The sequence below is a fragment of the Mesorhizobium sp. M1329 genome, from assembly GCF_040318035.1.
Lineage (GTDB): Bacteria > Pseudomonadota > Alphaproteobacteria > Rhizobiales > Rhizobiaceae > Mesorhizobium.
In genome coordinates this window covers 1-55,466 of record NZ_JAMYLN010000015.1, presented here as the reverse complement: position 1 = coordinate 55,466, position 55,466 = coordinate 1, and the positions used below count along the sequence as shown (strand labels likewise).

General features: G+C 62.7%; 55 protein-coding genes and 1 tRNA gene (1 of these 56 running past the window's edge). 26 read left to right on the top strand and 30 right to left on the bottom strand.

The annotated features are described in order from the left end of the window. A protein-coding gene (locus NKH21_RS17120; protein WP_352457555.1) for a tyrosine-type recombinase/integrase crosses the window boundary here: on the top strand, nt 1–913 show its 3' portion. The gene continues 305 nt to the left of window position 1, outside the view; 913 of the gene's 1,218 nt are visible here — the last part of the coding sequence; its start codon lies beyond the left edge, outside the window; its stop codon occupies nt 911–913. A gap of 21 nt (nt 914–934) precedes the next feature. On the opposite strand, the gene NKH21_RS17115 is transcribed toward NKH21_RS17120, so the two are convergent. After that, nucleotides 935–1,010, bottom strand: a tRNA-Ile gene (locus NKH21_RS17115). A gap of 178 nt (nt 1,011–1,188) precedes the next feature. On the opposite strand from NKH21_RS17115, the gene NKH21_RS17110 reads away from it, so the two are divergent. Further along, a complete protein-coding gene (locus NKH21_RS17110) occupies nt 1,189–1,899 on the top strand; it encodes an SIMPL domain-containing protein (RefSeq protein ID WP_352671264.1) in 711 nt (236 codons plus the stop codon). A 131-nt stretch (nt 1,900–2,030) separates the two neighbouring features. On the opposite strand, the gene NKH21_RS17105 is transcribed toward NKH21_RS17110, so the two are convergent. Both NKH21_RS17105 and NKH21_RS17100 read right to left on the bottom strand, forming a co-directional pair. Then, nucleotides 2,031–2,390, bottom strand: coding sequence for a hypothetical protein (locus tag NKH21_RS17105; RefSeq protein ID WP_023678277.1), 360 nt, complete (start codon nt 2,388–2,390; stop codon nt 2,031–2,033). Nucleotides 2,391–2,614: 224 nt separating this feature from the next. Beyond that, nucleotides 2,615–3,061, bottom strand: coding sequence for a YcgN family cysteine cluster protein (locus NKH21_RS17100; protein ID WP_023678278.1), 447 nt, complete (start codon nt 3,059–3,061; stop codon nt 2,615–2,617). Between the two features lie 235 nt (nt 3,062–3,296). Here NKH21_RS17100 and NKH21_RS17095 point away from each other — a divergent pair, with 235 nt between their 5' ends. Both NKH21_RS17095 and NKH21_RS17090 read left to right on the top strand, forming a co-directional pair. Then, on the top strand, nt 3,297–5,453 hold the full coding sequence (locus NKH21_RS17095) for an OmpA family protein (protein WP_352866313.1): 2,157 nt from the start codon (nt 3,297–3,299) through the stop codon (nt 5,451–5,453). 239 nt (nt 5,454–5,692) lie between these two features. Then, on the top strand, nt 5,693–6,208 hold the full coding sequence (locus NKH21_RS17090; RefSeq protein ID WP_352866311.1) for a TIGR00645 family protein: 516 nt from the start codon (nt 5,693–5,695) through the stop codon (nt 6,206–6,208). A gap of 55 nt (nt 6,209–6,263) precedes the next feature. Here NKH21_RS17090 and NKH21_RS17085 read toward each other — a convergent pair whose 3' ends face one another. The 3 genes from NKH21_RS17085 to NKH21_RS17075 all read right to left on the bottom strand — a co-directional run bounded on the left by NKH21_RS17085 (nt 6,264) and on the right by NKH21_RS17075 (nt 8,759). Continuing rightward, nucleotides 6,264–7,130 carry an SDR family oxidoreductase gene (locus tag NKH21_RS17085; protein WP_352669678.1) on the bottom strand — a complete coding sequence of 289 codons (867 nt, stop codon included), beginning with the start codon at nt 7,128–7,130 and terminating at the stop codon, nt 6,264–6,266. Between the two features lie 116 nt (nt 7,131–7,246). Continuing rightward, nucleotides 7,247–7,882: a helix-turn-helix transcriptional regulator gene (locus tag NKH21_RS17080; RefSeq protein WP_352669677.1), complete on the bottom strand. Its 636-nt coding sequence runs from the start codon at nt 7,880–7,882 to the stop codon at nt 7,247–7,249. A gap of 7 nt (nt 7,883–7,889) precedes the next feature. Continuing rightward, a complete protein-coding gene (locus tag NKH21_RS17075; RefSeq protein WP_292658775.1) occupies nt 7,890–8,759 on the bottom strand; it encodes a S1C family serine protease in 870 nt (289 codons plus the stop codon). Nucleotides 8,760–8,928: 169 nt separating this feature from the next. Here NKH21_RS17075 and NKH21_RS17070 point away from each other — a divergent pair, with 169 nt between their 5' ends. Continuing rightward, on the top strand, nt 8,929–9,879 hold the full coding sequence (locus tag NKH21_RS17070; RefSeq protein ID WP_352669676.1) for a S1C family serine protease: 951 nt from the start codon (nt 8,929–8,931) through the stop codon (nt 9,877–9,879). Here NKH21_RS17070 and NKH21_RS17065 read toward each other — a convergent pair. Next, complete coding sequence (locus NKH21_RS17065; RefSeq protein ID WP_352669675.1) at nt 9,876–10,301, bottom strand: VOC family protein; 426 nt, start codon at nt 10,299–10,301, stop codon at nt 9,876–9,878. The two genes, NKH21_RS17070 and NKH21_RS17065, sit on opposite strands and share 4 nt — an antisense overlap. 66 nt (nt 10,302–10,367) lie before the next feature. On the opposite strand from NKH21_RS17065, the gene NKH21_RS17060 reads away from it, so the two are divergent. After that, nucleotides 10,368–10,994 (top strand): TetR/AcrR family transcriptional regulator, encoded by a 627-nt coding sequence (locus NKH21_RS17060; protein WP_352669674.1) that lies wholly within the window; start codon nt 10,368–10,370, stop codon nt 10,992–10,994. Here the strand turns inward: NKH21_RS17060 and NKH21_RS17055 are convergent. Continuing rightward, complete coding sequence (locus NKH21_RS17055; RefSeq protein WP_352866305.1) at nt 10,927–11,883, bottom strand: LysR family transcriptional regulator; 957 nt, start codon at nt 11,881–11,883, stop codon at nt 10,927–10,929. The genes NKH21_RS17060 and NKH21_RS17055 overlap by 68 nt on opposite strands. A gap of 110 nt (nt 11,884–11,993) precedes the next feature. Here NKH21_RS17055 and NKH21_RS17050 point away from each other — a divergent pair, with 110 nt between their 5' ends. The 3 genes from NKH21_RS17050 (at nt 11,994) to NKH21_RS17040 (ending at nt 16,724) form a co-directional block, all read left to right on the top strand. Beyond that, nucleotides 11,994–12,638: an FMN-dependent NADH-azoreductase gene (locus NKH21_RS17050; RefSeq protein ID WP_352669673.1), complete on the top strand. Its 645-nt coding sequence runs from the start codon at nt 11,994–11,996 to the stop codon at nt 12,636–12,638. A 130-nt stretch (nt 12,639–12,768) separates the two neighbouring features. Beyond that, a complete protein-coding gene (locus NKH21_RS17045) occupies nt 12,769–14,151 on the top strand; it encodes a 3' terminal RNA ribose 2'-O-methyltransferase Hen1 (protein ID WP_352669689.1) in 1,383 nt (460 codons plus the stop codon). Then, on the top strand, nt 14,148–16,724 hold the full coding sequence (locus NKH21_RS17040; RefSeq protein ID WP_352669672.1) for a polynucleotide kinase-phosphatase: 2,577 nt from the start codon (nt 14,148–14,150) through the stop codon (nt 16,722–16,724). The genes NKH21_RS17045 and NKH21_RS17040 overlap by 4 nt, the downstream gene beginning before the upstream one ends. Nucleotides 16,725–16,732: 8 nt before the next feature. Here NKH21_RS17040 and NKH21_RS17035 read toward each other — a convergent pair whose 3' ends face one another. Next, nucleotides 16,733–17,023, bottom strand: coding sequence for an HlyU family transcriptional regulator (locus NKH21_RS17035; RefSeq protein WP_023678291.1), 291 nt, complete (start codon nt 17,021–17,023; stop codon nt 16,733–16,735). A 113-nt stretch (nt 17,024–17,136) separates the two neighbouring features. Then, nucleotides 17,137–17,817 carry a PadR family transcriptional regulator gene (locus tag NKH21_RS17030; protein ID WP_352669669.1) on the bottom strand — a complete coding sequence of 227 codons (681 nt, stop codon included), beginning with the start codon at nt 17,815–17,817 and terminating at the stop codon, nt 17,137–17,139. Nucleotides 17,818–18,118: 301 nt separating this feature from the next. On the opposite strand from NKH21_RS17030, the gene NKH21_RS17025 reads away from it, so the two are divergent. Next, nucleotides 18,119–18,349, top strand: coding sequence for a DUF2798 domain-containing protein (locus NKH21_RS17025; RefSeq protein ID WP_352669686.1), 231 nt, complete (start codon nt 18,119–18,121; stop codon nt 18,347–18,349). Between the two features lie 58 nt (nt 18,350–18,407). Here the strand turns inward: NKH21_RS17025 and NKH21_RS17020 are convergent, their stop codons facing one another. From NKH21_RS17020 to NKH21_RS17000, 5 genes are all read right to left on the bottom strand, one after another. Next, complete coding sequence (locus NKH21_RS17020) at nt 18,408–18,788, bottom strand: thiol-disulfide oxidoreductase DCC family protein (RefSeq protein WP_352669666.1); 381 nt, start codon at nt 18,786–18,788, stop codon at nt 18,408–18,410. Nucleotides 18,789–18,889: 101 nt separating this feature from the next. Further along, nucleotides 18,890–19,183, bottom strand: coding sequence for a GYD domain-containing protein (locus tag NKH21_RS17015; protein WP_352669663.1), 294 nt, complete (start codon nt 19,181–19,183; stop codon nt 18,890–18,892). A 206-nt stretch (nt 19,184–19,389) separates the two neighbouring features. Next, nucleotides 19,390–21,411: an RNA polymerase sigma factor RpoD gene (rpoD, locus tag NKH21_RS17010; RefSeq protein WP_352466688.1), complete on the bottom strand. Its 2,022-nt coding sequence runs from the start codon at nt 21,409–21,411 to the stop codon at nt 19,390–19,392. A 374-nt stretch (nt 21,412–21,785) separates the two neighbouring features. Then, nucleotides 21,786–23,732 carry a DNA primase gene (gene dnaG / locus NKH21_RS17005; protein WP_352669661.1) on the bottom strand — a complete coding sequence of 649 codons (1,947 nt, stop codon included), beginning with the start codon at nt 23,730–23,732 and terminating at the stop codon, nt 21,786–21,788. A 158-nt stretch (nt 23,733–23,890) separates the two neighbouring features. Beyond that, entirely contained in the window at nt 23,891–24,280 is a 390-nt protein-coding gene (locus NKH21_RS17000) for an RcnB family protein (RefSeq protein ID WP_352669659.1), read from the bottom strand. Nucleotides 24,281–24,658: 378 nt separating this feature from the next. Here NKH21_RS17000 and NKH21_RS16995 point away from each other — a divergent pair, with 378 nt between their 5' ends. The 3 genes from NKH21_RS16995 to NKH21_RS16985 all read left to right on the top strand — a co-directional run bounded on the left by NKH21_RS16995 (nt 24,659) and on the right by NKH21_RS16985 (nt 27,979). After that, on the top strand, nt 24,659–26,323 hold the full coding sequence (locus NKH21_RS16995) for a Na/Pi cotransporter family protein (protein ID WP_352669657.1): 1,665 nt from the start codon (nt 24,659–24,661) through the stop codon (nt 26,321–26,323). Between the two features lie 135 nt (nt 26,324–26,458). After that, a complete protein-coding gene (locus NKH21_RS16990) occupies nt 26,459–26,668 on the top strand; it encodes a DUF2061 domain-containing protein (RefSeq protein WP_292658743.1) in 210 nt (69 codons plus the stop codon). Between the two features lie 129 nt (nt 26,669–26,797). Then, nucleotides 26,798–27,979, top strand: a complete 1,182-nt coding sequence (locus NKH21_RS16985; protein ID WP_352866296.1) for an MFS transporter — start codon at nt 26,798–26,800, stop codon at nt 27,977–27,979. Nucleotides 27,980–27,981: 2 nt separating this feature from the next. Here NKH21_RS16985 and NKH21_RS16980 read toward each other — a convergent pair whose 3' ends face one another. Together NKH21_RS16980 and NKH21_RS16975 are read right to left on the bottom strand one after the other, a co-directional pair. Continuing rightward, the gene (locus NKH21_RS16980; RefSeq protein ID WP_352866293.1) at nt 27,982–28,539 is read right to left on the bottom strand and encodes a GNAT family N-acetyltransferase; all 558 of its coding nucleotides are present in this window, start codon (nt 28,537–28,539) and stop codon (nt 27,982–27,984) included. 52 nt (nt 28,540–28,591) lie between these two features. After that, nucleotides 28,592–29,041: a GatB/YqeY domain-containing protein gene (locus NKH21_RS16975; RefSeq protein ID WP_023678304.1), complete on the bottom strand. Its 450-nt coding sequence runs from the start codon at nt 29,039–29,041 to the stop codon at nt 28,592–28,594. 320 nt (nt 29,042–29,361) lie between these two features. Here NKH21_RS16975 and carA point away from each other — a divergent pair, with 320 nt between their 5' ends. Continuing rightward, nucleotides 29,362–30,579, top strand: a complete 1,218-nt coding sequence (carA, locus tag NKH21_RS16970) for a glutamine-hydrolyzing carbamoyl-phosphate synthase small subunit (RefSeq protein ID WP_352669649.1) — start codon at nt 29,362–29,364, stop codon at nt 30,577–30,579. Nucleotides 30,580–30,634: 55 nt separating this feature from the next. On the opposite strand, the gene NKH21_RS16965 is transcribed toward carA, so the two are convergent. The 3 genes from NKH21_RS16965 to mntR all read right to left on the bottom strand — a co-directional run bounded on the left by NKH21_RS16965 (nt 30,635) and on the right by mntR (nt 33,649). Next, nucleotides 30,635–31,903, bottom strand: a complete 1,269-nt coding sequence (locus NKH21_RS16965) for a TCR/Tet family MFS transporter (protein ID WP_352669646.1) — start codon at nt 31,901–31,903, stop codon at nt 30,635–30,637. Between the two features lie 149 nt (nt 31,904–32,052). Beyond that, entirely contained in the window at nt 32,053–32,970 is a 918-nt protein-coding gene (gene ypfJ, locus NKH21_RS16960) for a KPN_02809 family neutral zinc metallopeptidase (protein ID WP_352669643.1), read from the bottom strand. A 223-nt stretch (nt 32,971–33,193) separates the two neighbouring features. Then, nucleotides 33,194–33,649, bottom strand: a complete 456-nt coding sequence (mntR, locus tag NKH21_RS16955; RefSeq protein WP_023678308.1) for a manganese-binding transcriptional regulator MntR — start codon at nt 33,647–33,649, stop codon at nt 33,194–33,196. Between the two features lie 236 nt (nt 33,650–33,885). Between mntR and NKH21_RS16950 the strand changes: the two genes are divergently transcribed. Both NKH21_RS16950 and NKH21_RS16945 read left to right on the top strand, forming a co-directional pair. After that, nucleotides 33,886–35,253, top strand: a complete 1,368-nt coding sequence (locus tag NKH21_RS16950; protein ID WP_352866445.1) for an Nramp family divalent metal transporter — start codon at nt 33,886–33,888, stop codon at nt 35,251–35,253. Between the two features lie 153 nt (nt 35,254–35,406). Next, nucleotides 35,407–36,060 (top strand): dihydrofolate reductase family protein, encoded by a 654-nt coding sequence (locus NKH21_RS16945; protein ID WP_352866289.1) that lies wholly within the window; start codon nt 35,407–35,409, stop codon nt 36,058–36,060. 53 nt (nt 36,061–36,113) lie between these two features. Here the strand turns inward: NKH21_RS16945 and NKH21_RS16940 are convergent, their stop codons facing one another. Beyond that, nucleotides 36,114–36,983, bottom strand: a complete 870-nt coding sequence (locus NKH21_RS16940) for a LysR substrate-binding domain-containing protein (RefSeq protein ID WP_352866287.1) — start codon at nt 36,981–36,983, stop codon at nt 36,114–36,116. A 92-nt stretch (nt 36,984–37,075) separates the two neighbouring features. On the opposite strand from NKH21_RS16940, the gene NKH21_RS16935 reads away from it, so the two are divergent. Beyond that, complete coding sequence (locus NKH21_RS16935) at nt 37,076–37,675, top strand: LysE family translocator (RefSeq protein WP_352669634.1); 600 nt, start codon at nt 37,076–37,078, stop codon at nt 37,673–37,675. Nucleotides 37,676–37,686: 11 nt separating this feature from the next. Here NKH21_RS16935 and NKH21_RS16930 read toward each other — a convergent pair whose 3' ends face one another. Next, nucleotides 37,687–38,478 carry an SDR family NAD(P)-dependent oxidoreductase gene (locus NKH21_RS16930; protein ID WP_352669631.1) on the bottom strand — a complete coding sequence of 264 codons (792 nt, stop codon included), beginning with the start codon at nt 38,476–38,478 and terminating at the stop codon, nt 37,687–37,689. A 196-nt stretch (nt 38,479–38,674) separates the two neighbouring features. Here NKH21_RS16930 and NKH21_RS16925 point away from each other — a divergent pair, with 196 nt between their 5' ends. Beyond that, nucleotides 38,675–39,133 (top strand): MarR family winged helix-turn-helix transcriptional regulator, encoded by a 459-nt coding sequence (locus tag NKH21_RS16925; protein ID WP_352669629.1) that lies wholly within the window; start codon nt 38,675–38,677, stop codon nt 39,131–39,133. 37 nt (nt 39,134–39,170) lie between these two features. Here NKH21_RS16925 and NKH21_RS16920 read toward each other — a convergent pair whose 3' ends face one another. Continuing rightward, nucleotides 39,171–40,349 carry an MFS transporter gene (locus tag NKH21_RS16920; protein ID WP_254820339.1) on the bottom strand — a complete coding sequence of 393 codons (1,179 nt, stop codon included), beginning with the start codon at nt 40,347–40,349 and terminating at the stop codon, nt 39,171–39,173. A 193-nt stretch (nt 40,350–40,542) separates the two neighbouring features. Between NKH21_RS16920 and NKH21_RS16915 the strand changes: the two genes are divergently transcribed. Continuing rightward, entirely contained in the window at nt 40,543–40,899 is a 357-nt protein-coding gene (locus NKH21_RS16915) for an ArsR/SmtB family transcription factor (protein WP_352669625.1), read from the top strand. A gap of 251 nt (nt 40,900–41,150) precedes the next feature. Further along, nucleotides 41,151–41,897, top strand: a complete 747-nt coding sequence (locus NKH21_RS16910) for a metallophosphoesterase family protein (protein ID WP_352669623.1) — start codon at nt 41,151–41,153, stop codon at nt 41,895–41,897. A 62-nt stretch (nt 41,898–41,959) separates the two neighbouring features. Here NKH21_RS16910 and NKH21_RS16905 read toward each other — a convergent pair whose 3' ends face one another. Then, nucleotides 41,960–43,729, bottom strand: a complete 1,770-nt coding sequence (locus NKH21_RS16905; protein WP_352866282.1) for a DNA/RNA non-specific endonuclease — start codon at nt 43,727–43,729, stop codon at nt 41,960–41,962. Then, nucleotides 43,665–44,387, bottom strand: coding sequence for a trypsin-like serine peptidase (locus NKH21_RS16900; protein WP_352866279.1), 723 nt, complete (start codon nt 44,385–44,387; stop codon nt 43,665–43,667). Before NKH21_RS16900 ends, NKH21_RS16905 begins: the two co-directional genes overlap by 65 nt. 263 nt (nt 44,388–44,650) lie before the next feature. Here NKH21_RS16900 and NKH21_RS16895 point away from each other — a divergent pair, with 263 nt between their 5' ends. The 3 genes from NKH21_RS16895 to NKH21_RS16885 all read left to right on the top strand — a co-directional run bounded on the left by NKH21_RS16895 (nt 44,651) and on the right by NKH21_RS16885 (nt 50,815). Beyond that, on the top strand, nt 44,651–45,532 hold the full coding sequence (locus NKH21_RS16895; protein ID WP_352669620.1) for an SH3 domain-containing protein: 882 nt from the start codon (nt 44,651–44,653) through the stop codon (nt 45,530–45,532). Between the two features lie 234 nt (nt 45,533–45,766). Further along, nucleotides 45,767–49,270, top strand: a complete 3,504-nt coding sequence (carB, locus tag NKH21_RS16890) for a carbamoyl-phosphate synthase large subunit (protein WP_352866277.1) — start codon at nt 45,767–45,769, stop codon at nt 49,268–49,270. 129 nt (nt 49,271–49,399) lie between these two features. After that, nucleotides 49,400–50,815 carry an AAA family ATPase gene (locus NKH21_RS16885; protein ID WP_352669681.1) on the top strand — a complete coding sequence of 472 codons (1,416 nt, stop codon included), beginning with the start codon at nt 49,400–49,402 and terminating at the stop codon, nt 50,813–50,815. Between the two features lie 189 nt (nt 50,816–51,004). Here NKH21_RS16885 and NKH21_RS16875 read toward each other — a convergent pair whose 3' ends face one another. The 4 genes from NKH21_RS16875 to NKH21_RS16860 form a co-directional block, all read right to left on the bottom strand. Then, entirely contained in the window at nt 51,005–51,469 is a 465-nt protein-coding gene (locus NKH21_RS16875; RefSeq protein ID WP_352669615.1) for a DUF6644 family protein, read from the bottom strand. Further along, the gene (locus tag NKH21_RS16870) at nt 51,470–51,853 is read right to left on the bottom strand and encodes a DUF6152 family protein (RefSeq protein WP_352669612.1); all 384 of its coding nucleotides are present in this window, start codon (nt 51,851–51,853) and stop codon (nt 51,470–51,472) included. Between the two features lie 343 nt (nt 51,854–52,196). Continuing rightward, nucleotides 52,197–52,685, bottom strand: coding sequence for a GNAT family N-acetyltransferase (locus tag NKH21_RS16865; RefSeq protein WP_352669610.1), 489 nt, complete (start codon nt 52,683–52,685; stop codon nt 52,197–52,199). Then, nucleotides 52,678–53,454: a transglycosylase SLT domain-containing protein gene (locus NKH21_RS16860; RefSeq protein ID WP_352669607.1), complete on the bottom strand. Its 777-nt coding sequence runs from the start codon at nt 53,452–53,454 to the stop codon at nt 52,678–52,680. Before NKH21_RS16860 ends, NKH21_RS16865 begins: the two co-directional genes overlap by 8 nt. A gap of 207 nt (nt 53,455–53,661) precedes the next feature. Here NKH21_RS16860 and NKH21_RS16855 point away from each other — a divergent pair, with 207 nt between their 5' ends. Further along, on the top strand, nt 53,662–54,231 hold the full coding sequence (locus tag NKH21_RS16855) for a methylated-DNA--[protein]-cysteine S-methyltransferase (RefSeq protein ID WP_352669605.1): 570 nt from the start codon (nt 53,662–53,664) through the stop codon (nt 54,229–54,231). A 51-nt stretch (nt 54,232–54,282) separates the two neighbouring features. On the opposite strand, the gene NKH21_RS16850 is transcribed toward NKH21_RS16855, so the two are convergent. Further along, nucleotides 54,283–54,609, bottom strand: a complete 327-nt coding sequence (locus NKH21_RS16850; protein ID WP_352669603.1) for a hypothetical protein — start codon at nt 54,607–54,609, stop codon at nt 54,283–54,285. 300 nt (nt 54,610–54,909) lie between these two features. Between NKH21_RS16850 and NKH21_RS16845 the strand changes: the two genes are divergently transcribed. Beyond that, a complete protein-coding gene (locus NKH21_RS16845; protein WP_023678332.1) occupies nt 54,910–55,122 on the top strand; it encodes a cold-shock protein in 213 nt (70 codons plus the stop codon). Between the two features lie 161 nt (nt 55,123–55,283). Then, nucleotides 55,284–55,466, top strand: a 183-nt coding sequence (locus NKH21_RS16840; protein WP_352866274.1) for a hypothetical protein, incomplete at its 3' end; no start/stop codon positions are given.

Sequence of the window (55,466 nt, the reverse complement as noted above, 5' to 3'; positions counted from 1 at the left end):
ACGAGCAATTCTGGAGCGCGTATGCGAATTACCTCATCCCCTCGAAGGTGACCCGGATCCTCAGTATCCCACCAAGGGATCTCTGCCATTCGCCGGTATGAAACGGTCTCATGTTAAGGAGATCAGGGACACCAGGCTCGACGCCCTTGGCGCGGCAAACAATATCGTAAAAGCCATCAGCGCGATGTTTGAGTGGGCAAAGGACACAGAGATTCCGGGCGTCGACTCCAATCCCGCCCGCGGCATCAGACGGCTAAAGAGCGGCGACGGCTGGCACCCATGGGACGTGTCGGAGATCGTTCAATATGAGAAGCGGCATCCGCTGGGTACCGCAGCCAGACGTGCGCTCTCGATCTTCATGTTTACTGGCCTGCGGTTGTCCGACGTCGCGATCTTCGGTCGACAGCACATCACGCTCGTCTACAACGAGGAGACCGAGCAGTGGGAGAAGTGGATCAGAATTAAGCCTGGGAAGACCAGTCGTAACAAGGATGCGGTGTTGGTGGAGCTCCCGCTTCTGCCCGAACTAGAGGCGGAACTTGAGCACACGCCCTCCGACCAGATGACCTTCCTGGTCAATGAGTATGGTCGCCCGTTCTCGGAGAACGGTCTGGGCAACAAGATGCGCCAGTGGTGTGATCAAGCTGAGCTGCCGCACTGCAGTGCTCATGGAATTCGCAAGGCCGGCGCGACGATCGCCGCTGAGAACGGCGCGACGCACGAGCAGCTGAAGGCGATATATGGGTGGACTACGTACCAGCAGCCCGACCACTACATCAAGAAAGCGCGTCGCCGGAAGGTAGCGAGAGCGGCGAAATACCTGCTGGTTATCGATCGAAAAGAGAACAAAATTGTCCCACTTTCTGAGGGGGTTGAAAGAGGTGGGACAAAAATGGCCAAAAAATCCAATTAAATCAACGGCCACAAAAGCCAATGGTGGGCCCGGAGGGACTCGAACCCCCAACCAAGCGGTTATGAGCCGCCGGCTCTAACCATTGAGCTACAGGCCCCACGGCGCTGGATTAGTGTTTTTCCCTGAACCGCACAAGGCTTTCCCTGGGGCTTTCCGAGCAGACGTTCCAGGGGCTGGCAGAGATCGCCCAAATCAGCCCAAATTGATAACCTATTGCACGTCGCCCACCGGACGCCCCACTCGGCTGTCTTGGGATCGCAGATCGAGGAGATTTCATGACCAGACGTATTTTGCCCCTGGCGATTGCCGCCGCAATCGCATTTCCAGCGATCGCGGCCGGCGCCGATTCGCCACCGCCACCGCGTATCGTCGTCACCGGTGAAGGCGAGGCGGCGATAGCACCCGATCTGGCTCTGCTGACGCTCAGCGTCATGCGCGAAGCCAAAACGGCACGTGCGGCGCTCGATGCCAATAACGACGCCATGGCCGCGGTGATCGCTGCGATGAAATCGTCCGGCATCAAGGAGCGCGACCTGCAGACCGCGGGCCTCCAGATCAACCCGCGGTATAACTACACCAACAAGCCCGACGGCAGCCAGGAGGCCGAGCTTGTCGCCTATCAGGTGACCAACACGCTGTCGGTGCGCATCCGCGACATCGACAAGACCGGCGACATTCTCGACAAGGCGGTGTCGCTCGGCGTCAACCAGGGCGGCGGCATTTCCTTCTCCAACGACGATCCGGTGGCAGCCGTCACCGAGGCCCGCAAGAAGGCCGTCGCCAATGCGATGGCCAAGGCCAAGACGCTGGCCGAAGCGGCGGGCGTCGGCATCGGCCGGGTCCTGGAAATCACCGACCAGAATTTCGCACCGCCACCGATGCCGATCAACGCCAAGGCATTCGATGCCGCTGGCGCGTCGGTCCCGGTGCAAGCCGGCGAAAATTCCTACACCGCGCAGGTGACGGTGACTTTCGAACTGAAGTAGTCGTCGATCGCATGAAAAACCCCGGAGGATCGATCCTCCGGGGTTTTCGAGCCGCGCCCTTCCGTTCTGGCGGAAAGGGACTCCGCTACTCTACCGGCTGAAAGATCGCCGGCCGCAAAGCTCCGACGGGCTTAGCGATAGATGATCGGACAGCCGCGCTCGTTGGCGAATACGATCACGACGCGATCGCCATACTGGCGGCCGGCAACCTTGACCGTGCGGCGGTTGATGTCGATGATGCGGGCGCGGTGCAGGCCCATGCGTTCGGCCTTGTCGATGGCACGCTCCGGCGAACAGGACCGGCGCCAGCCGCCATGACGGCGGTGTTCGCGATAGTAACCATCATCCTCGTCGCCGGTATAGACGCCGACGCGCGGATCCTGGTTGTTGCCGAAGCCGAGATAGATGCTGTCAGCATGAGCGGGGATGGCAGCAAGCGTGCCAAGGCCGACAAGAGCCGAAAGAGCCGCAGTCTTGATGGTGTTGAACATTGTCTTCTCTCCTTGTTGAGGGTTTCCACCCGTTTTCGTCGAACCGATGGGAGGAGAATGCACCTGCCTGTCTGAATTTTTTGCGAACCGGCTATTCATCCCCCGTTCATGCGGCAAGAATTGGCCAGCCGTTTAGTCTCTGCGTTTCTGGAACCGTTCTATGCAGGGCAAATGGGGAACGTACCGTTTGCCATGGTCCCCGGTCTTCGTTACCGGAGGAAATCCTAAGGCTCGTCCGCGAGCATATGGTCGAAATAGTCGTCCGGCTCGGCAAGGTCGGTCTCGCTGGCGCTGACCCGGCCGCGCATCGAGATGCCGGCCTCGTGCACGGTCTCGTCGCTTCCCGACACCAGCCTGTGCCACCAATAGAGATCGCGACCCTCGGCAACCAGCCGGTAAGCGCAGGTCTTGGGCAGCCAGCTGATGGTGCGCACATTCTGCGGCGTCAGCCCGACGCAATCCGGAACACGCGCCAGCCGGTTGGCATAGTCGGAGCAGCGGCAGCTTCCAGCGTCGAACAGCCGGCAGCCGACGCTGGTCCAATATATCTCTCCGGTGTCCTCGTCTTCGAGTTTGGACAGGCAGCATTTGCCGCAGCCGTCGCAGAGTGATTCCCACTCGGCCGGGGTCATCGCCTCGAGCGTCTTGGTTTTCCAGAACGGCTTTTCCATCGTCGGCATGTGGCCCTCGGACGCTTCAAGGTCAAGCACTGTAACCGTGCACCCTGGTCCGAACGATACGCCGGGACCATACGCCGGAACATACGCCAGGACCATACGAATGACATGAAGTCGCCTTCAAAACGCCGGTCAATCGCCCTGTGCCACAGCTAGAACCTACAAACAGGAACCAAACATGGTTGCTGAAAGTTTGGGCAGGGATGGGACGCCACAAGGAGTGTTTATGATGAAACCACGGATTCTGGCAGGCACGGCGCTTGGCCTGTTGATGGCGTCCGCGCCGTTAGGCGCGTTCCCGCTGCAAGGCACTGCCGCATTCAGCCCCGTGCAACGCACCGCAGCGCCGCTCATCCCAGTGCAATCGAATTGCGCCGAGGGCGAGTCGGCGGAGGCCTGCGCGCAAAGCCAGCAGGCAGAGCAGCCCAAAAAGAAGAAGCGCGACCAGCAGCAGCAAACGGAATCCGCTCCCACCGAGCAGATCGCTCCGGCCGAGACCGAGCAACCCCGCAAGAAGCGGCGCAATCAGCAGCAGCAAACAGAATCCGCTCCGGCCGAGCAGATCGCTCCGGCCGAGACCGAGCAGCCCCGCAAGAAGCGGCGCAACCAACAGCAGCAAACGGAATCTGCTCCCACCGAGCAGATCGCTCCGGCCGAGACCGAGCAACCCCGCAAGAAGCGGCGCAATCAGCAGCAGCAAACGGAATCTCCCACCGAGCAGATCGCTCCGGCCGAGACCGAACAGCCCCGCAAGAAGCGGCGCAATCAGCAGCAGATCGAAGCAGCCCCATCGGAACAACCGGCCGAGCAGGCAGCGCCGGCAAACGACAACCAGCCCAACGTCAATCCGCGCAAGAAGAAGCAAAGACAGAACCAGCAGATCGAGGCCGCCCCGGCAGAACAGGCTCCGACTGTCGAGCCGGGACAAAAGCCGGGCAAGCGCAAGAAGCCTGCTGAATTGACCGGACCCGCCACGGAGCCGGAAGGCCAGCCGGCGCCGACCAATAAGGAAGCGACCCCACAGGCCCAACCGGCTCCGACCGAGCAGCAGGCCGCTCCCGTCCAGGGCGAACAGCCCCAGGACAAGATCAAGAAACGTGGCAAGAGGCCTGTCGGCGAACAGCCGGTGACAGGAGAGCAACAGCCCTCAACCGGCGAACAGCCTTCGACTGGCCAGGCCGCGCCGGTCCAGGGTGAAAATCCGGTCCAGGGTGAAGCCCAGGCCAATCCGAACGAGGCACCTGTTCTGGACAGCCAGAAGGATGTCTTGCGCAAGCGCAAGGGTGGCAAAGAGCGCGGCCAAAATGCCGGTAAGCAGCAGGGCAACCAGCCCGCCCAGCAGGGCGAGAACCAGGTGGAAGCCCCGAAGCCGGCTCCGGTCGAGGAGGGACCGCCACCTACCGACGACAAGGCGGCCCAGCAGGCGATCAAGCCTGAAAAGATCGTTCCGGTGACGGAGGAAAAGGGCAAGCGTGTCGAGCGTGCGCCCGACATCGAGGATGTTCGCCGCCGTCCGCGTCCCCAGGGTGCCAACGTCGTCAGGGAATTCGGCGACCGCGTCATCCTCCAGTTCAACAACCAGACGTTCGTCGAAAGCAGCGATGCCCCGCGCATGCATCGTGGCGCCAGGAATGTCTATTATGAGGACCTGTCGGGCGATCGCACCCGGGAAATCGTCGAGCGTGACAATGGTGTCCGGATCGTCACTATCCGCAACCGCTACGGCGACGTCATCCAGCGTTCACGCATCGCGCCCGACGGCCGCGAATATGTGCTGAGCTATGTTGACGAGCGGAACTATGACTATGATGCAGACTGGCGCGACCCGGGCGACGACCTGCCGCCGATGCGCCTTACCATCCCGCAGGAGGAATACATTCTGGATTCCGAGGAGGTCGAGGATCCGGACGACTACTACACCTTCCTCGAACGTCCGCCGGTCGAGAGGGTCCAGCGCCTCTATTCGATCGACGAGGTCAAACGCTCGGCCCGCGTGCGCGACATCGCCCGCCGCATCGACCTCGACACGCTCAACTTCGAATTCGGTTCGGCCTCGATTTCCGACACCGAAGTCCAGAAGCTGGAGGGTGTTGCCAACGCCATGGACAAGCTGCTGAAGAAAAACCCGGCCGAGAGCTTCCTGATCGAGGGCCATACCGACGCTGTCGGCACACTGGAAGCGAACCTTGCTCTGTCCGACCGCCGCGCCGAGGCGGTCGCCGAAGCCTTGACCAACGCGTTTGGCATCCCGCCGGAGAACCTGACGACGCAGGGCTATGGCGAGGAGTATCTCAAGGTCAACACGTCGGGACCCAACCGCGAGAACCGCCGCGTCGCCATCCGCCGGATTACCCCGCTGGTGGCGCCGGTGGCCAGCGCCCAATAAACCGGAATGTGAACCGCGCGATTTGATCAACTATTGAATCGCGCGGTCATCAATCTTGAAACGCGCGGTTACCCATCCCAGATTCTGGCAAGGGCGTTCCCTGCCCTGTCCCGACTCCAGCGGGACACACGAGCCCCGCCGGTTCCCCTCCCCGGCGGGGTTTCGTTTTTTTGCAACCTTGCAAACCGCCGCAGCCTGCCCGAAATACGGCACTCCGACAACGGAGCCCGAACCGCCGCATGAAGCGCCTCGAACTCGCCATCGAATCGATCATTCTCGCCTCGCGCTGGCTGCTGGTCGCCTTCTATCTCGGACTGGGCGCGGCGCTTGCCATCTATGCCGTGTCCTTCGGCAAGAAGCTGTTCGAGTTCGTTCCCGTGGCCTTCACGCTCGATGACACCGACACCATCCTGAAAATGCTCGGCCTCATCGATGCCGCGCTGGTCGCCTCACTGGTGGTGATGGTGATCATCTCGGGTTACGAAAACTTCGTCAGCCGCTTCGATGAAAATGACGGCAAGGTGCATTGGCTGGGCACGATCGATGTCGGCTCGCTGAAGGTCAAGGTCGCCTCGACAATCGTAGCGATCTCCTCGATCCACCTCTTGCAGGTGTTCCTGAACTCGGTCTCCTACACGACCGACCAGCTGATGTGGCTGACCGTCATTCATCTGGCCTTCGTTCTCTCGGCACTGATGCTTGCCTATATCGACCGGCTGATGGGTCTTGGCAAAGCCAAGAAAGCCGAGGAATAAGCACGCGTCTGTGCCGGTCTTTTTGAGAGATACTTCTGTAGCTAGATACTTTCGGTCAGTAGATACCTTTGATTTTGGTATCTGTCCGGCCGAACACCTCGTCCGGCACAAAAAAGTCGCCGGCGAGCGGGCCAGTCGCGCCCGGCGCATAGGCCGAGAAATCGCTGACGCCCTCCGCACGCAGCACTTCTTCGTCGATGTAGAAATTGCCGGTTGCCTCGCGCGAGGGCCTGACCAGGATAGCGTGTGCGGCATCGGCCATGATGTCGGGCGAACGGCTCATCGCCGCCACCGTCGCTCCGCCCAGGAGGTTGCGCACCGCCGCCGTGTCGATGGTTGAGATCGGCCATAGCGAATTGACCGCGATGCCTTCCCTGGCGAACTCGGCGCTCATGCCCAGCGTGCACATCGACATGCCGAACTTCGCCATCGTGTAGGCGACATGGTTCTTGAACCACTTGGCCTTCATGTCGAGCGGCGGCGCCAGATTCAGGATGTGAGGATTTTCCGCCAACCTCAAGTGCGGAATGCACATTTTGGAGACGAGAAAAGTGCCGCGCGTATTGATCTGGTGCATCAGATCGTAGCGCTTCATATCAGTCTCCAGCGTGCCGGCGAGTTGGATGGCACTGGCGTTGTTGATGCAGATGTCGATGCCGCCGAACCTCTCCACGGTCTTGGCGACGGCTTCGGCGACCTGTGCTTCATCCCGAATGTCGCACAGCACCGGCAGCGCCTTGCCGCCGGCCTGCTCGATCTCCTGCGCCGCCGTGTAGATCGTCCCGGGCAGCTTCGGATGTGGCTCGGCGGTCTTGGCCGCGATCGTCACATTGGCGCCGTCGCGCGCGGCGCGCAACGCAATCGCCAGGCCGATGCCGCGCGACCCGCCGGAGATGAAAAGCGTCTTTCCCTTGAGCGACATCCTTGCGCCTCCCTGCAACATCAAAAAGAGACGATCCTTGCGCGGCCGAGAAGCGCCGCGCAAGGCCAAACCCACCGGATGCGGGTTACGCTGCGTCGGCCTTGAGGCAATCAGAGCTAGACCAGCACCAGACCCTGCCGCATGGCGATGGCAATCGCATCGGTGCGGTTGGCGGCACCGAGCTTCGTCAGGATCGCCGCGACGTGGAACTTCGCCGTGTGCACGGAGATGTTCAGCCGCCGCGCGATGACCTTGTTGGGCGCGCCTTCGGCCAGCAGCGCCAGCACCTCGCCTTCGCGCGGCGAAAGCATCGGCCGGACGATCTGCTCGTCGGCCGGTTCCTCCTCGAACCGGCCGCTGTCGTGGAAGGTCAAATCGTGATGCCGATCGGATAGAGCATGGCTGTCACGCGAAATCCGGTAGCCCGCAGCCGCCAGCCGCGCGGCGGCGGCGATCAGCAATTCGTCCGCTTGCACGGGCAGCACGGCAAACACTGTATCGGCCGGCCGTTCGCGGGCCGCTCGCGACGATAGCAACACGCGAGGCATCGCCGCGTCGACGAGCCCGCCTTGCGCCCCATGATCATCGACGATGGCGACATCCGCCGCGTCACGCCCGTCGGCTTCGCCCGCCAGAACCGGCCGCAGATCATCGGTCGCGGCGAGAACGGCGGACAGACTTCGCGCGCGCTCGGCGTCACCGAGCGCGATCAGCACCGTCAGCCGTCTGCCAGCGACCTCACCGCTTACCATCTATCCCTCAGCTCAGTGGCTTTTCACCGATGGTCAGGGAAACCTCACGGTTCTCGCCGCCGCGCACCACGCCGAGTGTCACCAAGGCACCGGCGCTGTCCGGCCCGAGCTTGCGGATCAGCTCGCGCGGGCCATGCACCGTCTCTGCGTTCCACGATACGATGATGTCGCCGAGGCTGAGACCGGCTGCTTTCGCCGGCCCGTTATCGTCCAGGCTCATCACCATGGCGCCCTGTGTATCACCATTGCGGACCGGATGCAGGCCGGCGCCAAGATAGCCGCGCGCCACATGACCCTTCTCGCGCAGCGTCGTGACTGCCCGTTCGATCGTTTCGTAAGGCATGACCAGCGCCCGCCGGCGCGGCCCGAACAGCAGCATGCCGATCAGTCCGCCCTTGGCGTCGAGCACAGGGCCGCCCTCGAAACGGCCGCCGGCATTGACGGCAAGGTTGATGCGCCGGTCGATCGTGCCGCCGCGCATTGAACGCCAGGCCGGGCCGACCTCGCCGACCGTGCCGAAGGTAGCGAGCGAGGTGCCGTCGCTATTGCCCGCCACGACCGCCAGGTTGCCCGGCCGCACCGCATCCGCCTTTACCAGCGACGGCACGCTCGGCGCGCCGGCCGGCTTCAAAACGGCCGTTCCGGTGGACGGGTCGCGGCCGACCAGTTCGGACTTGACGGCTTCGCCCGAAGAAAACGTCAGCTCGATCTCCTCGCCGGCCTCGACCGCCTCCTCGGCAGTGACGAAATAGCCGTCCCGCCAGTGGAAAGCAGTTGACGTCCGGTGATGCGTCGCGAAGCTGGCCGTCGCTGGGGCCGCGGCTGCCGCGATGTCGGCAATGGCGTCGGAAAACGTGCTCAGATTGAAATCGCTCATGATTTATCTCCTGGGTTCTTCGTGACCCAGATATCGCCCGGCAGGGCGTTGGCGGATACTCGCCTGACGGCTAGTTGGGCGTTTGACTGGCCATCTGGTCAGGTCGCGGCCGGTCTGGCCGCTCCGCACATATAGGCATTGTTCATCTTGTTCAAAACGGAGCCCTCAGATGGCCCTGCCCGCCCAGCAATTGCAATATGACGATGGCCTTCTCGACGCCTATTCGGCGACGGTCGCCGACGCCGTCGACCGTATCGGGCCCGCCGTCTGCCGCATCGAGCGCGTCGGTGGCCCGGGCGGCCATGGCTCAGGCTTCGTCATCGCGCCGGACGGGCTGGTCGTCACCAACTTCCACGTCGTCGGCGATGCGCGCAGCGTGCGCGTATCAATGCCGGACGGCGCCTCCAGGGAAGGCCGCGTGCTCGGCCGCGATCCCGACACCGACATTGCGCTGGTGCGCGCCGACGGCAACTTTGCCGACGTTGCGCCGCTTGGCGATTCCAAGCGGTTGAGGCGCGGCCAGATTGCAATTGCCATCGGCAACCCGCTCGGCTTCGAATGGACCGTCACCACCGGCGTTGTCTCAGCGCTCGGCCGCTCGATGCGTGCCGCCACCGGCCGGCTGATCGACGACGTCATTCAGACCGACGCCGCGCTCAACCCCGGCAATTCCGGCGGACCGCTGGTGTCTTCGGCCGGCGAGGTGATCGGCGTTAACACCGCGATGATCCACGGTGCGCAAGGCATCGCCTTCGCGGTTGCCTCCAACACGGCCAATTTCGTCATCTCGGAAATCATCCGCTTCGGCCGCGTGCGCCGTGCCTTCATCGGCGTTTCCGCCGATACCACCAACCTGCCGCGCCGCGCAGCCCTTTTGTCGCAAGTATCGAGCAGCACGGCGGTGCGCCTGCGCAGTGTCGAGAAGAACAGCCCGGCGGACAAAGCCGGCCTCAGGGAAGGCGATATTATTGCCGCCATCGACGGCCGCCCGGTCACCGGCGTCGACGATCTGGTGCGCATGCTCGACGCCGAGCGCATCGGCCGCGAGACACTATGCACGGTGGTGCGCCGCTCCGGCATTACTCAGGTCACGGTAATGCCGTTGGCGCGGGCAAGTTAGCCCGCCGCAGCACCCTGCGCATATTGCGCCAGGAATTCTGGGCTAGGCGGGATCGGCCTGATCACGTCGATCAGCACGCCGTTGGGATCCCTGGTGATGAAATGACGCTGGCCGAAGGGTTCGTCGCGCAGCGTTCGCAGGATCGGCAGGCCGGCGGCGATGATCCGCTCATAGACGGCATCCGGATCCCTGACCTCGAAGTTGATCAGCAGGCCAGATGTGCGGCCCCGCCCTTCCTCCGGGATCGTCTCATGATCGCCCCGGACGATGCCGAGGTTGACGCGGCGGTCTTCGGCTGAGCGCAGATGTACGTACCAGTCGGCCTCAAACAGCGGCTTGAAGCCGAAATGCGCAACATAAAAGGCTGCCGTGCCGGCAACGTCGCTCGTCATCAGCACCGGATAATAGCTCGTCGTCCTCATCTTTCCTTCTCCCGGCGAATAACATACAGTCTGCATGTAAATGGCATTAACATACAGGCTGAATGTATGCAACAGGGATCTGCTCGTCGCTCCAACCGTGATCGCACCGCGGCGACGCGCGCCGAGCTCATCGCCGCGGCTCGCAAACTGTTCACCGACAAATCCTATGCCGAGACCGGCACACCAGAGATCGTCGCCGCTGCCGGCGTCACGCGCGGCGCGCTCTATCATCACTTTGCCGACAAGCAGGCATTGTTTGCCGCTGTGGTCGAACAGGAGGCGCAAGCCGTCTCGGAAGAGATCGAACGCGCGTCGCCGCCTTCGCTATTTGCCCGCGATGCGCTGATTGCCGGCTCGGATGCCTATCTTGCCGCCATGCGTGCCCCTGGCCGCACGCGGCTCTTGCTGCTTGATGGCCCGGCCGTGCTCGGCCGCGCCGCCATGGATGCGATTGACAACCGCCATGGCAATCGTTCGCTGCGCGAGGGCCTTGTTGCCGCGATGCGCTCGCATTCCATGACGAGACTGCCTGTAGAAGCACTGACCGCTTTGCTCGCCGCCGCCTTCGACCGCGCAGCACTCGCCATTGAAGCTGGAGCATCGATCGAGGACTATCGCGCCGTTCTCATGGCGCTGATCGACGGCCTGTCTCCGGCTCCTCCGCAGGCATCTCACCCGGCTCGAACTCGTTGAAGCAGCCGAGCTGGCGCTTGAACTGGTCGATCAGCCAGGCGGCCGCCGGTTTCGGGCTACGATCGGCGCGGTGCATGGCATAGAGCGGCGAGCGGACTTCGCTGTAAGGCTCGAGATCGAGTTCGACAAGCCGGCCGTTCGCCAGATCATCGGCAATCAGCCATCGCGGCAGCCCGCCCCAGCCCAGCCCCTCGCGCATCAGCACGTGCTTGGTGCGCACATCCGTCAGCCGCCAGGTGCGGTAGGCGAAGACGCCATAGTCACGCCCGCGCGTACGCTCGGACTGATCCGAGACGACCAGTTGGATATGTTCGCGGACATCCTCTAGTGCCACTGGTCCCGGCAGCAGCGCGAGCGGGTGATCAGGCGCTGCGGCTGGCACCAGGGAGATGAAGCCGATGCGAAGCAGATTCACGTCCGTCTCACCCAGAAGCCCCCCGATGCCGAGATCGGCCTGTCCGCCGACAACATGATCGAGGATCAGGCCAAGCGAGCCGATATGCAGACGCAGCGCCACTGCCGGGAACTGCGCCTCGAATGCCTTTAGCACCCGAACCAGCACCGGCGACGGTAGCGTCACATCGACCGACAGCGTAACTTCCGCCTCCAATCCCTGCCGGTATCCGTCGACACGCGAGCGGATGCGTTGCAGCACGCCGACCATGCGTCGCGCATCTTCCAACGTCGCCTTGCCGACATCGGTCAGTTGCGGTTCACGCGTGCCCTCGCGCTCGAACAGCTTCAGCCCGAGCTGCGCTTCGAGGTTGGCGATGGCGTAGCTGATCACCGATTGCGCGCGGTTCAATTTGCGCCCGGCGGCCGAGAAGCTGCCGGTCTCGGCCACCGCAACCAGGATCTGCAGTTGGTCAAGCGTCGGGTTCGGTTGCATCGTTCAATCCACAATTTAGATGGATAATATACAAAATATACCAGTTTTTCAAATGGGTCTGCGCACACATATTTGCCGGGAGATTTTGATCCAACCCTGGAGACCCCATTATGTCTATCCTTCTTGTCACATCGAGCCCGCGCGGCGCTGCCTCACACTCGACCCGTATTGCTACTGAATTCGCTGAAAAGCTTGTTGCCGCCGATCCGTCGAACACGCTTGTCGTGCGCGACCTCGTCGCCAATCCGTTGCCGCACATCGATGCCGATTATGCGACCGGCATCTACACGCCGGCCGAAGCGCGCACCTCGCGCCAGGCTGAAGTCGTTGGCGTTTCCGATGTCGTGCTGGATGAACTGTTCGCCGCCGATACGGTGATTCTCGCCACCGGCTTCATCAACTTCAACATCTCCTCGACGCTGAAGTCCTGGGTCGATCACATTGCCCGTTCCGGCAGGAGCTTTGCCTATGGCGAGAACGGCCCTAAGGGCCTCGTCACCGGCAAAAAGGTCTATGTCGTGCTGGCTTCGGGCGGCATCTATTCCGAAGGTGCGGCCGTGCAGTTCGATCACGCCATTCCCTACCTGCGCAGCGTGCTCGGCTTCCTCGGCATGACCGATGTCGAGGTCATCCGCATTGAAGGAGTCGGGATGGGCGCCGATGCGGTGGGAGCAGCGCTGGCCAAGGCCTCGGCCAAGGTCGACGCCATTGTGGCCGCGACCGGTAATGCCGAGCGTGTCGCCATCGCGGCGTAAAGCGTCAGCAGCGTCTGAATTGTACAAGGGCAGGCGCCCGGCGCCTGTCCTTGTTTCTCGTTAGCGACAGCCTGTGGTGGGCCACACAACCGCCATTGGTTATTCCGCTTGTCTGCGCTATCGGTCGCGGATGTTCCTGTCTGTTGCCACAACGCACCGTCCGGCCACCGATCTCGGTTTCTTGCTGCACAAGCATCCGGATCGTCTGCACGAGACCGACCTGTCTTTCGGCAAGGCTTGGCTGTTCTATCCCGAGGCAAACGAAGACCGTTGCGAGGCTGCACTCCTGCTCGACGTCGACCCGGTGGGGCTGGTGCGGGGGAAGGGCCTGGCGGAAGGCTTGCTCGACCAATATGTGAACGACCGGCCTTACGCTGCATCATCCTTCCTGTCGGTGGCGCTGAACAAAATGCTGCGGACGGCGACGACCGGTATATCGAAGGAGCGCCAGGAACTAGCCGACAGCGAACTGCCGCTGGAAGCCGTGGTTACGCCACTGCCAATGCGCGGCGGTGAGGTTCTGGTTCGAAGTTTGTTCGAATCCTTGGGCTGGACAGTCGATCTGACGCCAATCGAAGGAATCGGGGGTGCTGCAGGCGAGCCCCGATATGGCCATCTGAAGCTGACCGGCACGGGCCGGCTCAGCGCCTTGTTGAATCACCTCTATGTGCTGATCCCGGTGATGGACGATGCCAAGCATTACTGGGTCGGCGAAGCAGAGATCGACAAGCTGCTGTCCAAGGGAGAGGGCTGGCTGGAAAACCATCCGGCCAAAGACCTGATCGTGCGGCGCTATCTTGGCAATCGCAGGGCTTTGGCCCGCATCGCCCTGGAGCGGCTGGCTCCCGAGACGGCCGGCGAGGCAGAACCTGCCGAGCGGCGCGTTACGCCCGAGGAAGCGCTGGAGACGCCGATCCGGCTCAACGATCTGCGCATGGAAGCTGTGGTCCAGGCCATCCGGACGACGGGAGCAGCCTCGGTTGCGGACTTGGGATGCGGCGAAGGCAAGCTGCTCGATCGGCTTGTGCGCGAGCGATGGGTTCATAAGCTGTTCGGGCTGGATCCGGCGGTACGCGAACTGGAATGGGCTGCAAAGCGTCTCAAGCTGAACGAATTCGGCGGGCCGCCCGAGGGCCGGGTCACGCTGCTGCATGGATCGCTGACCTACCGGGACAGCCGCTGGGCCGCAGCCGATGTCGCCGTTCTGGTCGAGGTCATCGAGCATCTCGACGAGGACAGGCTGCCCCTGGTCGAACGCATCGTTTTCGGTGAGACGGCGCCCAAATCCGTCATCGTGACCACTCCGAATGCGGACTACAACGCTCTGTTTCCAAGACTGGTCCCTGGCGCATTTCGCCATCCCGATCACCGTTTCGAATGGAGCCGGGCTCAGTTCCAAGCCTGGGCGGCCAAAATCGGCGAGATCTATGGCTATTCGGCCACCTTCAGCGGTATCGGAGCCGAGGACCCGACCCTCGGCGCCCCCACACAGATGGCGGTGTTCACTCGATGAGAGAACCCGACAAGACCAACCTCACCATTCCTGACTTCGCCCTCGTCGTGCTGATCGGCTCGACCGGATCGGGCAAGTCGACTTTCGCCGCCAAGCATTTCCTGACGACCGAGATTATTTCCTCAGACCAGTGCCGGGCGCTGATCTCCGACGACGAAACCGACCAGGACGTCTCTGCGGATGCCTTCGATCTGGTTCGCGAAATAGCCGACAAACGGCTTAAACACCGCAGACTAGCCGTCATCGACGCCACCAATGTGCGAGCCGCCGACCGCAAGGCCTGGATTGAGCTGGCGCGCAAGTGGCACGCTTTGCCCGTCGCCGTGGTCCTCGATCCAGGCGTCGAGGTGTGCGTCGCCCGCAATGCGGTGCGAGCCGACCGGCCGTTTGGCGCCGGGGTCGTCCAGCGCATGACAACCGAGATCCGCAAGGGTCTTGGCGGCCTGCAACGCGAGGGCTTCCGCCAGGTCTGGAAGCTTACCAGCGAGGCCGGCATCGACGCTGCCGAGGTGTCGCGACAGCCGCTGTGGACCGACAAGCGCGACGACCATGGCCCGTTCGACATCATTGGCGACATCCACGGCTGTTCAGATGAGCTTCATATCCTGCTCGCTCGATTGGGCTACAGCATCGCCTGGTCCGAGCATCAGGGCGACCGAACGGTCACCGTGGTTCCACCAGAGGGCCGCAAGATCGTCTTTGTCGGCGACCTCGTCGATCGCGGCCCCAACTCGCCCGACGTACTGCGCATCGCCATGAGCATGGTCGCGGCTGGAACGGCTTACTGTGTCCAGGGCAACCATGAACGCAAACTCAGCCGCTGGCTAGAAGGCCGCAAGGTCACGGTCGCCCACGGCCTCCAGCAGACTATCGACCAGCTAAGTGCACAGGACCGAGGCTTGCGCGAGGCGCTGCCCGCCTTTCTGGACGGCCTGCGCAGCCATGTCTGGCTCGATGGCGGAGGCCTCGCTGTCGCCCATGCCGGCCTCAAGGAAGAGATGATCGGACGCGGTTCCGGCGCCGTGCGCGAGTTCGCTCTGTATGGCGAGACCACAGGCGAGACCGACGAGTTCGGGCTGCCCGTCCGCGCCGACTGGGCCGCGGCCTATCGTGGCAAGACGGCCATTATCTATGGACATACGCCCACGCTATCGGCTGAATGGGTCAACAACACCCTGTGCATCGACACCGGATGCGTATTCGGCGGCAAGCTGACGGCCTTGCGCTGGCCGGAACGCGAACTGGTCGAGGTGCCGGCAATCCAGACCTGGTCGGAGCCGATACGTCCGCTGGGCGGGCTCGGTCAGGACAAATCGGCGCAGGCCGACGCCGACGGCGTGCTCGATTATCAGGACGTCTCCGGTCGCCGTTGGATCGAGACCGGACTGAGGGGCCGGATTGTCGTGGCCGAGGAGAACGCGTCGGCGGCACTGGAGGTGATGAGCCGCTTCGCGCTCTCGCCGCAATGGCTGGTCTATCTGCCGCCGACCATGTCGCCGTCCGAGACCAGCAGCCAGGACGGCTGGCTGGAACGTCCGGAGGATGCCTTCGCTTATTTCCGCGAGCGTGGCGTTGCCCAGGTCGTGTGCGAGGAGAAGCACATGGGTTCCCGGGCACTGATCGCGCTCTGCCGGAACGCGCAGGCGGCACGCAGCCGCTTCGGAATCCCGGGCGACGAAACCGGCGCAATCTGGACCCGCACCGGACGCTCCTTTTTCAACGACAGTGCCATGACGGAGGACCTGCTCGCCCGTCTTCGCACTGAGGTCGACGCGGCGGACCTGTGGAAGCAATTGAACAGCGACTGGCTGCTGCTGGACGCCGAGATAATGCCTTGGTCAGCCAAGGCCGGCAGTCTGATCGAAAGCCAATATGCGCCGGTGGCGATATCTTCTGCCGCCGGATTCAAAGCCAGCCGTGAGGCGCTGGCCCGTGCGATGGCGCGCGGCGTCGATGCAGCCGGCCTGAACGCACGCCTTGAAGACCGTGCCGCCCGCGCAGCCAAATACGCCACCGCCTGGGCGCCCTACGTATGGCCAGTTTCGGGCGTCGAGGACCTTAAGGCCGCGCCTTTCCACCTGCTGGCCAGCGAGGGCCGTGTCTGGTTCGACCAGGACCATGTCTGGCACATGTCGCTCGCGGACCGTCTGGCTGCCCGTGGCGGCGTGGTCACGCCGACTCGATGGCGTATGGTTGATCTGGCCAACGGCAGCGCGTGTGCCGAGGCCGTCGCCTGGTGGGAGGCGCTGACTGGCTCGGGCGGCGAAGGCATGGTGGTCAAACCACGCGACTTCGTCAGCCGTGGCAAGAAGGGGCTCATCCAGCCGGCGCTGAAGGTCCGCGGCCCGGAATATTTGCGCATCATCTATGGTCCCGAATATGATGCGCCCGACAATCTCGTCCGCCTCCGAGAACGCGGCCTGGCCGGCAAGCGCAGCCTGGCGCTCAGAGAATTCGCGCTTGGTCACGAAGCGCTAACGCGATTTGTCGCCAGGCAGCCGCTTCGCCGGGTTCACGAGTGTGTCTTCGGCGTGCTGGCGTTGGAAAGCGAGCCAATCGACCCAAGGCTGTAGTAGCCGATCTACCCGAAGATCTTCTCGCCTTGCTCATCGACCAGCTGGATGCCCTTTTTGATCGAGATGTCGACAGCGTCATCAAGCCCGGCGAAGCGGTCGGCGCGGATGAATTTGTGCTCCTTCATCACGCCGTCGATCTCCTTTGAAACCACGCCGCAGGTCTGGTACTGGCCCTCCGCCTTGTAGGGCGTGGCGCTGATCAAAAATCCCTTGTGCTCGATCTGCTTTGCCGGTGCCGCTGTCTTTGGCTCGGCGGCTTCGTTGCCTCCGCCAAAAAGACGCTTCAGAAAAGACATGGGGTATCCTCCAACGGCAATCGTCCTGCACCACATAGCGCGGTGCAGGATGATTTTCAGTACCGGTCCTTGGCCGAGCGGGCAAGGGCCGCAACTGGCATGGCGGCCAGAGGTCAGTCGCGCGACAACGCTTCCAAGGCCTCTGCGGCAGCTTCCAATATGCTGATTGCCTCGGTCTGCTTTGCTTCAGGTGCATCGACGATTTCGCCGAGCGCGGCGCGCAGCCGGTGGCGCACGGCGCGAAACTCGTCGCGCTTTTCCGAGCGGCCGCGGCCGCGCCGGCCACCGTCGCCGTCATCGTTCCAGCCGAACCAGTCGCGCGCCTTAGCCATCTTGCGGCCGAAGCGCTCGAGATGGTCGAGCACGTGGTCGATCATCTCGCGATTTTCGTTGAGGTGCGCCTGCCCTGCCTCGGTGATCGAAAACACCTTCTTGTTGCCTTCCGCCGCAGAAACGGCATAGCCGGCCTCTTCCAGGAAGGTCAGCGTCGGGTAGACCACGCCGGGGCTCGGGCTGTAGAAGCCGCTGGTGCGCTCCTCCAGCGCCTTGATGATGTCGTAGCCGTGCCGCGGCGCCTCGGCCAGCAGCGACAGCGTGATCAGCTTGAGGTCGCCGTCGGCCAGCATGCGCCCGGCGCGGAACATGTCGCCCGGCCCGCCGCGTCCGCCGCCTCTCATGCCATTCCCGAACGGTCTGAAGCCGCCGCGTCCGCCGAACTTGCCGGCCATATGCATGAAAACGCGCTCGGCGTGTTCGCCGAAACGATGACGCCCGAAATGATTGCCTTTGTGCATCGTCTGCTCCTTGAGTTATGTCTTAAGATATATCTCAATTAGACATCCACAGCGACCCAGTCAAGATATATCTTACGATGTATCTGGAAATAGCGCCCGGCAGGATTGATTTTCGCCGGCAAGCGCGGCTAGGAAGCGCGTGAGGGCCGAACACCACTCCGTAAGCGTCTGACGTGAAGCAACGCATCCACCCCCGGTCGTTCCGGGCAGTTACGCCGAAGACCGGCGAATGGATGCCAGGCGACGGACCGGATGCTTCAGGGAAAATCCCAGATGATTGTGAAAAACCTCGCGCAGAAAGCTGCCAGCGCACTATGCCGCCATCGTCAGCCCGCTGGTGCTGTCGTTGCTAATGACGTTCATCGTGTCGTTTATCTCGACGCTGAAAAGCCTTGGCTTCCAGCCCGATCTGCCGGCCACATGGCTGACGGCCTGGGCCCTGTCCTGGCTGGTGGCATTTCCGACGCTGCTGCTGGTGCTGCCGGCGGTGCGCCACATCGTTGGCTGGCTTTGCGAGCCGGCGGCTCAATAGCGGCCCATGCGAAGGCCCGGAAACAATCTCCGGGCCTTTGCCAAGTGAACGTGCACCGTTACCAGCGGCCTTCACGCCGATTCCAGGCGTAGAGCAGATCGGCGAAACGATCATAGGCATAGCGCGTCAAAGGCAGTGCGGCAGGATTGCCGAACAGCGTCGCCAACCAGCCCTCGCCCGGCGTTATCAGCCACACCGCAACGGCAACATCGGCGCCGACCAGCAATTTGCCACCGGCGTCGGTCGCATGCAGCCGGCGCCGGATATCCTCCAGCCTTATGCCGTAGCGGGCCAGCGCCGTCGGTTCGGCATTGATGTCGCGAAATTCGATCCGCCCGGCCTTGACTGCCTCGATCAGCCGCCGCTTCTGCCGGCTGATACCGGCATCACAGACCGGACAGCGCGTATTATACCAGACGGTCAGCAGCGGCTTGCTCATGTTTCGAACCAGAGGGACGCGCACCGACTATCCGGCAAACGCCATTGCGCCGCAACGCAACACGAAACCCGCGAAATGGCCAGCCAGGCCTGGAGCGCAACTTACCCGAGCGAGGTGATGATCTCGCGATAGGCATCCTCCGGGAAAGCCTTGAGAGTCCGCGTCCTGACGTTTCCGCCCGCCGCCAGCATCAGCGAGAAGCGAGCCAGGACGGCATCGTCGGGCGCTTCGAGCACGGCCACCATGTCGCAATCCCCCATGGTGAGATAAAATGCCTTGAAGGACCCGCCCATGTCTCCCAGCAGCTTCTTGGCGGCATCGAGCCGCTTCGGCGACTCGCGCACGTTTTTGGCGCCTTGGTCCGTCCAGTTGATCAGCACGATGTAAGTTGTCATGGCACACCTCCCTCCGGTGCCGCGGAGCACGGCGTCCAACCGCCGGGGCGGGCATCCGGGTTTGTCGCCCAGAGAATGCGTCCGTCGCGGAATTATCCTCTCGTAGGGCACGACCCGCAAGAGCGGCGCGTCCAATCGTGATCGCCTATGCCAAAACGGAAAAGGGCGCCACCGGCGCCCTTTGAACTGCTTATCCGTCACCGGCCTCAACTGTCCAGGAAGCTGCGCAGCTTGCGCGAGCGGCTCGGGTGCTTGAGCTTGCGCAGCGCCTTGGCTTCGATCTGACGGATGCGCTCGCGGGTGACCGAGAACTGCTGGCCGACCTCTTCAAGCGTGTGGTCGGTGTTCATGCCGATGCCGAAGCGCATTCTGAGCACGCGCTCTTCGCGCGGCGTCAGCGAGGCCAATACGCGCGTCGTCGTCTCGCGCAAATTGGCCTGGATCGCTGCGTCGATCGGCAGGATCGCCATCTTGTCCTCGATGAAATCGCCGAGATGCGAATCCTCCTCGTCGCCGACCGGCGTTTCGAGCGAGATCGGCTCCTTGGCGATCTTCAGCACCTTGCGCACTTTTTCCAGCGGCATGGCGAGCTTTTCCGCCAGTTCTTCCGGCGTCGGCTCACGGCCGATCTCATGCAGCATCTGGCGCGAGGTGCGCACGATCTTGTTGATCGTTTCGATCATGTGCACCGGAATGCGGATGGTGCGCGCCTGGTCGGCGATCGAACGGGTGATCGCCTGCCGGATCCACCATGTCGCGTACGTCGAGAACTTGTAGCCGCGGCGGTATTCGAATTTGTCGACCGCCTTCATCAGGCCGATATTGCCTTCCTGGATCAGGTCGAGGAACTGCAGGCCGCGATTGGTGTATTTCTTGGCGATGGAGATGACGAGGCGCAGATTGGCCTCGACCATTTCCTTCTTGGCGATTGCGGCTTCGCGCTCGCCCTTCTGTACCTGGTTGACGATCTTGCGGAATTCCTGGATCGAAATCGCCGTCTCGGTGGCGAGGTTCTGGATCTCGGCGCGCAGGTCGCGGATGGCGTCCTTCTCGTTCTTGGTGAATTCCTTCCAGCCGCGCGAGGTCAAATTGCCGATCGAGCGGGTCCAGTTCGGATCGAGCTCCGAGCCCTGATATTCCCTGAGGAATTCCTCGCGGCGCACGCCATAGCTTTCGGCCAGCCTGAGCAGCTTGCCTTCGTTCTGCACCAGGCGCTTGTTGATGTCGTAGAGCTGCTCGACCAGCGCCTCGATGCGCGCCGTGTTCAAGGACAGCGACTTCACCGCCTTGATCAGCTGGTCCTTCAGCTCCTTCAGCCGGCGGTCCTGGCTGGGCGACAGCGTGCCGGCGGCGGCCAGCCGGTTCTCGACCTGCTGGTCCTGCAGCTTGCGCAGTTTCTTGTAGGTGTCGGCAATGACGTCGAGCGTCTCCATCACCTGCGGGCGCAGTTCCGCTTCCATCGCCGCCAGCGACAGGCTCGCCTCGTCATCGTCTTCTTCGTCGTCGTCCACCAGGCCACGGGTGTCGCCGCCGACATTGGTGATGTCGTCCTCGTCCTCGCGCGAACGGCGCGACTTTTCCTCGGTCTTGGCTTCCTCGATACGCTCGACAACCGGCGCCTGCTTGGCCTCCGGCCCGGCATAGGTCGCCTCGAGGTCGATGATCTCGCGCAGCAGGATCTTCGATTCGTTGAGCTCGTCACGCCAGATGATGATGGCCTGGAAAGTCAGCGGGCTTTCGCACAGGCCCGCGATCATCGTCTCGCGGCCGGCCTCGATGCGCTTGGCGATCGCGATTTCGCCCTCGCGCGACAGAAGCTCGACCGAGCCCATCTCGCGCAGATACATGCGGACCGGATCGTCGGTGCGGTCGGTCGGCTCTTTCTTGGTCGTGGTGGCGGCGACGGCGGTGCCGGTCTGCTCGGCCAGCTCGTTGGCATCTTCCTCGGCATCAGCGGCGGTATCGGCGGCTTCGGGCTCCTCGCCCTGCTCGTCGTCCTCGACCACATTGATGCCCATGTCGGAAAGCATGGCCATCGTGTCCTCGATCTGCTCGGAAGTCACTTCCTCCGAGGGCAGCACCGAATTCAGCTCGTCCATGGTGACATAGCCGCGCTTCTTGGCGGCCTTGATCATCTTCTTGACAGCATCGTCGGAAAGGTCGAGCAGAGGGCCATCAGTCGCGGCCTCGCGTTCGGTCTCGACTTCTTCCTTTTCTTTTGTCGCCATAGTCTTTATTTTCTCCAAGCGGCTGAGTATCAAAGCCGCGTAAGCTGCCGGTCCGGTCAAATTGGATGCGCTCCTTCCAGAACGCGCTTTACCGGGCCAGTAACTGCATCTCTCGTTAAGTCCAGATTAACCCTGATATCTGTGGCAAGCTGACTGCCTGTCCAGTGATCAGTACCTTACATCGCTGCATTCCCGTCGATGCCGGGGCGGGTTAACGTTTCGAATCGACCTGATTCCGCCATTCTGTCGGAAGGTCAAGCGCCTCTCGCATGATTCGCATGAAAAAAGCGAATCAATTACCCGACTTAGAGCACCGCACGCTTGATTCAACGCGCAAGCACGTCCTTACATTTCAGTCTTCTGGAGGCTTCGATCTAAACGCGCCCAGCTCTGCCCGACGATACGCCAAACCCTTCGATCAGCGCTTCCGTTGCCTGCACATCACGAAATTGCGCCTGGATTTCGACCAGGTGCCGGTAATTTTCGTCCGTGGGATCGCTGGCGAGCGCTGCTTCCGCCTGCTTCAGCTCCTTATGTAAGGTGCGCGCGCTGCGCTGCAAGTGGAGAGCTTGGCTGAACGCATCGCGAGCATCGTCGAGTGCTGCCGTTTCCAGGGCCGGCCATTGCCGCGCACGTTTGATCAGCGCCACCGCGCGCTGCCATATCTCACCGCAGCCAGCCCGCTCGATCGTCGCGATCACTGCGTTGCGGTCGTTTGCCATATCATGCGCCATGGCGTCGAGGATGGACGCATGCAGCCGCTTCAGATCGGAGTTGGCGAGATCGAGGAACTCGACATGGGCGAAATTCTCGTCGATCAGCACGGGATGGTTGACGAGGGCCGCAATGATCGTCGCCTCGCGCACCGACATGCCCTCGCTACCGCGTTTGACCAGCGCCGAGCGGCCGAGGCTTTCGGTGATCGCGGTGCGCCCACCGGCATTGCCGCCGCGCGCAAACTGTCCGCCCGGTGCGGAGACCCTGCCCGGGAAGCGCTCACCTGGCCGTCCGTCCTGACGTCCCTGGCGTCCGCGCTGGGCCCCGAAGAAGCTCTGTACCCGCTCGCGCATTTCCTGTTGGTAGTGATAGCGAAGGCTCTCGTCGCGGATGCGGCTGGTCAGTTCGCGCAGTGTCTTTTCGAGCTCCGCCCGCCGTTCCGGCGTGTCGAAGATGCCGCCGGCGGTCTCGCGCATCCACAAGAGGTCGGCCAGCGGCCGTGCCTCGGAAAGCACGGCCCGGAACGCATCCGGTCCATCACCCTTGACCAGATCGTCGGGATCCTTGCCCTCCGGTAGCAGGGCGAAGCGCACGGAGCGGCCAGCCTGGACCGTCGGCAGCGCCATGTCGGCGGCGCGCCACGCTGCCTTCAACCCGGCGTGGTCGCCGTCGAAGCACAGCACCGGCTCGCCGGCCATGCGCCATAGAAGTTCGAGCTGGTTTTCGGTCAGCGCAGTGCCGAGCGGCGCCACGACATTCTCGAAGCCGGCCTGCGCCAGCGCGATCACATCCATGTAGCCTTCGACGGCAATGACGGTGCCGCCCTTGGCCAGCGCTTTGCGAGCGCGGGCGAAATTGTAGAGCACGTTGCCCTTGTGGAAGAGCTCCGTATCGGGCGAGTTCATGTATTTGGCCAGCGCATCCGGCGCCAGCGCCCGCCCCCCGAAGGCGATGATCTTGCCCCTGGAATCCGGGATCGGGAACATGATGCGGTCGCGGAACCAATCGTAGGAAACCGGGACGTCGTCGCCATGGCGCACCAGCCCGCACGCCTCGATGTCGGTCTTGGGGACACCCTTGGCGGCAAGGTGCTCCTTCAGCGTGTTGCGGCTGTCCGCGGCATAGCCGAGGCGGAAGGACTGCTGCGTCGCCGGTGTCAGCCCCCGGTCGCGCAGGTAGGCGCGGGCCTTTGCCCCTTCCGGTCCCTGCAGCCGCTCCTGGAAGAACACCGTCGCCATCTCCATGACATCGGTCAGGCTGGCGCGTTCCTTTTCGCGCCGCTCCTCCTGGGCATCGCGAACCGGCATCGGCACGCCGGCCATGTCGGCGATCTTCTCGACTGCCTCTGGAAAGCTCATCCCATCGAGTTCGGTCAAGAACTTGAAATGATCGCCCGAAACTGAGCAGCCGAAACAGTGATAGCGGCCCTTCTTGTCCTCGCAATGGAAGGATGGGCTCTTCTCGCCATGGAACGGACAGCACGCCCAATAATCGCCTCGCGGCGCGTTGGTCTTCTTCCTGTCCCACGCGACGCGCTGGCCGATCACTGAAGAAATCGGTACGCGGTCGCGGATCTCGTCAAGGAAAGCAGGCGGAAAGCGCATTGGGGGACAGCTCGTTTGGCCTCCATATAATCACACGGGCGAAGTCCGACGACTCCTAATGGCGACCATACCCGGTTTTCACAGGCCAAAAAGAGAAGGCGGCCCGCGGGCCGCCTTCTCGATCTAAGCCGGCGCAGCGCCCGTCAGCCGTTCCGGGCTCACTGCGCGGCGATGGCGCCGAAGATCAGCCCGGAGAGAACGCTCACCAGCAGATAGTCGTTGCCGACCCGTATCCATTCCTGGCCGGGACCCGGACGGCGCAGGCCATAGTGGCGATAGTCGCGGATCGGCTGGTGACGTTTCCAGCTCGAATATCTCTGGCCGTTGCGCCAATGGCTGCGCTTCACCACGACCTTCTTCTTCACTATGACGCGCTTGTTCACGTCGACATGCTTGTTCACCTCGACATGCCTGCCGGGCTTTTGCCAGTCGACCTGGCTGTAGTTCGACTGCGGCGCGTTTGGTGTGTTCAGAGGTGCAGCCTGGCCCTGCAAGGTGGTTGCAGCCAGCATCGAGAAGGCAATGGCGGAAAGAACGATGCGTTTCATGGCGGGTACTCCTTGGTTGTCGATGCCTACGGAATAGAGCCGGAAGGATGAACCGAAACTGAACACACAGATTACGTTTTCGTAATGATTACTTATATTTAGGCCGCCTAATTGAGTACTACCTTTAAAGCGATCACTCCGCCTGGGCTGCGTGACCCTCCGCAGCCCAGCCGGCAATGCAACCATTTTGTCAGCCATCCATTTCCGACACGCCCCGTCGCGTGGCAACACTCGTCCAAGCCGGGCAAAATTTATTATTCGGCTAAAATAAATCGGAGTAACATCAACCTCTGCAATGTCCACGATTCGCGCCCACCTTTGCCCCTTTGACTTCACCGCGCCCGCGTCGCTGGCACCTGTCGCGTTGCGGGGCCTGGCATGAGTGGCTCCGTCGTTTTGCTGCACCTTGCCGGTGCGGTGGCACTAATGCTGTTTGCCACCCGTCTGGTGAAGACCGGCGTCGAGCGCGCCTATGGCGATGTGCTGCGCCACAAGCTGCGCGCCACCATGCGCAATCCGTTCATGGCGGTTCTGGCCGGCTGCGGCCTGGCGGTCGCACTGCAAAGCTCGACCGCCGTCACCTTGCTGGTCGGCTCATTCGCCGGCTCCGGTATTGTCAGCGGCATGTCGGGCCAGCTTGCGGTGCGCGGCGCCGAGATCGGCTCGGCGCTCGTGGTCAAGCTGCTTACCTTCGATCTGTCGCTGCTGGTGCCGGTCTGCCTGGTCGCCGGCACCGTCATGTTCATGGCCACCGAGCGGCGCGACTGGCGCCAGTTCGGCCGCATCCTGGTCGGCATCGGCCTGCTGCTTCTGTCGCTGGAGATGATCGGCCAGGCATCGGAGCCGCTGCGCCAGAGCACGCTGATGCCGCTCATCGTCGACTACTTCTCCGGCGATCCGGTCACCGCCTATCTTCTGGCGGCGTTGGTCACCTGGCTGTTCCATTCCTCGATCGCCGCGGTGCTGCTGATGGTGACGCTGGCCGGCCGCGGCTTCATCCCGCCCGAACTCGGTATCGTGCTGGTGCTCGGCGTCAATCTCGGCTCTTCGATCATCGCGCCGCTTCTAACCCGCAACGCAGAACCCGGCGTTCGTATCGTTCCGATCGGCAATCTCCTGATGCGCGGCATGGGTTCGCTGATCATGCTGATCCTGTTCCTGACGTTCAAGCCGCCGGTCGCCTTCTTGGGCAGCACCGTGCCGGAGCAGATCGTCAATGCCCACATCGTCTTCAACATCCTGATCCTGATCGCCGGCCTGCCGCTGGCGAGCCTGGTCTATCGCGCCTCGGAAAGAACCGTGGCGTTGGGCACCAAGCCGCAGCCCGCCAATGCGCTCGACGTCGTCGAGCTTTCGGCGCTCAACGAAAGTGCGCTCGACGTGCCCAGCCAGGCATTGGCCAACGCCACCCGCGAGGTGGTACGGGTCTGCGAGACGGTCGAGATCATGCTGAAACGGATCATCGAGCTCTATGAGAGCGCCGATGCCGACAAGATCGGCGCGCTGGCCGCACTCGACGACCGTGTCGACAGGAAGCACGCGGCGATCAAGCTCTATCTCGCCAAGGTCACCAAGAACCCGCTGAGCGAGGACGAGGCCCTGCGTTGCCAGGAGTTGATCGGCGCCTGCGTCAAGCTGGAGCAGGTCGGCGACATCATCGTGCGCAACATGCTGGTCCACGTGAAGAAGAAATTCGAGCGCGGACTGGAGTTCACGCCGGAAGGCTGGCGCGAGCTTTGCGCCTTCCATGCCCTGGTGCTTGCCAATGCCAGGCTAGCCTTCAACGTGCTGGTGTCCCGCGATCCGGAGACCGCTCGCCAGTTGGTGCTGGAAAAGGACCGGCTGCGCGACCGCGAGAAGGAAACCAGCCAGAGCCATTTCGTGCGGCTGCGCGACGGCACCGCCAAGAGTGTCGAGACCAGTTCCATCCATCTCGACACCATTCGCGACCTCAAGCAGATTAACTCGCTGCTCGCCTCGATGGCCTATCCCGTGCTTGAAGAGCGCGGCCTGCTCACCGGTTCGCGGCTGAAGGCTGGATAGATTGCATCCACAGGCCGGGTAGCTTCAGAACATCGCCTATGAAAATTGCTGTGGGCCAAGGCGCAAAAATTATCTTTGCGCCGCTTCCCGTCTGTCGGCTAAAGGGTCGTCCAATATCTACCGGGAGGAAAGTCGATGGACACCCATTCGCGCAGCTTCGCCAAAGCGCTTTCCTGGCGCATCACCGGTACCATCGACACGATGATCATTTCGCTCGTCGTGACCGGAAGCATCAAGCTCGCCGCGGCCATCGGCCTGACCGAGGTCGTCACCAAGTCGCTGCTCTACTATCTTCACGAGCGGGCGTGGCTGAAAATTCCCTATGGAAGGAAGGCAGCCGCCTAGCTCTTGTCTTAGCGGCGGGCGCCTGACCGGCGATCAAGAAAAGCTAAAGGCGGCGTCGACAATTTCTGGATTGCCCGCTGCCCTCATCCGTGGTTTGAGGCCACCTTATCCGAGGATCGCCTTTCCGCCATGCTCCCCCTCATTGCCCTGTTCATTGCCGCCTTCGCCTTCGGCACCACCGAATTCGTCATCGCCGGCGTGCTGCCGCAGATGGCCGGTGGCCTTGGCGTCGCGATCCCGACCGCCGGTTATCTCGTTTCCGGCTATGCCGGCGGCATTGCAGTCGGCGGCCCGCTGCTGGCGCTCGCCACCAAAAGGTTCTCCCGCAAGGCCCTGCTGCTTGGACTGACTGCAGCCTTCACCATCGGCCAGGCCGCCTGCGCGCTGGCGCCCGACTTCGCCTCGATGCTGCTGTTGCGGATAGCCGTGGCCGTGGCGCATGGCGCCTATTTCGGCGTTGCCATGGTGGTGGCCGTCGGCCTCGTGCGCGAAGACCAGCGCGGCATGGCGGTGGCGCTGATCCTGTCCGGCCTCACCGTATCGAATGTCATCGGCGTTCCGGCCGGCACGGCAATCGGCAACATCTGGGGATGGCGCGCGACATTCTGGGTGATGTGCGCTCTCGGCGTGGTGGCCTTCGCGGCAATCGGCGCCTTGCTGCCGCGCAAGACGGGATCGTCGAGCCCGTCAGCGAGCCTTGGCAGCGAGGTCCGCGTGCTCGCACGCCAGCAGGTCTGGACCTCGCTCATTATTATGCTGATGCTGATGATCGGCCAGTTCGGCCTGTTCACCTACATCACGCCGACGCTGCTCGAGATCACCGGCCTCGACGAGAAATGGGTACCTTGGGTGCTCCTGCTCAATGGGGTCGGCGCAACGATCGGCGTCTTCGTCGGCGGGCGGCTCGCCGACTGGAAGCTGATGCCGTCGCTTATCGCCATGCTTTTCCTGCAAGCGGCAATGCTCGCCTTGATCTACGCTGTCAGCCCTTACCCGCTGCCGATGGTGATAGCGATCTTCGTCTGGGGCGGCCTCAACTTTGCCATCGGCACGCCGATCCAGACCCGCATCCTGACCTGGACCGCGGACGCCTCCAACCTCGCCTCGTCACTCATTCCGTCGGGCTTCAATGTCGGCATCGCACTCGCCGCATCGCTTGGCGCAGCCATGCTCAATGCCGGCTATGGCTATCGTAGCCTGCCGGTGGTTGGCGCGATCGCCATGCTGGTCGCGGTCGCGGTTGCGCTTGCTTCGCATGTCTGGGAATGGCGAAGCCGGGCTGCGCCGCCGCTGCCGGCTGCCGCCGAATAGGGCTATAGATCAATCCGGTAGCGCAGGCTTTCCGCACCGCCGTAGGAAGCATCCTCGAAGAAACGCCCGACGATCCGGCCGCCATTGGCCAGAACGACCTTCTGCGAGGGCACATTGTGTGGCTTGCAGGTGATTTCGACGAAGGGCAGGCCAACCGCCCTCGCTTCCACCAGCATCAGCCGCAGCGCCTCGGTCGCATAGCCGCGTCCCCGTTTCCACGGCACCACCGCATAGCCGATGTGACCGAGCACGTGCGACGGCAGCGCCGCGGTGGCGGGTTGCCAGCGCAAGCCGATCGAGCCTGCGACTTCCTCGTCCCAGATCCAGCGCCGGAATCCGGGCAGCCGCGGCACCGTCGAACCGTCCGGCAAGGTGATCGGCGGTCCCTTGCCATCAGGATCGTCGAGATCGGCAAGGAAAGTCGCTGGATCCTTTTCTATAGCCGCAAGCTGCTCGCGCGTCGCGTCGAGCAGCCGCACATTGTCCGGCGACCAGCCGCGCTCGAGGGCCGCCTTGTAGGACGGCAGGTGTTCAAACGCCGGTTTGACGAGTTCGATCACGGGCGCGAGCTTTTGCCGGATTGCGGGCGCGACGGCAAGGCCCTTCCGCAGCTTACTGAAGCAGGCTCTTGACGATGCCGCTCGCCTTGGAAAAATCCATCTGCCCGGCATATTTCTCCTTGAGCGCCGCCATCACCTTGCCCATGTCCTTGACACCGCTGGCGCCGGTCTCGGCGATGGCGGAACGGACGGCGCTTTCCGTCTCGGCCTGGCCCAGTTGCGTCGGCAGGAAGTCGCGAATGATGGCCATCTCGTCGCGCTCCTGCGCTGCAAGCTCCGGTCGCTTGCCGTCATCGAAGGCCTTGGCCGATTCCTCGCGTTGCTTCACCATCTTGGCAAGGATCTGCAGGATTTCGTCGTCGCTGGCCGGCTCCTTGCCGGCGCCGCGATTGGCGATATCGCGATCATGAATGGCCGCCTGGATCAGCCGCAATGTCGGCAGCCGGCGCTTGTCCTGCGCCTTCATCGCGCTCTTCAGGGATTCGGCGATTTTTCCTCGCATGGTGCTTTCTCCTTCGAATGCGGCGGACAATAGTCATGCCGATAGCTCAAGGCAAACTCGATAGCGTCCGGCAAACCGCTGATATTATTCGACGAAATAAATCCAGGCTCGCACGGTGCGGCATCATTGACCGCCTTGGCGCCTTCCCCTATGTACTGGGCCTTGCATGAATTGAATTCTAGTGCACGTCGCCCAAAAGTGCGTAGCGGTTTTGGGCAACGACATGCACAAGTGAAAAGTTAGCGCGCCGAGGCTGTGAGATTGCCGCTTCGCGCCTTTTGTTGCGCCGATTGAGGGGCGCAGCCTTTAGGAGTGCCGCCATGGCAACGATGACCGCCGCATCGACCCCCCCTTGGGCCACCGAGAGGCCGACAGCCCTGCTGGTGCTGGCCGACGGCACCGTCATCGAGGGTCGCGGTCTGGGCGCCGCCGGCTCCGCCGTCGCCGAGGTCTGCTTCAACACTGCGCTGACCGGCTATCAGGAGATACTCACCGACCCGTCCTATGCCGGCCAGATCGTCACCTTCACCTTCCCGCATATCGGCAATATCGGCACCAATGACGAAGACATCGAGGACCTCAATCCGCTGGCCCGCGCCGGTGCCGTCGGCGCCGTGTTCAAGGCCGATGTCACCAACCCGTCGAATTACCGCGCCGGAACCGGTCTCGACCAGTGGCTGAAGAAGCGCGGCATCGTCGCACTTTCAGGCATCGACACGCGGGCGCTGACCGCGCTGATCCGCGAAAAGGGTATGCCCAACGCCGTCATCGCGCACGCGCCCGACGGTATCTTCGACGTCGATGACCTCAAGCGCCGCGCCGCCGCATGGTCGGGGCTCATCGGGCTTGATCTCGCCAAGGAGGTCACCTCCGGCCAGTCCTCGGTCTGGCGCGAGACGCCCTGGGTCTGGAACGAGGGCTTTGGCGAACAGGCCGATCCGTCGATGCACGTCGTTGCCGTCGACTACGGCGTCAAACGCAATATATTGCGCCTGCTGGCCGGCCTCGGCGCCAAGGTCACCGTGGTGCCGGCAAAAACCGGCGCCGAGGAGATCCTAGCGATGCGGCCCGACGGCATTTTTCTATCCAACGGCCCAGGCGATCCGGAAGCCACCGGTGACTACGCCGTTCCGGTCATCCAGGATCTGTTGAAGACCGAAATCCCGCTGTTCGGCATCTGCCTCGGCCACCAGATGCTGGCGCTGGCGCTGGGCGGCAAGACCGCAAAAATGCATCAGGGCCACCACGGCGCCAATCATCCCGTCAAGGACCACACCACCGGCAAGGTCGAGATCGTCTCGATGAACCATGGCTTTGCCGTCGACGCCGACTCGTTGCCGAGCGGTGTCGAGGAAACGCATGTCTCGTTGTTCGACGGTTCGAATTGCGGCATTGCGCTCACCGGCAGGCCAGTCTTCTCGGTCCAGCATCATCCCGAAGCCTCGCCCGGCCCGCAGGATTCGCACTATCTGTTTCGCCGCTTCGTCAATCTCATCCGCGAAAAGCGCGGCGAGCCGGCACTGGCCGAGCGTGTCTAGCGCATGCGTAACCAACGGATTTGACTGACGGCGCCGGCCGGGCTCCCGGCGCCGATCAAGCCCCGTCGGTCACCGCTTCCTGCGCGTGCATGCGTTTGACTTCCTTCGGCGTCGGCTTGGCCACCCTGGTGACGAAGACGACGAGCGCCAGCGTGAGGAAAATCGCGCCGAGCAGATACGGGGCACCGCCGAAAACTACGGGCGCGCTCGACCCCGTGAACCAGGAAAAGATCGCCGTATAAAGCAGCGGTGTGATGATCGAGGTGATCGAGAAGATCGAGGTCATCGCGCCCTGGAGTTCGCCCTGGGCGGAAGGTGGCACCTTGGCGGCCGCCAGGCTTCTGAGCGGCGGGTCGGCCAACGCCTCGAGACATCCGACGACGATCACCGCGTAGATCATCCAGCCTTGTGACGCGAAGGCGTAGCCGAAGGCGCTGAGTGCGGTAAATGCCAGACCGATTACCGCCGTCTTCCACTCGCCAAGTTTAGGGATCACACGCGGCAGGACTGTCGCCATGACGATCGCCCCGCACAGGCCGAAGGCGCCGAGCGAGAAGCCGATCTGTTGTTCGCTCCAGCCATAGCGATAACTGGAGACGAACGACCAGACGGCGGGATACATCATGTGCCCAAGCGTCATCAGAAAGAAGACAAGTCCAATCCAGCCGATACCTTCGTAGTTGCGCATCTGGACGAGCGTGCCGACCGGGTTCGCGCGTTTCCACTCGAAGCGGCGACGGTGCTTGTTATCAAGCGTTTCCGGCAACAGAAACAGCGCGATCAGAAAGTTTGCGAAAGCAAGCCCGGCAGCGAAATAGAACGGCACACGTGGCCCGAACGTGCCGAGCAACCCGCCCAGAACCGGCCCGATGACGAAGCCGACACCGAAAGCGATGCCGAGCAGCCCGAAATTCTTCGCACGGTTTTCGTCGGTCGAGATGTCGGCGATAAACGCCGATGTCGTGGAATAGCTGGCGCCAGAAACGCCGGCCAGCACGCGGCCGATGAACAGCATCGGATAGGACCAGGCGATAGCGCAGATCAGATTGTCGATAGCGAACGTCAGCACCGAGGCAAGCAGGATAGGCCGCCGTCCGAACCGGTCGCTCAACCCGCCCATCACTGGTGCGAAAACGAACTGCATCGCCGCATAGACGAAAAACAGCCAGCCGCCCTCGATGGCCGCCTCACTGATGCCGACGCCGGTCAATTCCCTGAGATAGGCCGGCAGCACCGGCATAATGATGCCGAAGCCGATGATGTCGAGCAGCAGGGTGGTGAAAACAAGCGCAAGGCCCCGCCTGGCGGTTTTGGGGTCTATCATGATGGTATCTCCTCGGGCCGCCCGAGCGAACGGGAACACACCTTATAGGCGAGCACATCGCTGGGAACAATGAGGGAACGGGCAGAGTGTTTTCATCCTGACATCCCCTGACTGCGATCCAGTCTCTCGGATTACGAGAAACCGTCAGCTCAGATCGGGTTGTTGAACGTGTCGCAGTCCGAAAGCTTGCCGTTCTGGAAGCCTCGCGCCAGCCAGGTCTGCCGCTGCTGCGACGTGCCATGGTTGAAGCTTTCCGGCACGACGTAGCCCTGCATCTTCTTCTGCAACGTGTCGTCGCCGATCTGCTTGGCGGCGTTCAGTGCCTCCGCCATGTCGCCCTGTTCCAAGATGCCCTTCTGACCGGTGAAATGTGCCCAGATGCCGGCAAAGCAGTCGGCCTGCAGCTCGACCTGCACCGACATGTGGTTGGCGTCGGCTTCGCTCATATTCTGCCGCATCTGGTTGAATTTGGGCAGGATGCCGACGAGGTTCTGCACGTGATGGCCGACCTCATGCGCGATCACATAGGCCTGTGCAAAATCGCCGGACGCGCCGAACTGCTGATCGAGCTGCTGGAAGAAGGTGGTGTCGAGATAGACCTTGCGATCGTTGGGACAGTAGAACGGCCCGGCCGCCGACGAGGCAGAACCGCAGGCAGAGCGAATCCGGCCGCTGAACAGGACCAGTTTTGGATCCTGATAGGTCAGGCCCTCGGACTGGAAAATACCGGTCCAGGTATCCTCGGTTTCGGCCAGCACGGTCGACACGAACTGCTTCATCTCGTCGGATGCCGGCGCACCGGTACCGCCGCCTTGCTCGCCGCTATTGTCGGTGATCTCGCCGCCGCCGGGCTGCAAGCCGCTGTTATCGAGGATCTGACTCGGGTCGAAGCCGAAATACCACCCTGCCAGGAAAATCAACCCTACGATGATGATGCCCGACATGCCGCCGCCGCCAGCGCGACCGCCGATCGGGATGCGAAACTGCCCCGGCCCGCCGCCAAGCCCGCCGCTCTGGCCGCGCTCGTCCTCGACATTGTCACTCTGACGACGGCCCTTCCAGAGCATGGCAACCCCCGTGATGCAATTTTCCGGCCGATCGGGCCGTTTCCCGGCTCGATCGGACACGACAACAATTATCTCAATGGCTACGCCAAGTCACAGTATTTTTCGTGCGAACAAGCAATGCTTGCTGACGCTTGTTTGCTCTGGCCGAGACATCGCAAGGTCTGTGCCGTTCACCCTACCCGTGAGAAGCGAGTGGCGCGACGAAATGCGTTGGCCGTGCTTTTCAGCGGGCTGCGATTATTGCCTTGCGAAAGGCTTCGAGCGTCTCGGCGCTGACATGGTGCTCGATGCCTTCGGCGTCGATGCGCGCCGTCTCGGCGCTGACGCCGAGCGAGCGCAGGAAGGCCTCGACCGTCTGGTGGCGAATGCGGCTCTCTTCCGCAACCTTGCGGCCGGCATCGGTCAGGAACACGCCGCGATAGGGTTTCCGGGAAACCAGCCCGTCGGCGCACAGCCGCGTCAGCATTTTCGCCACCGTCGGCTGGGCGACGCCGAGCCGTGCCGCGATGTCGACCTGGCGCGCCTCGTTGCCGTCCTCGATCAGGTCGGCGATGAGCTCGACATAATCCTCGACCAGCGCGCTGCGGCGCGCTTCACGCGTCTGCCGGAAGCCTTCCGAGTGAATTTCTGCATCAGGCAGCGGCTTTTCGCGAGGAACCGGTCTTTTCTTCAGCGCCAATACGCGCTCCTCCCGGCAGTTTGAATCGGCATTGCAGTCATAGCACAGAACCCTATTGGTTCTGGCCGTTTATTTCCATTCGGTGGTCGGCGCAACCGGCGTTCACTGCCGTGCCGGCCGCACGGCCAAGCGGCTACACGAAAAAGCTCAGACAATGAAATATAGCATATTGCATAATGTTCAGCCGTGGCATAAATAAGGAGAGAATGTCGATCGCTCCAGTGGAAAGCCAGTTCATGTCGGAAGCCGAAGCCACCTCAGCCCCCCGGTCCATGTGGCGATTTGCCCGCCCGGAGGACGGCGAGCAGCCCAGCCTTCGCGAAGTCAACGCCACGATCGCGGTGCCGCACTCGGGGATCTGGCTTCGCCGGCTGTTCGCCTTCATGGGGCCGGGCTACATGGTTTCGGTCGGCTACATGGATCCGGGCAATTGGGCGACCGACCTCGCCGGCGGGGCCCAGTTCGGTTACACGCTGCTGTTCATCATCATGTTGTCGAACCTGATGGCGATCCTGCTGCAGGCGCTCGCCGCCCGGCTAGGCATCGCCACCGGCCGCGACCTTGCGCAGGCGTGCCGCGCCTATTATCCGCGACCGGTCAATTTCATGCTTTGGGTCGCTTGCGAATTGGCCATCATCGCCTGCGACCTGGCCGAGGTCATTGGCACGGCGATCGCCTTGCAACTGCTGTTCGGCATTCCGCTGATCGGCGGCGCCATCATCACCGCGCTCGATGCCTTCCTGCTGCTGTTGCTGATGAACAAGGGCTTCCGTTTCCTCGAGGCCTTCATCATAGCGCTTTTGATCATCATCTTCGGCTGCTTCGCCATCCAGATCTTTGCCGCCGCGCCGCCGGTCGGCTCGATCCTGCATGCGATGTTCGTGCCGTCGTCCGAGATCGTCACCAATCCGGCCATGCTTTACATCGCCATCGGCATCATCGGCGCCACGGTGATGCCGCACAATCTCTATCTGCACTCCTCGATCGTGCAGACCCGCGCCTATGAGCGCACCGATCGCGGCAAGCGCGACGCCATCAAATGGGCGACGACCGACTCGACCATCGCGCTGATACTGGCGCTGTTCGTCAATGCCTCCATCCTGATCGTGTCGGCGGTGGCGTTCCACGGCACCGGTCATCATGACGTTGCCGAGATCGGCCAGGCCTTCGAGCTTCTGTCGCCGCTGCTTGGCCTCGGCATCGCTTCCATTCTGTTTGCCGTAGCGCTGCTTGCCTCCGGCCTGAACTCGACGGTGACGGCGACGCTCGCCGGCCAGATCGTGATGGAAGGGTTCCTGCGTCTGCGCATCCCGCAATGGGCGCGCCGCCTGCTGACGCGCGGCATCGCCATCGTCCCGGTGGTGGTGGTCACTGCACTTTATGGCGAAAAGGGAACCGGCCAGTTGCTGGTCTTCAGCCAGGTAATCCTGTCGATGCAGCTTCCTTTCGCTGTCGTACCGCTGGTGCAGTTCGTCTCGGACAAGCGCAAGATGGGCAATTTCGCCATTTCCCGCGCCGTTGCCGTGCTGGCCTGGGTGGTCGCCGCGCTCATCCTGGTGCTCAACTTCAAGCTGCTCTACGATACGGTCGTCGGTCTGGGCTGAGCGTTTCTCTGCTCCAAGCCGACGCAACAAGGTCGGCAGTCATCCCCTTTCCAGCCCTGGAAATTTGCCGACCGCTGTCGGACAAATGTCTGCCTGCCCGTCCTTGGCTCGAAGTCCGGCCATGACGGCACGGATCAGGGAAAGGGAGCTCCAATGAGGAAGATCATCGCCGCAACATTCGTCAGCCTCGACGGCGTCATGCAGGCGCCCGGCGGCCCGCAAGAGGACCCTGTCGGCGGCTTCAAATTCGGCGGCTGGACGTTTCACTACTGGGACGATGTGATGGGCGCCGCCATGGGCGAGACGTTTTCAAAACCGTTCGCGCTGCTTCTCGGCCGCAAGACCTACGACATCTTCGCCGCCCATTGGCCCTATCAGAAGAATGACCCGATCGCCGACAGCTTCAACGCCGTCACCAAATATGTGGCGACGCACAGGCCAGATTCGCTGTCCTGGCAAAATAGCCAGCCGCTCGGCAGCGACGTCGTGGCGACGTTGCGCCGGATGAAGCAGGAGGACGGCCCCGACCTGCTCATTCAGGGATCGAGCGAGCTGATCCAGACCTTGCTCGCCAATGACCTGATCGACGAGATCAGCTTGCTGATCTTCCCGCTGGTGCTGGGCAAGGGCAAAAAACTGTTCGGCAGCGGCATGATACCCGCCGCCTTCAAGCTGACCCGTTCGCGGACATCGACCACTGGCGTCCTGATGGCGAGCTATAAACGCTCCGGCGAGATCAAGACCGGGTCCTTTGCCACGGAGCAGCCGTCCGAAGCCGAGATCGAGCGGCGCAAGAACTGGAAATAGACGCGGCGGGGCGATCAAGGACGGCTGAACACTAGCCGTCCTTTTGCTGTTTTTTAAGCCGCCTCTCGTCGGCGTGCCAACCCGTCGCGGAGGTGGCCCGCGAATGCCAGTGCAGCCGGCGCGACGCTGTGCTTCGGCAAATGCAGATTGATCGAAAAATTCGGCAATGACGGTAGCTCCGGATCATTGGCCAAAATGTCGAGGTCGGCAGGCACGGTCGACGCCAACCAGGTGGTGACGGCCAAGTCCGAACGCACCGTCGCCGTCGTCGCATCGATGCTGCCGTTTTCGAACACGGTGCGCCATTCCAGCCCATGCTCGTTAAGCGCCTCCAGCACCACCGGGCGGAACGCGCAGGTCTCGGCGACCATCGAAACCGGCAAGGGCCGCTTGCGGCGGGCGGCGCCGCCTTTGGCGCCGACCCAGACCAGCCGGTCGACAACAAGGCATTCGCCGGCCGACCGACCGATCGGCTCCTCGATCACCGCGAGCTCTATCGTGCCGGTCGCCAAGGCTGCGGCCAACTCCGGTGACGAAGCACAGACAAGCGAGATCTCGACCTGCGGATAGGCCTCGGCATAGGCCTTCAGCACCGGCGCAAGCAAGGTGCCGACAAGGTCGTACGGCACTCCGAGCCGCACCTGACCGGCAACCGCATCGCCCGCCATCTCCGCCAGGATCTCGTCATTGAGGGAAAGCAGGCGCTTGCCCTTGCCGAACAATCGCTCGCCGGAGCGGGTCAATCGCAATCCGCGCCGATCGCGGTCGAACAGGCTGCAGCCGAGAACCTCTTCCAAGCGCTTGATCTGCTGGCTGACGGCACCTTGCGTCAAATGCAGCGCGTTGGCCGCCGCCGTCATGCTGGCCTTGTCGGCAACGGTGACGAAGGTTCGAACCAGGGCAGTGTCGAGGTTGCGGAGCATCTGACCATTATATTTGCTAATGCAGATCATAGCAAACATTGCATTTACTGATGAGCCAAACAGCCTACCGTGCAGGCTTCAAAGGAAGCAGCATGTTTGAAACCGTCCTTCCCCTCGTCGTATTCGCGCTGGTCTCAACCTCAACGCCTGGCATGGCCACGACCTTGTCGACGGCGTCCGGCGCGCAGTTCGGCTTTCGCCGCTCTATCCCGCTGATGGCCGGGAGTGCGGCCGGCCTGGCCACGGTGGCTGCGGCAGGTGCTGCTGGGCTGGCTGGTCTGCTGGCCGCCGCTCCTTCGCTGCAACTGGCAATGAAAATGGCCGGTACCCTCTATCTGGTGTGGCTTGCCCTCAAGATCGGCCGCAGCGGTCCGCCCAATCTGGACGTGGCCATGGCAAAGCCGAGCAGCTTTTTCGGCGGCGCCGGCCTGCAATGGATGAACCCAAAGGGCTGGGCCATGGGGCTGGGAGCGGCGGCATCCTTTGCCGCGCTCGCCAACGGGCCGCTGCAGCTCGCCTTGCTGCTCGGCACGGTCTTCGGTCTTGCAGCGGCCCTATCGCTGGCGGCGTGGTGCGTGGCGGGCACGCTGCTCGCCCGGTTGCTGCGAACCGAGCGCCAGTGGCGCATGCTCAACGCCGTGCTTGGCCTGCTGCTGGCCGCCTCGATCATTCCGATGTGGCGGACAGCGTAAGACCAGTTAATTCAGGCAGCGTAGCGTGCCGCCGGCTTGCCGGCCAGCAGGCTGCCGAAGAAACCTTGCCGCGCACCAAGATAGGTTTCCAACCCAGCCGGATCGGAGAGCCCGGGCGCGGTGACGGTTTCGCCCTTGGCCAGGCCGGCAAGCGCTGCATCGACCAGATCGTCGGCAGTCATGACGATCTCTGCCGGCAGGTTGGCAATATCGCTTCCGGCAACTTCCCAGAATTCTGTCCGCGTAGCCCCCGGCAGCACCACCTGTATGGCGACCTTGCTATCGGCGACTTCCCGCTGCAGGGCCTCGGTGAAGTTGACGACATAGGCCTTGGTGCCGCTGTAGATGCCGCCGAACGAGGTGTCGAAGGCCAGCACCGAGGCGATGTTGACGATGGCGCCGCGGTTGCGCGCCAGCAGTCCCGGCAAGGCCGCCCGGGTCAAGCGCGTCAAGGCGACGACATTGACCTTGATCATGCGCTCGGCCACATCGGCGTCGGCCGTTGCCACCACCTGCGCACCGCCAAGGCCGGCATTGTTGACAAGCAGCGTCACACTGTCGTCGGTTGATATCGCCTGCTCGACCCGTCGCAGATCGCCGTCGTCGGCGAGATCGGCGCTGATCACGTTGACCTTGCGGCCGTATTCGGCGCGCAGCTTGCCGGCCAATTCCTCCAGCCGGTCGGCGCGCCGCGCCACCAGCACCAGATCATAACCTTGGCCGGCGAGCCGGTCCGCGTAGACCGCGCCGATGCCGGAAGAGGCGCCGGTGACGACCGCCGTGCCTTTGTCCTGATTGCTCATTGTCTTGTTCCTTCTGGTTCGATTCCAAATGCCAGTGCCGCAGGGCAACATCCCTGCTTCGACCGGCAGATCAATTAATGGTATATGCCACTATTGGAATGTAGGCATATACCATCATCTTGTCAATCCGTGGAGCAGGGACTATTTCTGGTTTGCATCGAGGGTCCCTTCCGGTCCCTTCACCGGAAATCCGCCAATGTCCCAAACCACCTTGCCCGGCCTGCTGCTTTGCAACAACGCCATGCTGCGCCGTGCGACGCGGAAACTCGGCCAATTCTATGACGATGTGCTCGCGCCCTCCGGCATTAAGGCCACGCAGCAGGGCCTGCTCTATCAAATCCACGTCGGCAACGAACCGGCGATGGGTGCCATCGCTGCGGCCCTCGTCATGGACCTGTCGGCCCTCGGTCATACGCTGAAGCCGCTGATCCGCGACGGTTATGTCGAGACCTTCGCCGACCCTGCCGACCGCCGCATCAAGCGCGTCAGGCTGACACCGCAGGGCCGGACCAAGCTCGAAGAAGCCATGAAGCTGTGGCACGTCGCCCAGCAGCGCTTCGAGGAGATGTTTGGAAAGGAGCAGGCGGCAAGCCTGCGAGCGGCGCTGGACGAAATCGCCGCGCTGGATTTTGACGCACCGCCGGCCGCGACTTGAACTATCGGCGGCCGGCAGCCAAGCTCCACTGACAGCCTTATTCGGCCGGCATCGCCACCGGACGCGCCGCCAGGTGGCCTGCCAGCACCACGCCCAGACCAATGATCGGGAATGCCGCCGCGACCACGCCGAGGTCGGCCGGTGCGCCGTAGCGCAGCACCGCGGCGCCAACCACCGCCCCCAGTGCGACGCCGAGATAGAGTGCCGAAGCGTTCAGCGACAGCACGATGGGCGCGGCATCGGGCGCCAGCTTGATGATACGGCTGGCCTGCGCCGGCGGGAACGCCCAGCCGACGATGCCCCATGGCACCATCATGGCCATCAGCGCCGGCCCGGCGATCTCGCGCGGCAGGAACATCGGGATCAGCGAAAATGTGACCAGCATGGCGGCACTCAGCGCCAGCGACCAGCAGACGGTGCGTGTCGCGCCGAATCGGTCGGCTGCCTGGCCGCCGCCGATGTTGCCGATGACCGCGCCAACGCCGAAGGCGAGCAGCATTCCGGGAAGCGCGATCGGGTTCAGTCCGCCGCCTTCGATGGCGAGCGGCGCGACAAAGGCAAAGACGGTGAAGGCGCCGATCAGTGCCAGGATGGTCGTCACCAGGATAGGCATGACGCCGGGGCGAAGTGCCGCTGCCAGTCGCATACGGAGCGGCAGCCTGGTGCCGACGATGCCGCGCGGCAGCCGGTACCACAGGATGGCGCCGGCGAGCGCGCCAAGGCCGGCAATGGCAAAGAAGGTGCCGCGCCAGCCGGCGACGGTCGCAACAAGCGCGCCGAGCGGCGCGCCGACCGCGACCGCAACCGTAGTGCCGCCGACGACCACGGCAATGGCGCGGGCGCGGTGATGATCGTCGACAAGCGCAACGGCCGTCCCCTGTGCGGTCGCGGCGAACAAGCCTGACGACAGCGCCATGACGATGCGCGCGATCAACAGCAATTCGAAGGAGGAGCTCAGCGCCGCGGCGACGTTGCCCAACACGAAGAACACCAGCGTCCACAGGATGACGCGGCGACGATCCCATTCGCCGGTCAGCGTTGCCAGGATCGGCGTGCCGATCGCATAGGCGAGCGCAAACGCGGTGATCAGCGTGCCGGCGAGCGGAACGGAGATGGCGGCATCCTTTGCAATGTCGGGCAAAAGGCTGGAGATGACGAAACCTTCGGTCGAAATCGTGAACGATCCGAGCGCAAGCCAGATGAGGCGCTTATCCATAGCAATTTCCTTAGTTCAAAGGTTATTGAACAATTGGACATAACAGGGCATGATGTCAATAAAGCCGCTGCAAAATAGCCGAACCATCCTGACAGCCCGGTGTCAGGACGGGGCGACAGGGCGAAACTATGTGTCCATCAGCCACGAGAGGAGATGCGTTGAAATCGGCCCCGAATGTGCTTAATTCCTGGGCATGACCTTGCCCCATCCCACCGCCGACCAGATCAGCCTGCCGAACGTGCTTGCCGTGCTCGGCGACCCGACGCGGTTGGCCATCGTGCGCTATCTCGCGAGCAAGGAGGGGGTGCCGCTGAATTGCAGCCGGTTCCTCGACCTCTGCTCGAAGACCAATCTGAGCTACCATTTGGCCAAGCTGCGCGAGGCCGGCGTTACCCGCACCGAGGCGGTTGGCACCAGTCGATTGATCACGCTGCGCCGTGACGATCTCGACCGCCGCTTCCCGGGCCTGCTCGACAGCGTGATTGCCGCGGCCGGCGACGACGCATCGTTGCCGGCGGTCGGCGGCCACGAGATCGAAATATCAGCCTGAATACTACGCTACCTTAACAGCCAAGGCGAGAAGTGCCCTCGCAGAACTTGGGTTCCTCTCCCTCACGGAGTGGAGGAGAGGTGGCTCGGCGAAGCCGAGACGGAGTGGGGGCCTTGACGCCCCTTCCCCCTTCAAGGAAGTTCCACTTTTCAGTGCGCCGCGCGCGAAAGGCCCCACTCCGGCCGCTTCGCGGCCACCTCTCCCCCGCTTCGCGGGGGCGAGGAAACGCTGCCTCAGCCACGGAGCCTGCCATGCGCATTGCCGTCCTCGCCGACATCCACGGCAATGTCCTGGCGCTCGACGCCGTGCTCAACGATCTGCGGCGACGCGGCGGTGCCGACATCATCGTCAATCTCGGCGATTGCGTTTCCGGCCCGCTCTGGCCGCGCGAGACCATGGAGCGGCTCGAGGCGCTCGAGCTGCCGACGGTGCGCGGCAATCACGACCGCCGCGTTGCCCGCGACACCGCCGACGAGACCATGTGGCCGTCCGACCGCTACGCGCAGGAACGGCTGACGGCAGGCCAACGCGAGGCGCTGTTCGCGCTGCCCCTCACGCTCGATGTGGCGCCCGGCGTGATCGCCTTCCACGCCCGGCCCGACCACGACGAAAAATACCTGACTGACGCGATTGTCGACGGCCGACTGGTGCGCGCGCCGCTGGCCGCCATCGAGCGGCGGCTTGGCGCGATCGATCCCGCCTGCCGCATCATGCTTTGCGGCCACAGCCACCGCAGCGAACTGGTCCGCATTCCCGGCGGCCCGGTCATCTTCAACCCGGGCAGCATCGGCTGCCCGGCCTATCACGACGATACGACACCGGCGCATGTCTCCGAGCAAGGCTCGCCGCACGCCCGCTACGGCCTCGTCGACTTGCACCCCGATCGCTTCGAGGCCATTGCTGTCGACTATGACCACGAGGCGGCGGCGCGTCAGGCCGAGCAGGCGGCGCGGCCCGAATGGGCCCACGCGCTGCGCACCGGCTTCATGCCGGGCTGAACCGCGATCATACCCGGCCGAACGGATGACCGCGCTCCAAGCGGCCGCGACCGGTCCAATCTTCAGTTGTCAGACGCCGATCGCTTCGATTGCTTGGCAGGACGTCGGGCGCTGGCCGCCGAAGTCTTGGGCGTCGAAGTCTTGGTCGCCGAAGTCTTGGGCGATGAAGCCTTTGGCCGTGACGGCTTTGGCGCCAGTTGCGTTGGGTTGAAAGTCTGTGCTGGAACCGATTCGGAACCGGCCCGAATGTCGGCGTCGCGCACCTGCTGGCCAAAGTTCAGGCCGGTCAGCTCTTCAATCTCGGCCACCGTCGAAAGAAACTCCGATACCCTGGCAATTTCAAGCGGGTCATCGAATGCCTCGGCACGCTCGCCGAACGCTTCAGGCATCACTTCCAAAACCGGCTTCTGGTCCGCCAGCAGCGCGATGGCGCGCAGGCCAGCTTGATCGGACCACAGCGCGATCTTCCAGAACTTCAGCGGAACATGGCTTTCGAAGCGGTAAGGAGGATCGTCCTCGCGGAACACTGGCCCGGCAAACACCGTGACCCGGCCTCGCGTCGTATAGGCGTTGCGCAGCACATAGGTTTCCACCGCGCGCCATCTCAGCTTCCCCTTGGAGCCGGGATGGTTAAGCGAGCTTCCCTGATTGAAGAAGCCGACTTGCGGCGCAGCATTGGTATAAAAGAACGTGTCGCGTTCTGCCGCGACCGCCTCCTGATCCACGCCCCATGCGGGGTCGCCGCGAAGCGTAATATGACCCTTCTGGAACATTCGAGCGATTCGTTCCTTGGATTTTGCGACGGGAAATCCAGGCACATTCTGGCTCGAATAGAATTCCTGGGTCATCTGCTCGCCAAGGTCGATGCGGCGATCGGGCCGGAAAGCATCGCTGGCTTCCGCACCGGAAATCGACTCCACCCCCAATTCGACAAGCGACGGGTGGTCGATGACCGTCTTGTCCTCGCGATTGACCGCCTTGGTGCGGGATCCATCGATATTGCAGGCGGTGACGAAGGCAAGCCTGCGATCGGCGTTCATCAAGATCGAAAAATGATGATAGTGCAATTCGTGTGGGTCCTCGCCCGGTTTGGCAAGAAGGTTTTTGGCCAACCGGTAGGGTGAATTGGCAACCGTCGGCATTGGCAGGACAAAGCCCGGTATGAAGCCGGGCTCATACCCTCCGCGATCGTCGAAATCCTCTGTTTTCCAACCCGCTGCCTCGGCGATGGCTACCTTCGCGGGTTCGCTTGCCGGGCCTTTGCCGGCGTTCCGTCTTGCATCGCCTCCGTCGCCGTCGATCAGCGGCGCCCGGACATTTATCTCGACGGGAAAAGTCCAGGTGACCGAGCCATCGGCATTGTGTCTCGTCGCCGGCGGATTGCCGTCCGGTTCCGGTCGCTGCACCGGCTTGTCCAGCACATCTTCGCGAATGTCGGCGTTCAGCCGAACTGTCTCGTCCATCATGCGCGGCGTGCCGGCCCAAATCGCCAGAGCTTGCGAAACCGCCGATGCCGAGGAGCCCGGCAGCCTGGACTTTCTAGTGCTGAGATCGTCAACGATGGCGCTGATCCGTATGCCTTCGTTGATCTCGCGCGCAAGCGCATAGCCACCTATGCCCGTCACCTCGTGGAACGGCCCGGCCCAATGGTGCAGGGCAATAGGCTCCCATTCATTGTTGAAGACCGGTGAACCGGACGAACCCTGTTCGGTGTCGGCGACATAGTGCAGCACTTGAACCGTTTCGTCGCGGGCCACCAGCCGGTTTTCACGCAGCACCAGTTCCTTGAAGCGGCCATCGGGGATGCTGAACGATGTTGGCGATTTCGCCAAGCATATGCTTGTCGCGCGCATCCGACAGCGAGATAAAACCGAACTCCCCCAGTTCCTTTGGACCGGAACGCCGCTCGCCGACCCCGATCAGCGTATAGTCCAGACCTTCTATGCTATCGGTCACGAAACAGGATTCAGGATCGAACAGGAACGTCGTCGGCGTACGCACGGCATTCGCACCGTCCTGCTCATAATCGAACTGGACCTGGAAGCGCCGGGAATCCGCCGGCGACGAAATCACATGGTTGTTTGTGAGGAACAGCCTTGGCCCGACCAGAAAACCCGATCCTTGTGGATTGCCGTTGAGAAAGGCAACGCGGCCGACCGCATCGGCCACACGGCGCCCACGCTCCAGAAATGCGACCCCGATGAAATCGAGCGTTGGGCCGAGAATTGCTTCCGGTCCTGGCTGCTTGGCGGCGGCCTTTCTCTCCCCGGCAGACCTCATGTCTATCGCAGCCGATATCATCTCCGCTTCGGTGCGGCTGAGCGACGCCTTTACCTGCAACCTGTCGAGGCGCCTGGAGAGGGTCTGTTCGGCGGCCAGCGGATTGCCGTTGGCAATGTGACCAAGTGAAGCCTCAATTTCGGGGCGCGTTTTCTTGATACGCTGGCGAACTATGTTTTCCACTTGCGCGAATATTTCAAGGTCGACCATATTGCCCTCCTCAACCTTACTTGAGAGAGTGCATATTTACATGAAATGTGCAATATTTTGCCGGCTGTTAGTTCGCGGAAGTGGCCCGGTCGCGATTCAACACGCGGCCCCTTTTCGGGCTTACACAGCGCCGCCTCGTCGCCTATAAAAACCGGCTGGCGTGCGACGGTGCTTTCGTGCCTGGCCGCGCCTTCGGCAATTGAACCTACCGCCCATGGCAGATGATTAGGCGCACAGTAACACTCCCGACGACGCTGCTTGCGATGGTTGCCGCTCCGCTGATGCTGGCGGAGTTGCCGGCCAACGGTCAGGAGCAGGAGCCCATCATCTCGATTGTGACGGGTCTCGCTCCGGATGACCTCCTCAACGTGCGCGCCACGGCATCGGCCATGGGCAAGATCGAGGCACGGCTGCCGAGTGGTTCGAGCGTGAAGAATCTCGGCTGCGGCGACGTCAGCGGCCACAAGTGGTGCAAAGTCGAAGACATTGACGACCCCAAGCTGAGCGGATGGGCTCCGGCGCGCTATCTCGACCCCATTAATCCCCAGCAAGTGACACCCCAGGTGGCGGCCAGTGCGGAGAGCCCTGCGCCTCAACCGCTGCCCGATCTGACAACGCGCCTCGGCGCAACCGGCGGTCCCGAAACGACGCTGAACTCCGCTGATGCGATCGGCAGGGCGGCGATCGAGGATGCTTACCGCCTGGCCCTGGTCGGTGGAAACCCCTCGACTGGACAGGTTGATGGATCGCCGCCCGCAACAGTGGGTCCCGTCCAGAATTTCGGCGCGGCCAACGCGGCGCCTCCGCCCGACGCACAGACCGTTGCACGGCTGCAGCCGCCGGGGACACCGGTCCCAGGTGCTGGCAACGCCATCCCTTGCGCGCGCTATCTCGGCCAGCCGATGACCAACTGCAAGGCAAATGTCGTGCGCACCGGCGACAAGACCGACGTGACCGTGACCTGGCCCGATGGTGGCACGCGCATCATCAGCTTCAAGGCCGGCAAGCCGGCCGGTGCGGACGCACCTGGCGAATTCCGCTTCACCCGCGAGGGCAGCCTCAACATAATCCGTATCGGTGCTTCCGAGCGCTTCGAGATTACGGATCAGTTGGCTGGGTTAGGGAATAAGGCAGTAGGGCAGTAGGGCAGTATGTTTTAAAAGGGCGCTCGAACCTCTGCCCTACTGCCCTACTGCCCTACTGCCCTACTGCCCTACTGCCCTACTGCCCTACTGCCCTACTGCCTCATTTTCGGGGTTACATCCGGCAAAACTCTTCCCTATAAGGCCCTCCTAGCCTGATACCAGAATCGCGAGCACAACCGGCCGGGTCATCCCGTCCGGCTTTTTGTGCAAGCCGCCCGCCGAACGGACCTCGACATGCCAAGACGCACCGACATCAAGTCGATCCTGATCATCGGGGCCGGCCCCATCGTCATCGGCCAGGCCTGCGAGTTCGACTATTCCGGCACCCAGGCCTGCAAGGCACTGAAGGAAGAGGGCTTTCGCGTCATCCTGGTCAATTCCAACCCGGCCACCATCATGACCGACCCGGAACTGGCCGACGCCACCTACATCGAGCCGATCACGCCCGAAGTTGTCGCCAAGATCATCGCCAAGGAGCGGCCGGACGCGCTGCTGCCGACGATGGGCGGGCAGACCGCGCTCAACACCGCTTTGTCGCTGCGCCGCATGGGCGTGCTCGACCGCTATCAAGTAGAGATGATCGGCGCCGACGCGCACGCCATCGACAAGGCCGAGGACCGCGCGCTGTTTCGCGAGGCGATGAACAAGATCGGCCTGGAAACGCCGAAGTCGATGCTGGCCAACGCCACCGACGTCAAGAACGCCGACCGCAAGACGCATGAAGCCGAGCGCGCCGCGCTGAAGGCCGAGAAGCCCGAAAATCTCGACGCCGCGCTCGACGCGCTGGAGACGCGCTGGAACCTCGGCGAAGGCGACCGCAAGCAGCGCTATATCAGCCATGGCATGGCGATCGCAGCACAAGCGCTCGACCATGTCGGCCTGCCCGCCATTATCCGCCCCTCCTTCACCATGGGCGGCACCGGCGGCGGCATCGCCTATAACCGCGCCGAATTCTACGAGATCGTCCAGTCCGGCCTCGACGCCTCGCCGACCACCGAAGTGCTGATCGAGGAGAGCGTGCTCGGCTGGAAGGAGTACGAGATGGAGGTCGTCCGCGACAAGGCCGACAACTGCATCATCATCTGCTCGATCGAAAACATAGACCCGATGGGCGTGCATACGGGAGACTCGATCACCGTCGCCCCTGCCCTGACGCTGACCGACAAAGAATACCAGATGATGCGCAACGCCTCGATCGCGGTGCTGCGCGAGATCGGCGTCGAGACCGGCGGCTCCAACGTGCAGTTCGCCGTCAACCCGGCCGACGGCCGCCTGGTGGTGATCGAGATGAACCCGCGCGTCTCGCGCTCGTCGGCGCTGGCCTCCAAGGCGACCGGTTTTCCGATCGCCAAGATCGCCGCCAAGCTCGCCGTCGGCTACACGCTGGACGAGCTCGAGAACGACATCACCGGCGGCGCCACGCCGGCCTCGTTCGAGCCGAGCATCGACTATGTCGTGACCAAAATCCCGCGCTTCGCCTTCGAGAAATTCCCCGGCGCCGAGCCGGTGCTGACCACCTCGATGAAGTCGGTCGGCGAGGTCATGGCCATCGGCCGCACCTTCCAGGAGTCGCTGCAGAAGGCGCTACGCGGGCTGGAGACCGGCCTGACCGGTCTGGACGAGATCGAGATCCCCGGCATCGGCCACGGGAACGCGCCGGCCAGCCATGTCGATGACCGCAACGCTATCCGCGCCGCTCTGGGCACGCCAACGCCCGACCGGCTGCGCATGGTGGCGCAAGCGATCCGTATGGGCACCTCGCTGGAAGACGTGCACGCCATGTGCAAGATCGACCCGTGGTTCCTCGAGCAGATCGCCGGCATCCTCGCCATGGAGGATCGCATCCGCGAGCACGGTATCCCGGAGGACGCCGCCAATCTGCGCATGCTGAAGGCGATGGGTTTTTCGGACGCGCGCCTCGCGTCGCTGGTCAGGAAGGATGTCGAAGAGATCCAGAAGATACGCGACAAGCTCGACGTTCATCCCGTCTACAAGCGCATCGACACGTGCGCCGCCGAGTTCGCCTCGCCTACCGCCTACATGTACTCGACCTATGAGGTGCCGTTTGCCGGTGCGCTAGCCAACGAGGCGCAGGTCTCCTCGCGCAAAAAGGTCGTCATCCTCGGCGGCGGCCCCAACCGCATCGGCCAGGGCATCGAGTTCGACTATTGCTGCTGCCATGCCGCCTTTGCGCTGCGTGACGCCGGCTTCGAGGCGATCATGGTCAACTGCAACCCGGAGACCGTGTCGACCGACTACGACACCTCCGACCGGCTCTATTTCGAGCCGCTGACGCCGGAGGACGTGCTGGAGATCCTGCGCGCCGAGCAGGCGTCCGGCGAACTGGTCGGCGTCATCGTCCAGTTCGGCGGCCAGACGCCGCTGAAGCTGGCGGATGCGCTGGAGAAGGCCGGCATCCCGATCCTCGGCACCTCGCCCGACATGATCGATCTGGCCGAGGACCGCGACCGCTTCCAGAAGCTTTTGCACAAGCTCGGCCTCAGCCAGCCGAAGAACGGCATCGCCTATTCGGTCGAGCAGGCCCGCCTCGTCGCCGGCGAGCTCGGCTTCCCGCTGGTCGTGCGCCCGTCCTATGTGCTCGGCGGCCGCGCCATGCAGATCATCCACGACGAGAGCATGCTGCAATCCTATTTGCTCGACACCGTGCCCGGCCTGGTACCGGAGGACATCAAGCAGAAATACCCCAACGACAAGACCGGCCAGATCAACACGCTCTTGGGCAAGAACCCGCTTCTGTTCGACACCTATCTGTCAGGCGCCATCGAGGTTGACGTCGATTGCCTCTGCGACGGCAGGTCGACCTACGTCTCCGGCATCCTGGAACACATCGAGGAAGCCGGCATCCATTCGGGCGACTCGGCCTGCTCGCTGCCGGTGCACTCGCTGCCTTCGGAGCTTGTCGACGAGCTCGAGCGCCAGACGGCCGCCCTTGCCCGCGCGCTCAATGTCGGCGGCCTGATGAACGTGCAATATGCGATCAAGGACGGCACGGTCTATGTGCTGGAGGTCAACCCGCGCGCATCACGCACTGTGCCCTTTGTCGCCAAGACCATCGGGCGTCCGATTGCAAAGATTGCTGCCCGCATCATGGCCGGCGAGAGCCTGGAAGACGCCTTCGCCCATTACGGCGCCATGCCGGACCCGCGCAATCCCGGCCACATCGCGGTCAAGGAAGCGGTGTTCCCCTTCGCCCGCTTCCCCGGCGTCGACATATTGCTCGGACCGGAAATGCGCTCGACCGGCGAGGTCATGGGCCTCGACCGCGACTTCGCGCTCGCCTTCGCCAAGAGCCAGCTAGGCGCCGGCGTCGACCTGCCGCGCTCCGGCACCCTGTTCGTCTCGGTGCGCGACGAAGACAAGAAAGGCATATTGCCGGCGGTCAAGCGCCTCGCCGGCCAGGGCTTCAAGGTGCTCGCCACCTCGGGCACCGCCCGCTTCCTCGCCGAAAACGGCGTCGCCGCTGAGAAAATCAACAAGGTGCTGGAAGGCCGCCCACACATCGAGGACGCCATCCGCAACCGCCAGGTGCAGATCGTCTTCAACACCACGGACGGCCAGAAGGCGGTGTCGGACTCCAAATCGCTGCGCCGGGCGACGCTGATGCAGAAGGTGCCGTATTACACGACGCTGTCGGGCGCGGCTGCGGTGGCTGAGGCGATTGCGGCGCTGAAGGCGGGGAGTTTAGAGGTTCGGCCGCTGCAGGAGTATTTTTCTTGAGCGTTGTATCATAAAATATCGGAGAGAATTGATATCGTTTTCTAGCCATCCATAGAATTGACTATCCGGATTGAGATCGAAAATGAATATTAATGGAACTTCGGGTTTTCCCTTGAGAACCTCTCAAATATCAACATTATTTTAGGAAAAAATGGGTGCGGAAAGAGCTTCCTGCTTAAGAATGTCGAACAGCATGTGAAATCTATCGGAACAATTGGAAATACCAGATACATAAGCCCGGAGAGAGGGGGCTTCGTCTCTTACGAAGCGGGAATTGAACAAGCCATCATCAATAATTTGAATTGGATGAGCGATAATAGGCGGAAAAATCAGTCTGAGAATTTTAGGCAACAGAGCGCGTACTTATTCAGGCAGCTTGAATTACTTGAGCTTAGAGCTATCGAGAAAGACCAACTAAAGCTTGGATATACACCCCGAACGTTCGATGCAACGGTCGACCAAATAAACACCCTCCTCGATCGAGTGCGAATCGAACGCGAAAAATCTAAAGCCTTTTTGATCAAAGACAAAGAGACTGATGCGGCGATAACCTCTGAGAGCTTGAGTAGCGGTGAATCTGAGCTGGTTTCTCTCGGAATAGAATTTTTGTCTTTCGTCTCCGAGGCACAGCAAGACAAGGCTAATTTGCTGTTTATCGACGAACCAGACGCCCATCTTCACCCAGACCTTCAGGACAGATTGGCTAAGTTCTTGGTAAAGATTGTAAAAGCAAAGCCAGTCAAATTAATCATAGCAACTCATAGCACTGCGCTGGTGTCAAGTTTATCTTCACGAGCCGACGTTAACATCGCATTTATGAGGCGAAAGGATACAAAACTTTCATTCAAACCGGTGTCGGATGTTGACCGCAGTATCCTTCCAATCTTCGGCGCACATCCCCTATCCAATGTTTTCAACGAAGCCCCGATCCTACTGATCGAGGGAGAGGATGATGAGCGGGTGTGGCAGCAGGCCGTTAGGTCTTCTAATGGTCGCATTCGGGTCTATCCGTGCGCCATCGATGGCGGAGCCCACTTCGCGGATTTTGAAACGGAAGTGAACAACGTGATCGAAGCTGTTTATGACAATGCGAAAGCTTTTTCACTTCGAGACAGGGACCTCCAACCCGCTGAAATTGACGATTTTGGGCACGTGGTTCGAATGCGACTTTCGTGTCGAGCGGCAGAGAATCTAATGCTTAGCGACGAAGTGCTTGCTAGCACAGGAGTCACTTGGCCAGGTTTGGAAACACTCATCGGAAGTTGGTTAAAGGTGAACCAGGACCATCAATACTATGCAGCCATGCAGGAGTTTGTTGATGGTGGCCTTGATCGAAAGGTCCACGATCTTAAGTCCATCCGAAATATTTTGGTGGGTTTGATGTCCAATAAGCCGTGGGAAGTTCTTGTCGGACGAGCGATCGCTGCACTCGCCAATGGCAAACCTGCCAAAGGTCCAGTCGCGCCGGGAAGCCTGTCCGACTATCTCGGCGAGAAAGTGAGAGACCTCATCTTGGGTCTTGCTCAGCAGCCTCAAGCCGCGTGAACCACCCCCTCACGCCACAGCCACACACTCGATCTCGATAACAAACTCCATCGGCCATGGAGCCGCCGGCACAAAGCTGCGCGTCAGCGAGGTGCCTGCTGACCCAGGCAGTATTTCAGCTCCTTCAGCGACGCCTCGGTCTGCGACGCGCCATCCCGCACCTTGCGAACGCCAGTGCCGACGCTCGCCTCAGTTCAGAAAACCAATAAACCGCCCCGCAAACAGCACCGACGTCCACAGCACCAGCGAGAGCACAGCCAGGATGGTGACGGTCCCACCGGCCGGCTCGTCACCGTCTTTTGCGCGGCGTATGAAGACGAGGAAGTTGATGCCGGCGAGAAGGATAAGCCCCATCTTGGCGAGGAAGATCGGCATCGCCGCATATTCGCTCGCCCTGACTGAAAACAGCAGCGACCCCGTGACAAGCGCACCGGCGAACGCGCCCAATGCGGTGCGGCGCAGCAGCGCCACGAACGCCGCCTGCGGCAGCGCGCGGAAGGCGCCGAGGACCCTGAGGTCCATCAGCCAGACGCTGGTCAGCAGCGCGCCGATCGACATGATGTGCAGCGCATTGACGATGGGGTAGGCGACGAAGGAGGCCTTCAGTCCCCGCACCAAAGCGAGTTGCTCGATGCCGGCGAAAAGCCCGTCCATTCAGGCCGGCGGCACGCGGTCGGGATAGACGTCATAGGTCTTGCCGCCGACGATGATGCGGACTGCTTTCATGCGCTTTTCGCTCTCGTCGCGCGAGCGATGGCCGATCGCCGTCACGTCGTCGCCGACCTTGGCAACCTCCTCGGTGAAGCCGGCGGCAATGGTGCGGGAGGGCGGTGCCATCTCCACCCGCCACACCTCGCCCTCGGCGTCGACATCCAGCGTGGCATGCGGATTGCCGACATAGATGGCTATGATCTTGCCCTTGAGTTCGAAGAACCCGTCCTGCGTCCACGACCAGCCATGATGGGCATAGGCCGCGGTGGCGGCGACAAGCATCACCGCCGCTGCCAGCGTGACGCTCCGGTTGAAAGGTGACAGCATCGCTCGTCTCCTCGGTTCGGGCATAAAAGGGTAGGTCAGCGCGCGGCAGCGTCAAACCACATGAGGGCCTTTTGGGTCGCAGCGCTCCACAGCCATGGAAACGGCATGGATCCTAGGGTCTGCGCTCCGCTTCGCGTTCGCTCCGCCCTGGGATGACGAAGCGAGGGGAGGTTTCCAGCCAATCTCCAACGTCCGCGATTGGCCTTATGCCACGTCCCTTCGTCATCCTAGGGCGGAGCAGGAGCGAAGCGACGTCGCGGAGACCCTAGGATCCATGCCGTTACCTTCGAGCGTCGCAGCCTCCGCTGAGCATCGCCGCACTTACCGAGGCGATCGCCGCCCCTCACCCCGCCCAATCCACCTCGATCATCCCCAGCCGCTGATAAAGCCGCACCGCAGCCGCGTTCTCGACAGTATTGGTCTTGAGGTCGACATGCGCCGAGCCCCTTGCATGAAACGCCGCGAACGCGTGCCGCATCAGCGCTTCGGCGATGCCCTTGCCGCGCGCCTCGGGGTGGACCGCAAGGTCCTTGACGAAAGCCCGCGTCCAGCAGAGCGCCGCACCCGCCAGCCGGCCCTTGCGGTCGATGACCAGGAAACACAAAGCCGGGTCGAATTCCGCGTCGCCCGAAATGCGCGGCCACCATTGGTCGAACGGCCCGTCGGCGCCGTCGTCGAACACCGCCGTCAACAGCGCATGCAAGGCGAGTGCATCGGCGGCTTCGAAGGCGCGCATGAAAAAACCTTCCGGCCAGCGCGGCGCCAGAAGCGTGTCGTCGAGGATCTTGCGCAGGCGGATGTCGTTTGGCGCCGGTGGGCGCGGCTCAGGCATCGGGCTGCATGCGGCGGCGCAGGCTGTCGCTGCCGAGGCCGGTTTCGCCCAGCATCCCCTTGCGCTTGGCGTCATAGTAATAGCCGCTCTGGTAGAGCCGGTCGGCGCGCTTGGGGTTGCCGCCCGACACCAGCCAGGCGCCGCGCAGATATTTCACCGCATATTTCAAATTGGTCTCGGCGTCGAACAGGCCGCTCGCCGGTCCGTCATAGCCCATGCCACGCGCCGTCGCGTGCTTGATCTGCATCAACCCCCAATGGCCGTGATTGTAGGCTTTCGGGTTGAAGGTGCTCTCGCGGTTGACGACGCTGCGCACCAGATCGACCGGCACCTGGTAAAGCGCGGAATATTTCTCGATCAGCCGCTCGATCTCGCTGCGGGCGCCGGCATTCGACTGGCCCTCGGTGGGGTCGGTCGCGGCCAGAACGGCCGGGTTTTGCGGCACCGTGTAGGAAACCGGCTGAACGCCGGGCATGGCTGCGGTCTGTTCGGTGACCGGCATGGCGACAGCGGGTGTCGGGGCGACTGGCTGGGCATTGGCGGTCATGACGGCGGGGGTAGTTGCCGCCAGCGGCGTCGGCCCGGCAAAGGCGGCGGCCGGCTCGATCGGCAGCGCCGCCACCTGGGCGACGCCGGACGGCTCCGGCAGCACCGAAACCGTGTCGGGCAGCGCCAGCGTGAAGCCGGCATCGGTGTTGGCCGTGTTTTCGGTGAAGGCCGGCGCCGGGGTCACCGGCGAAGTCGAGGTGCAACCACTGAGAGCAGCCACGGCCAACACCGCCGCTAGGACGGGAAAGAGGAATTTTGCTGGCAAGCGGCGCTCGGGTCCGGTTCGTCGGGTGTTAAGAAGTCCTTACACCAGCATCTTTCCCCGGGCAATCCGCGGTAGACGGTGGTTTTCGGGTGGCGAGCCGGGCCGGGAAATGCGATATTGTTCTGGATTTGTACTTCGAAGGATTCCGGAAAGGAGCACGCCATGGACGCCTCTCATGCCACCACCGGCCACGCGGTCTTCGAAACCGTGCTCGGCTTCATGGGCATCGCCTGGAGTGATGCCGGACTGACCCGGCTCTGCCTGCCGCAGCGCAATCGCGACGCGGTGGAGCGCCGGCTGTTGCGCCATGCCGCCGCCGACCAGGCAGCACAGCCCGAGCCGCAATGGGTTACCGAGCTGACCACCTCGATCAAGGCCTATGCCGCCGGCGAGGACATCGATTTCTCCAACGTACCGGTCGATCTCAGCGGCGTCGACGAGTTCCGCCTGGCGATCTATGACGCGGCGCGAAAGCTCGGCTTCGGCGAAACCACCACCTATGGCGAACTGGCCAAACGCGCCGGCCATGCCGGGCTGGCGCGTGAGACGGGCGCCGCACTCGGCGCCAACCCGGTGCCGCTGGTCATCCCCTGTCACCGCATCCTTGCCGCCGGCGGCAAGATCGGCGGCTTTTCCGCCCCCGGCGGCTCGGCTACCAAGGAAAAGATGCTGGCCATGGAAGGCGTGCGCGTCGGCCCGCCGCCGCCGGCGCAGGTGTCGTTCGGGTTCTAGGGTTTATCGATGTTCAGGTGATGCCGACATCCCGGCCCGTCGTCTCAACTCCTAATCCGGAAGCAGGCGCCGGCGGAAGCGGCGGTCGATCTCCACCCGCTTGCATTTGTAGACGGTGCAGGAATTCGTATCGGCGCTCGGCACCGAGGCCCGCGCCCTGACTTCGCCAATGTCGCAGAATTGCTGGCTCCGCACGTAGCGGTCGTAGAGCGCCAGCCCCGGCACGCGCGCCGATCTGTAGCGCAGGATGACCGCACCCTCGCGCGCAATCGTCGCCTGCACCTTGCCGCAGCTCATGCGGGTCGGGTCGTAGCGCGAGACCGCCTGCGCCTCGGCGGCCACCAGCGTCAGGCAAGCGGCAAGCAGAACGATTCTCATGGCCCCTCTCCCCAAAACCCGGTCGCGCCCGAAGCCGGCGCGGTCCTCCCGCGTCAGGCGCGCAACAACGACGCTCTCACGCGATTGGGGCGGCCGTTGGGCAGCGTTGCCGCCGCGCCATTTTCCGCCCTGTCTTGTTTTTTGCACGAAAGCATATTATATGCCGTCCATTGATATTTCGGCCGATCGATCCGGGCCTCGCGATATTCGCGTTTGCTGACGTTCTATCTCCAAAATCTCGATACAAACCGGCTGGGTTTCGGTCCAGTCAAACTAAAGCAAACGTAAAGGACTATCGAAATGGCAACAGGTACGGTCAAGTGGTTTAATTCCACCAAGGGTTTCGGCTTCATTCAGCCTGACAGCGGCGGCGCGGACGTTTTCGTCCACATCTCCGCAGTCGAGCGTGCTGGACTGTCGACCCTGGTCGAAGGCCAGAAGATCAACTTCGAGATCGAGCAGGACCGCCGCACTGGCAAGTCGTCCGCTGGATCTCTGAGCAAGGCAGCCTGATTTTGCGAATGGCGCGCCCCCGGGGATACCCCCGGGCGCGCGGGCACTCACCGGTGTAATGGCGGTCGCGCGAGAAGCGCGCCGGAGCGGAAGACCCCGACAAGCCGAAGCAGCAGATTGCTGCCGGCCCGGCCAAAGCGCTCCCGATCAGGCTACCAAGCATGGGAAGGCGGGATTTTGTCCCGCCTTTTTGCTGTCTGGATTTTGACCGACGATTGGCGAAACCGCAGATACAGCGTCCTTCTCCCCGTCTCTATACCTATCGCATTCACACATCTGGGTTGCGCTTTGCGGCGAAGCTCGATTCTATTTCGGCCGGAAAAGCCGAAGGAGGGTTGAATGAC

Excerpts from the sequence above, each read along its gene's own strand:
- NKH21_RS16925 (WP_352669629.1), top strand. The coding sequence starts at position 38,675 with ATGTCCCAAACCACCTTGCCCGGCCTGCTGCTTTGCAACAACGCCATG.
- NKH21_RS16900 (WP_352866279.1), bottom strand. The coding sequence starts at position 44,387 with ATGGTCGACCTTGAAATATTCGCGCAAGTGGAAAACATAGTTCGCCAG.
- NKH21_RS16895 (WP_352669620.1), top strand. The coding sequence starts at position 44,651 with ATGGTTGCCGCTCCGCTGATGCTGGCGGAGTTGCCGGCCAACGGTCAG.
- NKH21_RS17035 (WP_023678291.1), bottom strand. The coding sequence starts at position 17,023 with ATGTCTTTTCTGAAGCGTCTTTTTGGCGGAGGCAACGAAGCCGCCGAG.
- NKH21_RS16910 (WP_352669623.1), top strand. The coding sequence starts at position 41,151 with ATGCGCATTGCCGTCCTCGCCGACATCCACGGCAATGTCCTGGCGCTC.
- NKH21_RS16845 (WP_023678332.1), top strand. The coding sequence starts at position 54,910 with ATGGCAACAGGTACGGTCAAGTGGTTTAATTCCACCAAGGGTTTCGGC.
- NKH21_RS17090 (WP_352866311.1), top strand. The coding sequence starts at position 5,693 with ATGAAGCGCCTCGAACTCGCCATCGAATCGATCATTCTCGCCTCGCGC.
- NKH21_RS17110 (WP_352671264.1), top strand. The coding sequence starts at position 1,189 with ATGACCAGACGTATTTTGCCCCTGGCGATTGCCGCCGCAATCGCATTT.
- NKH21_RS16850 (WP_352669603.1), bottom strand. The coding sequence starts at position 54,609 with ATGAGAATCGTTCTGCTTGCCGCTTGCCTGACGCTGGTGGCCGCCGAG.
- NKH21_RS16935 (WP_352669634.1), top strand. The coding sequence starts at position 37,076 with ATGTTTGAAACCGTCCTTCCCCTCGTCGTATTCGCGCTGGTCTCAACC.
- rpoD (WP_352466688.1), bottom strand. The coding sequence starts at position 21,411 with ATGGCGACAAAAGAAAAGGAAGAAGTCGAGACCGAACGCGAGGCCGCG.
- NKH21_RS17075 (WP_292658775.1), bottom strand. The coding sequence starts at position 8,759 with ATGAGCGATTTCAATCTGAGCACGTTTTCCGACGCCATTGCCGACATC.
- NKH21_RS17095 (WP_352866313.1), top strand. The coding sequence starts at position 3,297 with ATGAAACCACGGATTCTGGCAGGCACGGCGCTTGGCCTGTTGATGGCG.
- NKH21_RS17040 (WP_352669672.1), top strand. The coding sequence starts at position 14,148 with ATGAGAGAACCCGACAAGACCAACCTCACCATTCCTGACTTCGCCCTC.
- NKH21_RS16940 (WP_352866287.1), bottom strand. The coding sequence starts at position 36,983 with ATGCTCCGCAACCTCGACACTGCCCTGGTTCGAACCTTCGTCACCGTT.
- NKH21_RS16965 (WP_352669646.1), bottom strand. The coding sequence starts at position 31,903 with ATGATAGACCCCAAAACCGCCAGGCGGGGCCTTGCGCTTGTTTTCACC.
- NKH21_RS16975 (WP_023678304.1), bottom strand. The coding sequence starts at position 29,041 with ATGCGAGGAAAAATCGCCGAATCCCTGAAGAGCGCGATGAAGGCGCAG.
- NKH21_RS17070 (WP_352669676.1), top strand. The coding sequence starts at position 8,929 with ATGGCCCTGCCCGCCCAGCAATTGCAATATGACGATGGCCTTCTCGAC.
- dnaG (WP_352669661.1), bottom strand. The coding sequence starts at position 23,732 with ATGCGCTTTCCGCCTGCTTTCCTTGACGAGATCCGCGACCGCGTACCG.
- NKH21_RS17080 (WP_352669677.1), bottom strand. The coding sequence starts at position 7,882 with ATGGTAAGCGGTGAGGTCGCTGGCAGACGGCTGACGGTGCTGATCGCG.
- NKH21_RS17100 (WP_023678278.1), bottom strand. The coding sequence starts at position 3,061 with ATGGAAAAGCCGTTCTGGAAAACCAAGACGCTCGAGGCGATGACCCCG.
- carA (WP_352669649.1), top strand. The coding sequence starts at position 29,362 with ATGGCAACGATGACCGCCGCATCGACCCCCCCTTGGGCCACCGAGAGG.
- NKH21_RS16945 (WP_352866289.1), top strand. The coding sequence starts at position 35,407 with ATGAGGAAGATCATCGCCGCAACATTCGTCAGCCTCGACGGCGTCATG.
- NKH21_RS16865 (WP_352669610.1), bottom strand. The coding sequence starts at position 52,685 with ATGCCTGAGCCGCGCCCACCGGCGCCAAACGACATCCGCCTGCGCAAG.
- NKH21_RS17055 (WP_352866305.1), bottom strand. The coding sequence starts at position 11,883 with ATGCAACCGAACCCGACGCTTGACCAACTGCAGATCCTGGTTGCGGTG.
- NKH21_RS16995 (WP_352669657.1), top strand. The coding sequence starts at position 24,659 with ATGAGTGGCTCCGTCGTTTTGCTGCACCTTGCCGGTGCGGTGGCACTA.
- NKH21_RS16915 (WP_352669625.1), top strand. The coding sequence starts at position 40,543 with ATGACCTTGCCCCATCCCACCGCCGACCAGATCAGCCTGCCGAACGTG.
- carB (WP_352866277.1), top strand. The coding sequence starts at position 45,767 with ATGCCAAGACGCACCGACATCAAGTCGATCCTGATCATCGGGGCCGGC.
- NKH21_RS17050 (WP_352669673.1), top strand. The coding sequence starts at position 11,994 with ATGTCTATCCTTCTTGTCACATCGAGCCCGCGCGGCGCTGCCTCACAC.
- NKH21_RS17015 (WP_352669663.1), bottom strand. The coding sequence starts at position 19,183 with ATGACAACTTACATCGTGCTGATCAACTGGACGGACCAAGGCGCCAAA.
- NKH21_RS17085 (WP_352669678.1), bottom strand. The coding sequence starts at position 7,130 with ATGTCGCTCAAGGGAAAGACGCTTTTCATCTCCGGCGGGTCGCGCGGC.
- ypfJ (WP_352669643.1), bottom strand. The coding sequence starts at position 32,970 with ATGCTCTGGAAGGGCCGTCGTCAGAGTGACAATGTCGAGGACGAGCGC.
- NKH21_RS17030 (WP_352669669.1), bottom strand. The coding sequence starts at position 17,817 with ATGCACAAAGGCAATCATTTCGGGCGTCATCGTTTCGGCGAACACGCC.
- NKH21_RS16950 (WP_352866445.1), top strand. The coding sequence starts at position 33,886 with ATGTCGGAAGCCGAAGCCACCTCAGCCCCCCGGTCCATGTGGCGATTT.
- NKH21_RS16855 (WP_352669605.1), top strand. The coding sequence starts at position 53,662 with ATGGACGCCTCTCATGCCACCACCGGCCACGCGGTCTTCGAAACCGTG.
- NKH21_RS17045 (WP_352669689.1), top strand. The coding sequence starts at position 12,769 with ATGTTCCTGTCTGTTGCCACAACGCACCGTCCGGCCACCGATCTCGGT.
- NKH21_RS17105 (WP_023678277.1), bottom strand. The coding sequence starts at position 2,390 with ATGTTCAACACCATCAAGACTGCGGCTCTTTCGGCTCTTGTCGGCCTT.
- NKH21_RS16985 (WP_352866296.1), top strand. The coding sequence starts at position 26,798 with ATGCTCCCCCTCATTGCCCTGTTCATTGCCGCCTTCGCCTTCGGCACC.
- NKH21_RS16920 (WP_254820339.1), bottom strand. The coding sequence starts at position 40,349 with ATGGATAAGCGCCTCATCTGGCTTGCGCTCGGATCGTTCACGATTTCG.
- NKH21_RS16870 (WP_352669612.1), bottom strand. The coding sequence starts at position 51,853 with ATGCTGTCACCTTTCAACCGGAGCGTCACGCTGGCAGCGGCGGTGATG.
- NKH21_RS17065 (WP_352669675.1), bottom strand. The coding sequence starts at position 10,301 with ATGAGGACGACGAGCTATTATCCGGTGCTGATGACGAGCGACGTTGCC.
- NKH21_RS17060 (WP_352669674.1), top strand. The coding sequence starts at position 10,368 with ATGCAACAGGGATCTGCTCGTCGCTCCAACCGTGATCGCACCGCGGCG.
- NKH21_RS16990 (WP_292658743.1), top strand. The coding sequence starts at position 26,459 with ATGGACACCCATTCGCGCAGCTTCGCCAAAGCGCTTTCCTGGCGCATC.
- NKH21_RS17000 (WP_352669659.1), bottom strand. The coding sequence starts at position 24,280 with ATGAAACGCATCGTTCTTTCCGCCATTGCCTTCTCGATGCTGGCTGCA.
- NKH21_RS16930 (WP_352669631.1), bottom strand. The coding sequence starts at position 38,478 with ATGAGCAATCAGGACAAAGGCACGGCGGTCGTCACCGGCGCCTCTTCC.
- NKH21_RS17020 (WP_352669666.1), bottom strand. The coding sequence starts at position 18,788 with ATGAGCAAGCCGCTGCTGACCGTCTGGTATAATACGCGCTGTCCGGTC.
- NKH21_RS16875 (WP_352669615.1), bottom strand. The coding sequence starts at position 51,469 with ATGGACGGGCTTTTCGCCGGCATCGAGCAACTCGCTTTGGTGCGGGGA.